This window comes from Achromobacter colocynthidis (genome assembly GCF_057334535.1).
Genome location: NZ_JBHFIZ010000022.1, coordinates 144319 through 200673, shown reverse-complemented (window position 1 = coordinate 200673; position 56355 = coordinate 144319). Strand labels below are relative to the sequence as shown.

Genomic DNA, 56355 nt, shown 5'->3' with positions numbered 1-56355 from the left:
AGGCCCAGGCCCGCACGGACTCCTTGTCGGGGGGGCCGCGCCAGCGCGTGGGCATTGCGCGTGCGCTGGCGCAACGGCCGCGCGTGATTCTGGCCGACGAACCCGTTGCCAGCCTGGACCCGAAGACCGCACGGCTGGTGATGCGTTATCTGCACGATGCCACGCGCGAGCTCGGCATCACCGTGGTCTGCAACTTGCACCAGGTCGATTACGCACGCGAATTTGCCGATCGAATCGTGGGGCTGGCGCACGGCCGCGTGGTCTACGACGGCCTGCCCGGCGCCATGCAGGAAGCCGACCTGGCCCGGATCTATCCGGGCGCGGAACCCTCGGGCGACGCAACCACTACCGGCATCGACGCACAGTTTGACGCCGAACCGCTGCAAGCCGCGCCCAAGGGAGCCTGAAATGGACGACAAGAAATACATGTGGGTGGCGCCGTTGCCGACCAGCTTGAAGGGCTGGGCCTGGGTGGCGGCGGCGGTAGCGTTGACGATGGCCGCGCTGCAATGGAGCGCCCAGGGCGCGCAACTGAGCGCCTCTGAGCTTGCCGCGGGTATCCCGCAGATTGCGGACTTTCTTAGCAGGACCTTTCCGCCCGACTGGCGCATTCTGGAATCGCTGGTGGCCCCGGCCGTCGAGACCGTGCAGATCGCCATCTGGGGAACCTTGCTGGGTGTGCTGGGCGCGCTGCCCGTGTCGTTCCTGGCCGCGCGCAATCTGAACGTCAATCCGTGGCTGTATCGCGCCACGCGCCAAACACTGAATGTGATCCGCAGTATCAACGAACTGATCTTGGCGTTGGTGTTCGTCGCGGCCGTGGGCCTGGGGCCTTTTCCTGGCGTGCTGGCGCTGGCCCTGCATGGGATAGGCATGCTGGGCAAGTTCTTTGCCGAAAGCATAGAGGAAATCGACGAGGGTCCGTTGGAAGCGCTGCGTTCCACGGGTGCCAGGCCGTTGCAGGTGATTGTGTTTGGCGTGCTGCCGCAGGTGATCACGGCCTGGATCGCGGTGATTCTGTACCGCTTTGAGGTCAACCTGCGTTCCGCCACGGTGCTGGGCATGGTTGGCGCCGGCGGGCTGGGCTTTGAACTGGTCAGCAGCCTGAAACTTTTCAAGTACCAGGAAACGGCAACCTGCATCGTGGTCATCACCGTGATGGTGATCGTGGCCGACATGATTTCCAACCGCCTGCGTGCCGCTATTCGCGAGAACGGGCGCGGTTGAATCCCCTATATTTTTCAGAGACTGACATGTGGCATTTTCATAATCCCGTCGGCATAGACGCTGGCGAGGGTGCGCTTGAGCGCTTGCCGCAACGGCTGGGCAAGCGGCGCGCAATCCTGATCGCCTTTCCGGAAGCGCGCCAACTCGGCTTGTGCGACCGAATCCAGGCGATGCTGGGCGAACAACTGGTGGCGATCGAAACCGATGTGCAGCCCAATCCGGACGTAGCCTGGTTGGCGCCGATGTATGAACGCCTGTGGCGCGAATATCCGGACGTGGAATGCATCATCGCCCTGGGCGGCGGCAGCGTCATCGACTGCGCCAAGGCCATGCTGACCCGCACGCCCTCGGGCACCTTCGACGAGCTGCTGGCCTGCCTGTCCGGCGACGCGGCCATGACCAGCCCGCCCGACCGCGTCCGCGCCTTGATCGCGTTGCCGACCACGGCGGGCACCGGCAGCGAAGTCACCCCCTGGGCCACGCTGTGGGATCAGCGGCAAGGCCGCAAGTACTCGCTGCATCTGCCCTGGACCTGGCCGGAAGCAGCCTTGATCGACCCCTCGCTGATGCTCAGCCTGCCGCCAGGCACGACCCTGGCAAGCGGCCTGGACGCGCTATCCCATGCGCTGGAATCGTTATGGAACATTCATCGCAATCCGGTGTCGGCCAGCCTGGCGGTGTCGGCCGCGCGCCAGGTGCTGGCTGCCCTGCCCTTGCTGATGCGGGATCCGTCCAGCAAGGTCTTGCGCTCGCGCGTGGCCGTGGCCGCCGCGCTGGCGGGCGTCGCGTTCTCCAACACCAAGACCGCGCTGGCGCATTCGCTTTCTTACGGATTGACGCTGGAACATGGCATTCCGCATGGCATTGCATGTTCGTTCAGCTTGCCTCGCGTCATGCAATTGGCGTTTGGCGTGGACCCGGAACTGGACGCGCTGCTGTTGTCCATATTCGACGCGCGCGACGCCGAGCATGCTGTGTCTGTCCTGACGGCGTTCCTTGAGGACCTGGGTGTCAGCACGGACCCCGCCTCTTATGGCGTGGCCCCGGAACAGTGGGACGAGCGCGTGGCCGACGCCTTGCTGGGCCCGCGCGGCCAGAATTTCGTCGGCGCGCGATGAGCCGCGCCGCCTCGCCCTTCGCCGACTTCGGCACTTCAACAACTCTCAGGCTGTTAAACATGAATCAGGCTTCCCCCTTCCCGGGCGAACAACTTCCCAAGATCGAAGCGGTCATTTTTGATTGGGCCGGCACCCTGGTGGACTTCGGTTCCCTGGCGCCCACGCAGATCTTCGTCGATGCGTTCGCCACCTTTGGCATGTCGATCACGCTTGAACACGCGCGCGGCCCCATGGGCTTGTCCAAGCGCGACCACATCCGCACGCTACTTGCCGAACCCGGCATTCAGGCGGCGTGGGTCCAAGCGTTCGGGCGGGGCTCGACCGACGAGGATATCGATGCGATTTATCAGCGCTTCATGCCGATGCAGATCGAGAAGGTTGCCGCGTACTCGCAACCGATTCCGGGCGCCGTGCAGGTGCTGCAAACCCTGCGCGAGCAAGGCGTCAAGATTGGCTCTTGCTCGGGCTATCCGCGCCAGGTACTGGACGTGCTGCTGCCGCACGCGGCGGCCGCAGGCCTTGCGCCTGACTGCGTGATCGCCGGCGACGAGCTTTCCGCGGGCGGCAGGCCGGGCCCCTACATGGCCCTGGCCAACGTGCTGGCCTTGGGCGCGCAAGATGTGCGCCGCTGCATCAAGGTGGATGACACCACGCCGGGCATCGAGGAAGGTCGCAACGCCGGCATGTGGTGCGTGGGCCTGACGCTGTCCGGTAATGAAGTGGGCTACTCGCAAGCAGAACTGGCCGCCGCCGATCCCGCCGACGTAGAAACGCGCGTCGCGCGCGCCGCCAGCCGCCTGACGCAGGCCGGCGCGCATTACGTGATCGACAGCGTGGCCGATCTGCCTGGTGTCATTGAGCAGATCCAAGAACGACTGGCGCGCGGCGACACGCCCTGATCCAAGGCCAGTCGCTGACGCCAACAGCAAAGGCTCCGGCGGGATTCACATTCCGCCGGAGCCATCTTTTTCGTAGCGCTGCCCTTCCCCATCAAGCAACCTCCACGCCCGCCGCGCCGCAGCGCTGGATGGCATCGAAGAATGATGAAATCAGGCGGCTATCCCGACGCTCGCGCAAACAGCAAACGTGGATATGCGTCGACACCACGTCGCCTTCAATACGCACCGGCCGCAAGCGCGGGTCCGGCACATATTCCGATTCGGATACCGTTCCCACGCCCAAGCCGCGCACGACCGCCTCGCGCAGCGCCTCGCGGCTGCCGATTTCCATTGCCACCTCCACCGACACATCGTGCTGCCGCAGCGCATCTTCCAGCGCCTTGCGCGTGGTGGAACCCGGTTCGCGCATCAACAAGGGCTGCGCCGAGAGCTCCTGCAACGCAATAGATTCGCGGTGGGCGAAGGGATGGTCCACCCGCACAAACGCAATGACGGGATAGCGCGCATAAGGCTGCATGTAGTAGCGGTCTTCCGGATAGCGGCTGGCCACCACGCCCACGTCGCAGACGTATTTGTCCAGGTCATCCAGCACCACTTCGGAGTTGCCCAGCGTGATGGAAAGCGAGATGCGCGGATAGACGGCGTGATAGGCCTCGATCATTTCCGTGACATGGTAAGGACCTACCGCGCCCACCTTCAGCGCCCCGCGTTGCAGCTTGCCGCTATCGTCCAGCATCAGCCGCATATCGCCTTCCAGCGACACCATGCGACGCGCCAGCGGCAGCATTTCCAGGCCTAGCGCGGACAGTTCCACGCGCCGGCCCCGGCGGTGGAACAGTTCGGCACCGTACTCCCGTTCGATCATCTGAATCTGGGAATTCAGCGTGGTGTGGCTCATGCCCAGGACACGGGCGGCTGCCGTAAAGCCGCCGTGCTGGGCCACCATGATGAATGCGCGTATCTGATTAAGCGTCACGGCGTGTCTCTGCTGACCATTGATGTTTGCGATGGCCGCCATGATGCCGCACGCACATGACGCTTACGCGACCCCCATGACCGGGTCGCTGGTACTGTCCTGGCCGGTTTCCATGCGGCCGGCAAAGCGGCGTTCAAAGTCGTTGCCCATCGTGACGGTGAAGTCATACCAGTTGTTCGCCGCCTCGACCGACCAGCGCGGCTCAACCTGCATGCCCGGGTCTACGGTGTAGGTCCAGGGGCCGTCCGTGCGATAGGCGTTGGCCGTCACGGTCACCGTCGCGGGCGCCGTGCCCATGTTCATGATGGTCAACGACACCGCGCGGCCGCGCTCGTCATAGCAAACGCGCACCTCGGGGTTCGGCCCACTGGCCAGCGCACTGATGTCACCCTTGAAGCGGCGGTGGTATCCATTGGGACCCAACACCCACAGGCTGTACTGGCCCGCGTTGTCGGCGGTGGCCTGCCAGGCGTCCGAGATCATCTTGCGACCTTCCACCGTGTAACGCCGAGGGAAGCGTGCCAGGTTGAGTTCGTCGTACACATGAAACACCGTGCCTTGCGCGCCGGTATTGCTGAAGGTCAGCCAGACCTGTCCGCTGCTGACATCCACGTTGGCGCTAGTGTGCAGGTGATAGGGCAAGGCGCGCGATGGACGCACCAGCAACGCCTGCGTGGGCAGGGGCACCGTGCCCACATCCGGCACCGGCACACTGCCCGAGCCGACTTGCTGGGCCAGCGTCGCATCGGCCTCGGCACGGGTCGGCGCCGGTATCAGCAAGGGCTTCGCGGTATTGGGATCCTTGAAGTTGAAACACGACATCAAGTCGCCGAAGACGGCGCGGCGCCACGGGCTGATGTTCGGCTCGGCCACGCCAAACCGTTGTTCCAGAAAACGCAGCACCGACGTGTGATCGAACTGCTGCGAGTTGACCCAACCGCCCACGCTCCACGGCGAAATCACCAGCGTTGGCAAACGCGGCCCCGCGCCAAACGGCCTGCCGTCGGGCGTGACCTTGCTGGTGTCTCCCGGCGGCGCGGGCATGGTGTAGTACTCGTTCTCGATGTCCACCGTTGACTTCCCGGCCTGCGTGCCGTCGGCCGCGCGCCAGGGCGGCGCGGGCGGCGGCATGTGGTCAAAGAAGCAATCGTTTTCGTCGTAGTTCAGGATCAGGACGGTCTTGCTCCACACATCCGGGTTCGCGGTAAGGGTATCCAGCAGCTTCTGCACGTACCATGCGCCCTGCCCCGGCACCGACATGCTGGGATGTTCGCTATAAGGCCCGGGCGCAACAATCCAACTTACCTGCGGCAGCGTTCCCATGGCGATGTCGTCCGCAATGGCTTGCAGGTATCCGCCATCGGGCATGGTGTTGCCGAACCCCTTGTACAGCGGCGACAGAGCCTCCATGGTGGGCGTATACGGCGCGGACGGAGAGCCGGATGCCGCCAGCCGTTCATTGACGGCACGATATGCGGCAAACGCCACCAGCTGGTTGTTATTGCTGTTGTTGCCCGGCGTGTTGTAGACCTTCCAGGTGACCCCGGCCGCTTGCAAGCGTTCCGGATACGTCATCCAGTCCAGGCCATCTTGCGAGGGGCCCAGGCCGCCCCAGTTGGCGTTGGTGACGCAGGCGTGACCACTGACGTTTGCGCCGTTGGTGCCGCTCCACAGGAACATGCGGTTCGTGAAGGTGCCGGTGTTGATGGCGGTGTGATAGGCGTCGCAGATGGTGAAGGCGTTCGCCAACGACCAATGAAGCGACAAATCCGATTGCTGCAAATACCCCATGGCAACCTTGGTGTTCTTGGCACGCGGCCATGCCGCCATTCGCCCGCCATCCCAGGCCGCCTGCTGATCCGCCCAGTTATGCGCGCCGCCCACGCGCAACGCGTTGCCCTTGGTGGCATCCAAGTAATAGGGTTGCACCGTGCCCGACGTGCCCTGTTGTATCCAGACTGACTCGCCCGACGCCATGGGTATGGTGAAGCGGTCGCTGAACCCACGGACGCCGGGCATGGTGCCGTAGTAGTGGTCAAACGACCGGTTTTCCTGCATCAGAATAATGACGTGCTCAACGTCGTTGATCGTGCCCGTGGCGTTGTTGGCCGGAATGGCGAGCGCGCGCTGGATGGCCGGCGGAAACGGTCCAAGCGCGGCGGTCGCGGCGGCGGCGCGCAAGAAATTGCGGCGGTTCATGAAGGTCATGGTGATCGGTATCCGTTCGATAGATGATTGCGGCGGCGCGCGGGCGCCGCCGCCATGTGCTCAAGGCGCGCAGTCCAGCGTCGAATTCAAGGCGGGGGGCTGCGTCGCATCGGTCCCGCCATCGGGGCAGGCGCCGGCGGATGGCGGCGCCACAATCGGCGTCTGTGCGACAGCCGAGCCATCGCTCGCCTGGGCGGTCGGGGATGGCGTATCGCTGTCCGCCTCATCATCGCCGCCGCATCCCGCCACCAATGCGCACGCCATCGTGGCAGCAAGCGCGGCCTTCAGCGCCGATGCGCGTGCGCCCAAGCCGAAAAGCCGAGTCAGGGAGGTTTTCATCGTTCTATCCCTCACTGCGTGATCAACGTCGACACGGGCTTGTTCGACAGGAAGATGGATTGCAGCTCGCCATCGGTCAGTACCCGGTTCCACATCGCCAGGTCACCAAACATCTGTTGATAGGGAGGCGCGGTGGTGCATTGCCCGACGGTATAAGGCGGCTTGGCGCCACACTTGTTCATCAGGTAGGCACCGGTGCCATCGTCGCCGATGCCCCATTGCGGGTAGGCCGACAACTTGGACAGATCCACGGCGCCGGTCGATTTGCCCGTCGCCACGCGGTTGATCGCACCCGTCACGGAATCAAACACCACCATGTTCATGGTCTTGGCCACGCCGTCGACGGAAAACGCGATGTAGATCCAGCGGCCCACCGTGACCTGCGTGTAGGGGCTGGTGGGGCCGTCCGCGCGCACGCCGCCCGAACCAATGTTGAAAGCGATGCCGCACTGGTTCCCCGAACTTGAGAACATGCCGATCGCCACCCCCGCATTGCCACCACTCACGTAGTTCTTGTTCGCCAAGATCGTGACGTTGCTGCGCGGCACGCATTGGTCCGCCTTGAACCAGAACCCGATGGTGAACTGCGGCGCCGTCCCCTTGGACACATCAAAGCCGTCGGCGGGAGTCAGGCGGTAGCCTTCCAGCCCGTTGACCGTGACGAAGTTGGTATCGACCAACAGGCCGTTGGTGCCGGCAAACGGCCCCGGCACCACCAGGCCAGCCGAAGCAGGCAAGTCGCTGGAAGCCGGACCCATCGTGCTGTTGCCCTGCACATCCACGGGCGGCAACGTCGCACTGAACGGGTAGTACGACACCAAACCATTCAGCAAGGTGGGCTCCAATGGCACAGGCGGCGTATACGTGAGCGGCGGGCTGGTAATGGCGCGCGATGCGGCAGCGTCACCTTCGCCGGCTTGGACGGTGTAGGAAAACTGATAGGTTCCCTTAGCCGTCAGATCCGCCGTCAGTTGATTGTCGATATACGTTGTCGCCCCCGCCGGCAGGCGGGACGCAATGACGCGGCCATCGCGCAGCACGTCGATGGTGCGGTCTGACGGCGCCGTCCATGTCAGCACCACATTGACTGACGCCGAGTTGTTGTCCGCCACCTTGGCCGACAGGTTCGTGACCGGCTGCGGCCCCAGCAGCCTGGCGCCATCCAGCGCGTACTGTGCCGTGTCGGGCAAGGCATCCAGATAAGCCAGCACCGTAGGCGCGACATCCGCGATGCTGGCGTAGCCATACAGGTCCGCCAGCGCCGTGGGCACCGGCGCGCCAACGCCTTGCATGCCGTTGTTCGCGCCTTGGTTCAAACCAATGAAAGTGGCCGATTCGGGCACCAGCGGCAGCCCGTCGTCCTGGCTGTTGTCGCTAAGCCCATGGTTGCCCGTCACAACCACCAGCCATTGGCTGTCCTTGGCCTTGGCCGCTTCATCAAGCATGGCCCCTACCGCCTGGTCCAGCTTGGTCAACGTGGCCGCGTAATTTGGCGAATTCACGCCATAGTTCAGCGCGGCGTCCTTGGCGGAACGGAACTGCGCAACCACCGTGCGATACCCGCTGCCGATCATCTGCACGGCCTGACCAGACACGCAGTCCAGCGTGGCGGCATTGGTGGAACAGTCGGCCATGGTATCCAGATAGCCCGCGTCGTGGTCCGCCACCAGCAATTGCGCCAACTCGGCCGAAGCCACGGCCGCGCCGTTCAGGCCCGTGCCCTTGGCCTTCACCTGTTGGAAAAGCGTGGCGCCGCGCAAGGCCTGCACGGGGGCATTGGAGATCACGCCATGCCGGTTTGCCCAGGTGCCGGTCAGCAGCGTCGCCCAACCCGGCATGTCCAGGGTGGGCTGCTGGCTGGGTGTTCCCGCGACGCCGCCGCTGTAAGCCAGTTGCACCTGAAGACGCGCCAGGTTCGGCAGCGTGCCGGTAGCCATGCCGCTTTGCACCGCGCTGTAAATGGCGCTATCCATGTCGATGACCAGCGCATGACGGCTCGTGGACGCCTCGGGCGGCTGCGGCGTGGTGGGTGTTTCGGGTTGGGTCGGAGCCGAATCCGAATCGTCGTCGCTGCCGCCGCACGCGGTCAGTGCCAGCGACAACATCGCGGTTGCGGCCAGGCGGCTCCATGCGGCCAGGCGGCGGTCCCTGTGCACTAGCGAGGCGCGCGGCGCCAGATGCGCGTGCGTGCGCGCCAGGGTTGAAGTAGCTGGATGCTCGACTCTCATTTTTCGACGATCTCCGTTTGGGAAAGAATGGTCGAATTTGAGCCGAGCGCGGTTACGCAGTCGCGACGATTTCCTAGGCTCTGATCGTCTTAACTGTCGATTTTTTCGGATGCTCGATCACACAAGCATAGGGCGCGATGCCTGTAGCGCCTTTTCCTGACTGACTGGATACCTGGGGCCCCCTCTACCCTTCATGCTTGCCCGGCGCCCTTCCCCCGTCCAGATACTCTTCCACCGCACTCTCCACCGTGGGATGAAAGTGCGCGTCACTGAAAACCTCCGCCAGTTCAAAGCGCTTGAGCTTGTCGCGCACCGGGTCCTTCATCTCGGCAAAATGCAGTTCAGCGCCCTGCTGGGTCAGATGCTGGCTTAGCTCGCGCAGCATGTCGGCCGACGTCACGTCGACGCTGGTGACGGGTTCTGCCGCCACCACCACGCGCCGCACCGGCGTGGGCGAAGCCTCGACGGCTTGCATCAGCCGTTGCTGGAACAGCTCGGCGTTGGCAAAGAACAGAGGCGCATCCCAGCGGAACAGCACCAGGCCGTCGATCAGGGCGGCATGGGGGTAGCGCTTCAGGTCGTGGTAGCCGCGCACGTTCGGCACACGGCCCAGCACGGCAAAATGTGGGCGCCAGCCGTCCCACAGGAATTCGATGACGGCGATGACCACGGCCAGACCGATGCCGGGAATGGCGCCGAACGCGGCCACGGCGGCAAAGCACAGCATGGATAGCCAGAACTCCCATTGCTGGATGCGGTAGATGCGGCGCAGGTCCTTGAATTCAAACAAGCCGATGGCGGCGGCGATGACGACGGCGGCCAGCGCGCTGCTGGGCAAGTAGCGCAGCAGGTTCGGCGCCAGCAACAGCAGGACGGCCACGGCAACCGCCCCCACAACGCCGGTAAGCTGGGTGCGCGCGCCGGCCGCCTCGGCCACGGGCGTGGGCGATGCGCTGCTGCTGATGGGAAAGCCCTGGAAGAATCCCGCCGCCAGGTTGGCCATGCCCAAGCCCACCATTTCCTGGTTCGGATCCACGCGCGTGTGCGTGCGGGCGGCATAGGTGCGCGACAGCACGCTGGTATCCGCGAACGCGATCAACGCCACGGCGCAGCCGCCCAGCACGATCGTGGCCCAGTCCGCGTTGCTCAGCCACGGCAAGGTGAACGACGGCAGCCCTTGCGGGATCTCGCCCAGCACGCTGACGCCCTGGGCGTCCAGCCTAAAGAAGCTGACCGCCAAGGTGGCCAGAATCACCGCAATCAAAATGCCTGGCACGCGGTCAAAGCGCTTTAACAGCAGGATCATCGCCAAGGTTGCCGCGCCCACGGCGAAGGCGTACCAGTTGGTGTTGCCATCCATCACCGCCTGCGCCAGCAGCCACAGTTCCTGCAACGGGCCGCGGCCGTCGATCGGGATGGCGAATATCTTGGGCAACTGGCTCACCAGCACCGTGAACGCAATGCCGTTCATGTAGCCATAGCGTATGGGCTTGGACAGCAACTCGGTGATGAACCCAAGCCGCAGCAGGCCCAGCACAATGCAGAACAGGCCCGCGACGATGGCCATCAGGCTGGCCACGGCCACCGCGCGCATGGGGTCGCCGCCGGACACGCTGAGCACCACCGCCAGAATCGGCGCGGCAAGCGCCGAGTCCGGCCCTAGCACCAGGATTCGGCTGGGGCCGAATATTGCATAGGCCAACAGCGGCACGATGGTGGCGTACAAGCCATAGACGCCGGGCACGCCCGAGGCCTCGGCGTAGGCAATGCCCACGGGCACCAGCATGGCCGTCAGCGCCAGACCGGCAGCCAGGTCCCTGGGTAGCCAAGCCAATTCATAGGACCTCAGCACCGCCAGCCCCGGCAGCCAGCGCAGCCAGTGCCGGGGCGGGTTGTCGACAGCGGCGGGCGGGGGCAAAGGGGAAGCCATGAAACACCTGGTTGGTCGCAGGCTGGGCGACGGGTAGTTGAAAAGACAACAAGGGGTTGGACGTCAGTACATCAGCCAGACGATTACCGTTCCCCAGGTGGTGATCAGGATATGCCCGAACGCGACCGTGCCGGAATAGCCGATGACGGCAATGGGGCTCTCGGATTTTTCCTGCACCGCGGCAAGGCCGGCCGTCATGGTCTGCACCCCGGCCAGGGCGCCCAGCAATAACAGCGGTTCAAGACGCAGCACATATCGGCCCACCAGCAAACCAACGAATAGCGGAACCATCGTCACGACGATACCCGCCAGGAATATCGTCAGCCCGACTTCTTGCAGGGCTGCCACAAAAAGCGGGCCGGCCTTCAGCCCGATCATGGCGACGAACCCCGCCAGCCCGATCGACTTCATGAACTCAAGCGCGCCATGCGATATGCGGCCAAACAGCGGCTTGGCCGAATTCCGCCAGCCCACCAACAGGCCCAGGATCAATGTGCTCACACTGCTGCCCAACGCGATATGCATGCTGCCTATGGGAAGCACCAGCGATATCCCCACCACCGCGCCGATAAAGATGCCAAAGCCCAGCGCGACAAAATCCGTGGCGTCCGATGCGCGCACCACGCTGCCGACGCGGGCGGCCACCCGCTCAACGGCAGGCTCAAGCCCCACGATGTTCAGCACGTCGCCACGCAGAAGCACCGTGCCCGGGCCTATCGGTATTTCTTGCCCCGCGCGCCGGATATGGCGCAGGAACACGCCGCGCACTTCCTCGGCTTGTTCGGCGATTTGAGCGATCGTCTTCCCGACGAAATCTGCGTTGGACAGCACTACGTCGAACATCGCGCTGGGGATGTCGAGCAGCTCTCGGTCTGCTTCCGCGACCGCGTTGCCCTCCAGAAGTTTGAGTATCACCTCGCTTTTGCCTAAAACAGCGACCACGTCCCCAGCCAGCAGGACTGTCGCGGGTGTGGCCAAGAAGATTGCGCCGTCGCGCCGGACGCGCTCAACGAAGATGCGCTCGGGGGCATGCAGGGATTCGACCCAGGCCACGGTTTGGCCCACGGCGGGGTGATCCGCCTGGATGCGATACGCCCGCAACTCGAATCTGCGCCAGGCAGAGGTCACGCCCGCCTTCTGCCGCTGAATGCCGTACACCTTTTCAAGCCGCGCGCCTTCGGCCTTCAGGTCCACGCCCAACAGTTTTGGCCCCAGGCTGGAACAGAACCAGATGACGCCGAACGTGCCGAAGATGTAGCACAGCGCATCCGCCACGGCGATCTGGCCGATCAGCCGGTCTTGCTCTTCGACACCGATGGGCAGATTTCGGATCGCTTCGCTTCCTGTGCCGATCACAGGCGACTCGGTCAACCCGCCTGATATCAGGCCCACGGCATATCCGAGTTCGAGCTTGAGCAGGGCCGCCAGCCCCCAGGCGGTAAGCAAGCCCGCCACCGGGACAACGACGCCCAGCACCGCCCATCGCCACCCGCCATCCTTCATGCCGCGAAAGAAGCTCGGCCCCACGGAATAGCCGATACCGAACATGAACAGCAGGAACAGCACCTGCTTGGCGGTGTCGGATACCGGCACGCGGACGAAGTAACCAATCAACAGGCCCGCAAGCAAGGACCCGGTTACCGGCCCGAAGCCCACCCCGCGAAACTTGAATCCACCCACCCAATAGCCCAACCCGATTGCCAGGAAAACCGCCAGCTCGGGGTAGCGCACCAGCATGTTGCTAAAGTAGTCCATGGCGTTCGCCCCTAGAAAGACGACGTTCTACCTTCTGGAATGTCCCGTGACCGCATCCCCTGGCTCTCTATTCCGGGGAAGCCTCCGCAACAAAATGCCCGCCCAATGCAAGATGCAGATTCACACGCTGAACCAGGCGTTGCGCGCGGATGTGCATCAGGTCACCCTGAACCCGCAACAGATCGCGCTTGCGCTGCAACACATCAAAATCATCGAACTGGCCGATCTGCCGTTGCACGCGCGCCAACTCCAACGCACGGCGGCTCTCGGAATACTGGCGCTGTATCGAGCGCTCGCGCTGCGCCAACTGCTGCTCGCCCGTCAGGCCGTTTTCCACTTCCCCCATTGCCGTCAGGATCGCGCGGGCGTATAGCGCCAAGGCTTCGCGTTGCTGCTCCGTACGCAGCTCCAGCGTGACCTGGCTGCGTCCCCCGTCGAACAGGGGCCAGGACAGCGACGCGCCCACCGGGAAAACCCAGCTTTGCATGCTGGTGGCCAGGCCGGAATAGTCTTTCGTGAAGCGTCCGGCTCCGGCAAATATCGAAATGTTGGGCAAGCGCGCGGCCTTTGCTTCCTCGGCGCCAAAGTACGCCGCCACCAGCCGCTCGCGCGCGGCGACCAAGTCAGGCCTGCGGTCCAGCAAGTCCAAAGGCAGGCCGGGTGGCAGCAGTGGCGGCGCATCGGGAATGGTCTCGTTGGCTTCCACGACGCCGGCGGGGTAGCGTCCCAGTATCAGCTCCAATGCCCGCAAGGCCTGGGCGCGCGCCTGTTCGCGCTGGGCCACGACGTCAGCCGCTGCCGCCACCTGTTCCGACCAATACGCCACGTCCATTTCGCTGACCTTGCCGATGCGGCGGCGGTACTGCACCAGCTTGAGCTGCTCGTCGGTAGCGCCTTCAATTTCCTGCGCCAGCGACAGTTGGCCGCTTGCCTCCAGGGCCGCAAGCCAGCTTCGGGCCGTTAAGGCGCCGATGGACTGGCGGGCATAGGCGTAGTCCGCTTCGGCGGAACGGTATCCGGCTTCGCCAGACAGTTTTTGCGCCCGCGCCCTGCCCCACAGGTCGATTTCCCAGTTCAACAGAACGGCGTAGCCGTTGGCGGAAAACGCGCTGCCCGGCGTTGGGTCCGTGGCTGCGCGCGCGCCGATGCCGACAGTGGGCATGAGGTCCGCGCCGGCCAACCTGGCTTGGTGCGCCGCCTGTTGCATCCGGCTGGCCGCCACGCGCAGATCAATGTTGTTGGCCAGCGCTTCATTAATCAGCGTGGCAAGCGTGCCGCCGTCCGCAAAGCCGGCCCATTGCGGCGAGAACGCGGCGGCCGCGGTGCTGGCCGTCCATTGGTCGGGCACGTGCGTGCCGGACATTGCCTGCTCGTACAAGGCGGTGTCCTCTGGGCGGTCCAGGTTGGCGCAGCCCGCCATGAAGACCATGGCGCAGCACACCGTTGCAAGCCTGCGTGGGTCGATCGGGCGGCGCGCTGGCATGGAGGCCCCCGTCAATGAAGCTTAAGGACCAGATAGTCGAGCTTTGCGGAAACGCGGACGATCACCTTGCGCACCATGTGCAGCATCCCCAGGCTTTCTGTGTAGATGGCGGCCCGCCCGCGAGCGCCCATTGCCAGAGCCATGTCTTGCGGCGTTTCAAGGTCAATGCGCACCGCGAACTGCATGGGCGCGGCGGCGTGACCGCCTTCGGAGGTGGTGCCGGGCAGCGCGCCAGATGCCTGGAATTGGCCCTGCGACGTTGCCCAGACAATCGAATCCACCTTGCCTTTGAAGACGTGGCCGGGGACGGTGCGTAGCGACACCTCCACTTCGTTGCCGGGCTTTACCTTTGTGAGTTGATTCTGATCGAAGAAGGCGATCACCTGCTGCGTGGTCTCGACGAACGACATGATGGGGCGTAGCGGTATCGCGGCGGCATAGGAACCCACGCGCGCCTGCAAGTTGATGGCGTACCCATCGGCTGGCGCGTAGAGCGTGGTCTGCGCCAGTTCCCATTTCGCGGTATCCAGTTCGGCCTTGACCTGCGCCACCGCAACCTGGTCGCCGTCCACAACGGCGGATACGTTCAGCCGAACCTTTTGTTCCGCCTCGCGCGCCGCTTCCCAGTTGGCGATCCGTACCTTCAATTCACTTTGAAAACTCTGCACATCGTATTGGCTGCCCGCCCCTCGCGCCGCCAGGGCGGTGCTTTGGCGCAAGCGCATACGGGTCAATTCCACTTGCGCCAAGGCGGCCGCCGTCATCGATTGCGCCGCCGCCAGGTCGCGGTCCAGGGACTGCTGGGACGCTTGCGCATCGATAAGCTTGGCTTCAAGCTGCCTGACTTTCAGTTGATAAGGCTCGGCGTCCAGGCGCAGCAGTACGTCGCCTTTTTTGATCAGCCGATTTCCTTCCACGGTAATTTCCACCCCGCGCCCGGTCACCCTGGGGATGATTTCAACCACATAGTTGATCACCCGCGCCTCTGACGATGAGGGCGTGACGACATTGATCGTCAGCACAAGCGCCACCAAGCCGGCCGCGCCCACAGCGACCACGCCCACCTGCGATTGGATGTTCCACGGGAGCAGCTTCAGCTTGATGAACACAAGCCAAACCACCAGCCCATAGACGACGGCAATGAGCTCAAGCATTGCAACCCCTCGTCAACTAGCGGTTTCGGGACCGGGCCGTGCTTCCCGTCGGACTTCCTGTTGTGGACTGTTGTCGCTTCCTGGTTTGTTCGCGGTCGCCGTGTTGTCTTCCGTGGCGCTTATCTCCTGGTAATAGTGATCGTGCTTGTCTCGGCCGTAAGCCAGCCGGTACCCCACCGGCTTCGTATACGCCCACAGCCAGGCAAACGGCCACAGCATCCCACCGAAAACCAGGGACATCAGGCACAGCGCCTTGATGGCGTCAGCTTGGGGATGATGCCGTTTCTCGGCGATGACTTCCGGCAGGACGTGGAGCTTCCAGAATATCCAGATGGCCAGTATCGGCACCAGAACGAGCACGAACCAGACGAGCACATCGGCGATCGAGTCTTCCAGATGTGCGGATACGGCGTGCGCCGTCATGGGAATGAGGGTCGTCGCGGAGGTCAAGGCGACGACGAGTCGAGACCGCAATGTCGGAAGAAACATATAGCGCCCCTTTCCCCAATGAAACCCCTGCATTCAGCTCGTCACCGGGGTAGTCTTTTTATCAGGATGCTCATGCAAGGTCCGCGCGGGGCAATTACCGTCGTACCCTTTCACAATCGGCAATAACGGCCCCGAATATCGTGCGAACCTGAATTGCATTGTTGCTACTGACGGGTCACAAAGTCCATGCTAATTTCGGCAAAATGCCGTTAGTTACAGCGCCCAGAGGAAGATATGAATCTTCATCATTTCGAGTCGTTTGATTCGTATGCGCAAGCGATCCTGGCGGCGCACGCCCGCATATTGCTGCTGGGGCCTGGCGGTAACGAATGGCGCATCGGCCATCTTGATGTGTGTGGAATCGACGTTCAACGTGGCGTGGCGCCAGCGCCGAACTTATGCGAAGCGACCGGCCGTCCCACGCATCTGACATTGCTGTTGTCGCAACCGCCTTCAAGTCCAACCTGGTTGAACGGCCTGCCTTTTACTCAGGATTCCGTCGGCATTTTGGCGCCGTCCAGGGGCTACGCCTTTCGGGCGGCGGGGCCCAATGAGTGGATCATGATTGCCCTGCCGCTTGGTTCGGACTTGTTTCTGGGCAGCGGCTTGACGGCACAGACCCTGCGGCGCTGGGCCGACGCGGAAAGCATGCTGCATACCGACTATTTGCAGGTGGCAGCCTTGCGTGATGCCGCCATCACATCCATGGCGCCGTCGTGTCCGCCGGAAATTGGTCGCCGCCTGATCGAGCAGCGCTTGCTTGACCTGATCGCTTCCCGCACCCCGGTTGAAAGGTGCCGGGGACGCCCTTCGATATCCATGTCCAAGCTCTGTGAATCCGCCCTGACGGTTTTTCGCGAGCAAAACGCCACCGCGCATGTCAACGACCTTTGCAAAGCCCTGAGAATCAGCGAACGCAGCTTGCGTGACTTTTTCCTGGCGTGTTTCGGCATGGGCCCGGGGCATTATCTGTGCCTGCGCAAGCTGCATGACGTTCATTTGGATCTTGCTAAAAACCGCGACCCGCGAATGACCGTGGCAGATTGTTTTCTTCAGCATGGGTATGCGTATTCAACGTATGCGGCGGCCCACTATCGCAGATTATTCCTGGAAACGCCGTCCCAAACGCGGCACCGGCTGCGTCAGCATTAATACTGGGCACGCCCGATTTCGTTCCTTACGGCTTTTCGCCGGAATCATCATGGACGTAAGGCTTTAACTACGTTCACAATCAACGCCGGACGCCCGCACTGGTCACATTGATGCTTCCCATTGGACTCGCACAACGGGTTGAGGAGTGAAATCATGGCTAAGAAGAAGATGGCTGAAAAGAAAGCGGCTCAAAAGCTGGATGCGGAGGAAAACGGCGCGCCAGAGAAGACGGCGTTATCGGGCAAGCGATACGAAGAAGAACTGGCACGCCTGCACGTTGAACTGGTCAAGCTCCAGCAATGGGTCGTCCACACGGGCGCCAAGGTGTGCATTCTGTTTGAAGGACGTGATGGCGCCGGTAAAGGGGGCACGATCAAGGCCATCACAGCGCGCGTCAGCCCGCGCGTCTTCCGCGTCATCGCGCTGCCCGCCCCCACTGATCGCGAGAAGACCCAGATGTATATGCAACGGTACCTGCCCCTCTTGCCCGCCGCCGGCGAGATCGTGATTTTTGACCGTAGCTGGTACAACCGCGCCGGGGTGGAACGGGTGCTAGGTTTTTGTACCAAGGAAGAGGCCAAGGGTTTCTTGAAGGCGGTGCCGCTGGTGGAGCGCGCCATCACCGAGTCTGGAATCATTCTGCTCAAGTACTGGCTGGAAGTCAGCGAAGAAGAACAAACGCGCCGCCTTCAAGCGCGCATCCACGACGAGCGCAAGATCTGGAAGCTATCCAAACTGGATCTGGATTCGTACAGCCATTGGTATGACTATTCCCGTGCGCGCGACGACATGTTCGCGGCAACGGATACGGGTTTGGCGCCCTGGTTTATTGCGGATTCCAATAACAAGAAGCGGGTGCGCTTGAACATCATCAGCCATATCCTGCAGAGCATTCCGTATAAGGCGCTGCCCAGGCCAAAAATCACGCTACCGAAGCGGCAAAAGCCGCAAGGCTACCGCGAGCCCACCCACACGATCAGGCAAGTTCCGCAGAAGTTCTAGTCGCAGCGCTGCGGCGATATGGCCGAAATGGGCGGGGCTCGTCCAACGGCGCCAGGATAGGAAAACAGAATATTCCTCGGCGCCGGAGCTTAAGCATTGAAGACGCCGACGCAGCCCATGCGTCGCGAGGAATGTTGAGGTGTGTGCGCTGGTCCAGGTTCAGCCCGCTGATCGTATAGGTGACCAACAGCCCGTTGCAGCCAGGATTCGCCTTCCCATTCAGGTTGTTTACAAGCTTGACGTACTCACTAGGCGGGATTGTCTTCATTGTGGTCATGGCATCTGGCTCCCAGGCACCGCGTGCCTATCCCTGACTGCTTAGCTGCATTTTATTGAGCCGGGCCGAATCGTTGCGCGACCAATCCGGTCTGGTGAAGCAAATAGTTGACGAGGATCAACATCGATGCGGAGTCAATGCGAAAAGCCATGACGACGTGATCCATAGTGTGCTCAACACGGCCGTCCTCGACGTGCCACTCACTTCGCATGCTTCTTCGTCACCGACTACGGGTATCCACAAAGGAGAAGGACATGACCTGGTTTGTTGCAACCTTGAAAGCCTATCCAGAGATCGCCATTTTCCTGGCGCTGGGGATCGGCTACTGGATCGGGGGCAAGAGCTTCAAGGGATTCAGCCTTGGCGCCGTCACCGCTACCCTGCTGGTGGCGATTGGTATCGGCATTCTGGGCGTGAAGATTTCACCCAATGTGAAGTCGGTCTTTTTCCTGATGTTCCTGTTCGCCGTGGGCTACGGCGTCGGCCCCCAGTTCGTACGGGGCATTGCCAAGGACGGCTTGCCCCAAGCGATCTTTGCGGTGTTGATGGCGCTGCTGTCGCTTGGGGCGGCCGCGATCGCGGCGATCCTTGCGGGCTATGACCTGGGCTCGGCCGCGGGGCTTTTCGCCGGCTCGCAGACCATTTCGGCGTCGATGGGCTTGGCGACAGACGCGATCAACCGCCTGGGACAAACCCCCGAGGAAACGCAAGCCTTGCTGGACGCCATGCCCATCGCGTATGCCGTGACTTATATTTTTGGCACGGTGGGCTCGGCGATCATACTGGCGCAGATCGGCCCCAAGCTGTTGGGCATCGATCTGGTGGCGGCCTGCAAAGCCTATGAACAGAAGCTTGGCGCAGGCGGCGGCGCGGCTGACGCCACCCAGTGGTACGAATTCGAGGTGCGGGCCTATTCAGTCGCCCCCGAAAGCCCCTTCATCGGCATGACGATTGGCGACATCGAGGCCGGCACGCAAACGGGCTATCGCGCATTCGTGGAAAGAATCCGCCGGGGTGGCGCCGTCATCGAGGTGGATCTGGCCACGGTGATTGAAGCGGGCGATATCGTCGCCATCGGTGGCAAGCGCAATCAGTTGATCGAGCGGCTTGGCCCCAGCGGCCGCGAAGTCGAAGATGCCGAGCTTCTGGACATCAAGACCGAGGGCGTGGACATCTACGTCTCAAACAAGAAAGTGGACGGCAAGCCGCTCGAAGAGCTGGCCAAGTGGCCGGGCGCCCGCGGCGTGTTTCTGAAACGCATTCGGCGCGGGCCGACCGAAACGCCCATTCCGGTACTGCCCAAGACGCAGTTGTTCCGGGGTGATGTCATCACGGTCGTCGGGCGCACACAGGACATCAATGCCACCGCCAAGCAACTGGGCTATGTGGACCGGCCGACCACCGTGACGGACGTCGCGTTCATGTCACTGGCGATCACCCTGGGCGCGCTGATCGGCGCGATTGTGATCAACGTCAGCGGCATTCCCATCACGCTTTCCACGGCGGGCGGTGCCCTGATCGCCGGCATTGTGTTCGGCTGGTTCCGGGCGATTCACCCCACCTTCGGGCGCATTCCCGAGCCCACCTTGTGGTTCATGAATTCGGTGGGCTTGAACGTGTTCATCGCGGTGGTAGGCATATCCGCCGGCCCAGGCTTTGTGGCCGGGCTTCAAAAGCTTGGCATCAGCCTGTTCCTGTGGGGAATCTTTGCAACGGCCGTGCCGTTGATCGGCGGCATGTTGCTGGCCAAGTACGTGTTCCGCTTTGACCCCGCCTTGATCCTGGGGATTTGCGCGGGCTCGCGCACCACCACCGCCGCGCTGGGCATGGTGTGCGATGCCGCCAAGAGCCAGGTGCCGGGGCTGGGCTACACCGTCACCTACGCGGTCGGAAACACGCTGCTGACGATCTGGGGCATGGTGATCATCATCATTCTTTCTTAGAAAACGACAACCACCCCGCCGCCCTTGTTGCGCCTGCGCGGCAAGCGTGTGGGAAAGCCACCAAAGGGAAACGCCATGACGAGCAACGCGGATGACAGTCACCACCTGGACCACCTGTTCTCAAACTCCGCTGCACGTTTGGACAGGTGGCGCGAAATGAATGCAAAGGCGCAAGCCTGGGCGGGCGAGGCGCGCGGCGGCAAAGGCCATGCCGGGGCCGCCGCCGTGCAAGAGGCGCTGGCCGATTTGCTGCCCATGGAAAGCTACTTCGCGTATCCGGGCACGCATCTGCTGCGCGCCCTGGAGGAACGCCTTGCGGAACACGACGCGATGGGCACGGCGCGCCTGATCCTTCGCATGAGCAACGCCATGCTGTCTGGCAGCTACCGATACCAAGACAGTGAATGGCAGGCGACGGATGACTCGTCCGACGCGCAGGAGCACCTGCTGCCCGGCTTGGGCGGGCAAGCCGCGCGGCCGCCGTACTTTGAAGTGCTGCTGGTGTCACCCATGTCGGCCTCGCGCTCGGCGGCCATTTGCCAGGAACTGCGTCACTTGCGCCGTGCCGACGACGGGCTGGTGTATGAGCCGGTGCTGGTGGGCAGTTTTGAAGACGCCATCCTGGCCACGATACTGAACGGAAAAATCGAGGCCGTCGTCATCTATGACGGCATTACCATGGCGTCGGCGCATGACGTGCCGTTGCTGAAGCACTTCCTGGACATCTACCGGCACTTGGACACCTCGAAGGCGCCGGCCGGGATAGGCGTCAGGCTGGCGCGCATCATCGCCAACATCAGGCCGGAGCTGGATATCTACATGCTGACGGACCGCAAGGTCGAACAGCTTGCGGGCGACCCCGCGGCGTCGTCGATTCGCCGGCTGTTCTACGAGGCCGAGGAACCCATCGAGGTGCATCTGAGCGTTCTGGAAGGCGTGCGCGAGCGCCAGACGACGCCTTACTTCGACAACCTGAAGCACTATGCGCTAAGACCGATCAGCACCTTCCACGCGCTACCCATCGCACGCGGAAAGTCCATCATCAAGTCGAATTGGGTACGGGACTTTGGGGAGTTCTACGGCTTGAACCTGTTCCTGGCCGAGACATCCGCCACAACCGGGGGGCTGGACAGCATGCTAGAGCCCACGGGCAACATCAAGATCGCCCAAGAGAAGTTTGCGCGCGCAGTGGGCGCGGACCATGTCTACTTCGTCACCAATGGAACGTCGACATCGAACAAGATGGTCTATCAGGCGGTGACGAAACCGGGCGACATCGTCATCGTCGACCGCAACTGCCACAAGTCTCATCACTATGGAATGGTGCTGTCCGGGGCGCAGCCCCTGTATGTGGAAGCCTATCCCATGACCGAGTACTCGATGTACGGCGCGGTGCCGCTACGCACCGTCAAACAGGCGTTGCTGAACTTGAAGGCCGAAGGAAGGCTGGACAAGGTGGCCATGGTGACGCTGACCAATTGCACGTTTGACGGCCACATCTACAACACCCGCCAGGTGATGATGGAATGCCTGGCCATCAAGCCAGACCTGATCTTTCTTTGGGACGAAGCGTGGTTCGGCTTTGCGCGGTGGTCGCCGTTCCTGCGCCCGCGCACCGGCATGGGCGCGGCGGCGGCCCTGGAGCAGTGGCGCGATGATCCTGCCGCCCAGCAAGCCTGGGACGAGCAGGCCGAGGAACTGGGAGAAGATCTGGACCCGAAGGACGCCCGCTTGCTGGACCGACAGTTGGTGCCGAATCCCAAGACCATGCGGGTGCGCGTGTACGAGACCGATTCCGTGCATAAATCCATGTCCAGCCTGCGCCAGGGGTCGCTGGTGGCCGTGCGCGATGAAGACTACGAGCACCACATTTCGGCGTTTCACGAGGCCGTGTTCATCCATGCGTCCACATCGCCCAACGCGCAGATCATCGCGTCGCTGGATGTCGCGCGCCGGCAAATGGAGCTTGAAGGATACGAGCTGGTCATGCGCGCCATCGAGGTGGCGCTGGCCATTCGGCGTGAAATCGCCAAGCACCCGATCATCTCGAAGTACTTCAGCGTGCTGGGCGTCAACAAGATGATTCCGGACGAGTTTCGCCCTTCTGGGTTCTCGGATTACCTGGCGCCCGGCATGAACTGGCTGACGGCGGTGCAAGCCCTGAAGAATGATGAATTCTGCCTGGATCCCACGCGCATGACGCTCGTGTGCGGCACGGCGGGATACGACGGCACGACGTTCAAGAATCTGTTGGCGTCCACCTACAACATCCAGCTGAACAAGACCTCGCGCAACAGCGTGCTGTTGCAAAGCAATATCAACAACACACGCAGCGACGTCGCGGCGCTGATCAAGGTGCTGCTTGAAATATCCGGGTCGATCGAAGCCAGGCTGAAGGAAGGCGGTGAAGCCGAACAAACGGCGTTCGCCGCGAAGGTGCGTGGCCTGATGGAAGATGTTCCCAGCTTGCCGAACTTCAGCCGCTTTCACGACGGCTATCGCGACAATTCGGCCAGCATCACGTCCGAGGGAGACATACGCACCGCGTTTTTCGCGGCCTATAACGAAGACGAATGCGAGTACATCCCGCTGTCGGCCGCCGCACTGGACGAACGCCTGTCCAACGGCCCAGAGCTGGTGTCGGCGAACTTCGTCATCCCGTATCCCCCCGGCTTTCCCATCATGGTGCCCGGCCAGATCATCGAGGCCGACACCATCGAGTTCATGCGCAAGCTGGATGTGAAAGAGATCCACGGCTACAACGCCGCACGGGGCATCAAGCTGATCAAGCCGTCTGCCATCAAGGCTCGGCCGTCGGGCGGCGACTAGCGGCCGTCACTGCGGAATCCAGCCGCTTGTGATTCGTGGATCAGCGTTCGGTCTTGGGGTCCGAAGCTGCTGACGCTGCTGTAGCCCCTGTAGCCCCTGAAACCCCTGGAACCGCCGGAGCCACGTACCACTGCTCCGGCGCCACCACCTTCGGTTGGTCGGGGTCGCCTTCGTAGGCAGGCGTCATGATCTGCACGCCGTACTCGTTGAACACATCCAGGATGTTGCGGTGGAGTTCCGCATAGGTCTTGGCGATTCTTCGCGTGTCGCGGATGTACACGTTCAGTTCATAGGTCACCGCAAAGTCGCCCAGCTTGGGCAGCAACACGAACGGCCCCGGCTCGGTGAGGACGCCCGCCGTGCGCTGCCCTGCCGAGCACAACATCGCTTCCACCTGCCGCCAGGGCGTTTCATAGCCGATACCCACAGTGGTATGCAGAATCAATCCCTGGGTGCTGGCCAGGGAACTGTAGTTGGTGACGTCGGTATTGAGGATCTGGGAATTCGGTATCGTGATTTCCTCATTCTTGTTGGTCCGAAGATGGGTGACTTGCAGGCGTACGGCAACGACCTCACCGATCACTTCCCCTACCTTGACCCGGTCGCCTACCTTGAAAACCCGTCGATAGGTCATCAGATAGCCCGCAATGAAATTTGAAATCGCGGTTGATGAACCGAGCGACACCACCAGGCCGATGAAGATGGAAATGCCTTTGAAGGCCGGCGTCTCGGAGCCGGGTATGTAGGGATACGCGACGATGAACGCGAAGGCCACGATCAACACCCGGACCAGCTTGTAGGTGGGAAGCGCCCATTCCGACTCGAACTGGGTAAATGCCACGCGCCTCTGCTCGACAGCCTCGAAGAAGTTCTTGACGCGCCGCAAGACGAACCGAGCCAGGTAAAAGATGAGGACAAGAATGACCAGATCCGGAATCACGGCAGCCAGGGATTTACCCAACCTTTCGCCGGCGCCCGCGGCCAGATTGAAGAGGTCATTCGAGATAGAGCGAGTCCAGGGGAACAGCGCCAGCACGTATTGCAGGTAGACATATACCGACACGACGATGGTCACCGCGCCTATCGCCAGCACCAGGCCGTGCATCGCTTTCCAGATGGTATCCAGGCGCAGGATTTCAAACGACTGGATGTCGACGGAACGGACGCGGCTCTTCAGCAGCTTGGACACCGCCTTGTCCAGCCACCGGTTGAGCACAAGCAGAATGGCAATGCCCAGCGCCAGCAATACGGTGGCCCCGGCGCTATACAGCCCTGCCTTCAGCAGCGCATCGGGTTCGCGCGCCCGTCGAAAATCGTCAATGGCGCGTTGAATACGCAACAGGTGCAGTGCCGCAAGGCTGTCGCGCGTGGTCTGCTCAAGTTGAGCGTCCGCGTCGGTCACGAGCATCAAGGGGTTCACGCCGGCAGTGATTACCGTGCCGTTCTCACCGACCTCGGCCCGCAGGTCGCCGCTGGGAAACGAGCCCTGGGCCGCCACGCTCTTGATTCTTTCCCTGATGGTCTCGGCGCGCTTCTCAGCCGGAAAAGACGACAGCCCGCGCACCTTGAACAGCACTTGGCCATCGATCTCGACCGGGGCGGTTTCAAGCGTCAACTCAAGGGAAGAGGATGCTTCCGGACGCCCATCCTCCGTCGCCGCGAGAAGCGGGGCCGTCATGATCAAGAACGGCAGCGCGGCAAGGATTAAGACTCGAATAGTTCTAGTCATGGTGTCCTCTCTTGCCGGTATCGCTGTATTCGCCGGCCCGTGGGTGGCGATTTTCTCGGCCGGCACGATAGCCGGCCGAGTGATTCAAGCAATTCGATCTTAGCGCTATCGACGCGCAAATTCAGTTAATAATGCGGGTCCTCGAAACCAAAATAGAGAGACCCTGCGAGATGAGTCAGAACACTCCCAGCGTATGGCACCGACTGCGGCGCCCGCTGTTCGCCCTGCTATTGGCAATGCTGCCTTTCTGGTTATTTCTGGGCACCACCCAGCAAGCCTCGGTGAACGGCATCAAGGTGCAAGATTCCAGCTTCAATATCCTGGGTTTGATCCTGGCCATCGCCGGTCTGGTCATGGCGGTGAAAATGCTGAAGAACGACGGCTCGTATGGCGAGCCGTCGCGCTGGTGGGCGCGCAGCGTGCTGTGCGTTGTGGCGGCGTTGCTGAGCGTGTTCCAGATCGGCCAGTCCGCGGGCCTCTACAACGTCAATGTCGGCCAGTCGATCCAGAAATTGCAAAGCCAGCTCTTCGGTCCGAGCGAACCGCGTCCGCAATCCCTGGCAAGCGAACTCGACCGCGACATGCGCGCGCGCACCGAACAACGCGCGGCGACAGTCAGCCAGGTGCTGCTGCGTGATGACATCACCACGTCGCTGGCGCGCATCCACGCCAACAGCACGCTGTACAACCTGTATGCCGAGAAGTGCAACAACCCCGGCAAGCGCTTCGTGCTGGACGACGTCCCCGCGCTGCTGACCGAACAAGACAAGACCTACGTCGCCAACGCCCAGAAGTTGGCCGCGCGCAATGCGTCGGACCGCTTTGACTGCCAAGGCGCCCAGATGCGCGACTTCATGAGCAACTGGCTGGCCGGCGACGTGCTGCGCGACCGCGCCAACCTGGCCGTGCAAACCGCCGCCTACCGCGAGCGCTTCGGCGACAAGCCGGCCGGCGCGGGTGACGATGCGCTGACGACCACGGGCCTGGGCGTGTGGCTGGGCGATACGATTGCTCAGGTGCAAACCGCCTTCGGCACCACGCGCATGCCTGAACCGGCCGGCAAGTCTGGCAAGACCAAGCTGGACTTTCCCGAGCGCGGGATTGAACTGATGTTCAGCTTCGACGGCAAGGTGGATGCCATCGGCGTGCGCGCACCGTTCACGGGCAGCATCGTGGGCCTGAAGGTGGGCGATAGCCGTCGCACCATCAACCGCCTGCTGGGCGAAAGCTGGATCGATGTGCGCCTGCCCTACGACAACGCGGCGGCCGACTACGACATTCAGTTCCGCAAGAAAACGCCGGGCACCTTGTCGCAATGGATGGACCGCCGCAACGGCAACCCGCAAACGGTGCTGCTGCTGCAAGGCGCCAGCTATGCGAGCCAGATTGATGAAATCAGGCTGATCACGCCGCGTGTGCCGGGGTGACCGGGGGGGATAGCGCGCGGGGATAAAGCGCGGGGATAAACGGGGGATAACGCGCGGGGCTGGCGCTGGGGTAGCGATGCCACGATTACTGCACTATGCAGATTTTTATTCTCCGCGAGCGCTTTTTTATGTAGGCTACGAAGCTGCACTGACCAATAGATACCCCCCCATCACCGCCACCTGCAACAAGTAGTTTCCACTTTAGATTGCGTTCATCCTTCCAGGTGGCTGCTGATCTTTCTTCCGTAGTTGCGTGACTTTATTGCCCGATAGAACCTCGTTTACGACGCCGGCCCAGCCCGTCAATGTATGGAGAAATCGTCAACATGAAGCTCAATCGCCTTACGAACACCCCCTGGTCTACCCCCCCTCATTTCGGCAGCCCGCTCAAGCGCGGCCGCTTGGCGTCCGCCCCCATGGCGGCGCTTTTTTTTGCCACGGCAAGCTCGGCTTGGGCGCAGCAGGCGCCCAAGCCTGCCGAAGACGCCACCAAGCAGGCGAATGCCGCGCTGCTGAAAGAGCTGCCATTTTCGGACAAGACGTCTTTCGAGCTTGCCCATAAGGGTTTCATCGCCCCACTGCCCGCCGCCATGATCAAGGGCGCCCAGGGCAATCTGGTGTGGGACCCCACCAAATACAACTTCATCAAAGAAGGCTCGGACGCCCCGGACACCGTCAACCCCAGCCTGTGGCGGCAATCGCAGTTGTTGAATATCTCGGGCCTGTTCCAGGTCACGGATGGCATCTACCAGGTGCGCAACCTGGATCTGTCCAACATGACGATCGTGGAAGGCAAGGAAGGCCTGACGATCATGGATCCGCTTATCTCCACCGAAACCGCCAAGGCGGCGCTGGATCTCTACTATCAGCATCGGCCGAAAAAGCCGGTGGTCGCGGTCATCTATACCCATAGCCACGTGGACCACTACGGCGGGGTGCGCGGCGTGGTGGACGAGGCCGACGTCAAGGCCGGCAAGGTCAAGATCTATGCGCCGCTGGGCTTTCTTGAACACGCCGTGGCCGAAAACGTGATGGCGGGCACGGCAATGAGCCGGCGCGCCAGCTACATGTACGGGAACCTGCTGCCGCCCAACCCGACGGGCCAGGTCGGCGCGGGCTTGGGCACCACCACGTCGGCCGGCACCGTGACGTTGATTCCGCCCACGGACATCATTGAAAAGACCGGTGAAACGCGCACCATCGACGGCTTGACGTACCAGTTCCTGTACGCGCCGGGCAGCGAAGCCCCCGCCGAGATGCTGTATTACATCAAGGAAAAGAAGGCGCTGAATACCGCGGAGGACTCCACCCATACGCTGCACAACACGTATTCGTTGCGCGGCGCCAAGATTCGCGACCCGCTTGCCTGGTCGAAGTATCTGAACGAGGCCCTGGCGCTATGGGGTGATGACGTCGAAGTCATGTACGCCATGCATCACTGGCCGGTGTGGGGCAAAAAGGCGGTGCAGGAACAGATCGGCATGCAGCGCGACATGTACCGGTACATCAACGACGAGACGTTGCGCCTGGCGAACATGGGCTACAACAAAGAGGAGATTGCCGAGCAGGTAAAGCTGCCGAAGAGCATCGCCGACAAGTTCTCGAACCGGGGCTATTACGGTTCTTTGAATCACAACGTGCGCGCCACGTATGTGCTTTATCTGGGCTGGTTCAACGGCAACCCCGCCACCCTGCATACGCTGCCTATCGAGCAAGGGGCAAAGCGCTATGTCGACATGATGGGCGGAACCGACGCCTTGCTGAAGAAGGCGCGCGAATATTACGCCAAGGGGGACTACCGCTGGGTGGCCGAGGTGGTCAATTACGCGGTCTTTGCCGACCCCAAGAACCAAGCCGCGCGCGACCTTCAAGCCGACGCGCTGGAGCAGATGGGCTATCAGGCCGAAAGCGGTCCGTGGCGCAATTTCTATCTGACGGGCGCCAAGGAACTTCGTGAAGGCGTGAAGAAGCTGCCCGTGCCCGACACCGCCAGCCCCGACACGGTGCGCGCCATGACGCTGGACATGCTCTTCGACTATTTCGCCGTCCGCTTGAATCGTGAAAAAGCCGCGGGCAAGCATGTGGTCTTGAATGTGGATTTCACCGACACCAAACAGCAATACACGCTGGAGATGGTGAACAGCGTGCTCAATCACACCGAGGGCAAGCCGGCCAAGGAGCCGAGCGCCAGCGTATCGCTCACGCGGAATACCTTGAACGACATCATGTTGAAGCAGACGACGTTGAAGGACGCCGTGGCCAAGGGCGACGTCAAGATCACCGGAGATCAGTCAAAGCTGAACGATGTGTTCGGCTCGCTGGATGACTTTGAATTCTGGTTCAACATCGTGACGCCGTAGGCAGAAGCAATTGGCGTGAACGGGGCCGACGTGAACAAGCGTCGGCCTCGCAGTACCTTCCCCCGGATTAAGCTCAGTTGCTGTTGACCCAGTCCTGCGTGTCCTGGATGAACCAGGGCAGGTTCAACTTTTCCCCTTCGCCGGACTGTATGGTCAAGCGTTGGCCTGATGAACCGGGGTTGCTGCTCTTGCCTTGCGCCGACGAAGGCGGCCGGCTTTTATAGTCCATATCGGTAGCCTGGGGCTGACTGCCGGCGCAGGCGGCAATCGATGCGCACGCAGCCACGGCAAACGCCAAGCGCAGTGTTAAACAAGAGTTCTTCATAAATTCAGTTTCCGCTGATGGCACAGGCCCACGTGCCGGACAAGCCAGGCCTTGATTCCGTTACCTTACTCGCAATGCAGGGCGGCCTGATAGTATTCACCCTGCCCCCGACTCAAGATCAGATCCATGCAGCCCATCATTTTCGAAGGCCTGGTTATCCGTGAATTCCTTGATGACGACGCCGAAGCGTTCGCGAACGCCGCGCGTGAATCCGTCGATACCGTAGGCACGTGGATGCCGTGGTGTACGTCTAAGTTTTCCGAGCAAAATGCGCTGGACTGGTTTGAGCTGTGCCGTAGTGGCCGCAGTTCCCAGGCAGGCTACGAATTCGGCGTGTTCGCGCAAGCGTCAGGCAAGCTGATGGGCGGCGTGGGCCTGAATTCGATCAATCATCAACACCTGTTCTGCAATCTTGGCTACTGGGTACGGCAGTCCGCGCAACGACGCGGGGTGGCGCTGCGCACGGTGCAGGCGATACTGCCCTATGCCTTCAACACCTTGGGCATGCAACGCGTTGAGATCGTGATTGCCGACGGCAACACGGCAAGCGAGGCGCTGGCTCGGAAAATCGGCGCGCAGTTTGAAGGCAAGGCGCGGAACCGCCTCCAGTTGCATGGGCAGCCGGTAACGGCGGCAATGTTCTCGCTGGTGCCCTAACCCGCAACAGCGGGTTTTTTCCGAGCCTCACGCCCCCGTCTGCGCGTCCAACAGATGCGCCTGAAAGGCCGCCACGCTGCGGTTGCGGGCTTCGACACGGCTGACCAGCCCCAGGGGCGGCAGCGATTCGGCAAGCGTGCAGTCCAGCCGCACCAGCGCGCCGGACTCCAGCCCTTCGCGCACGAAACTCAAGGGGCCCATCATCAGTGCCTGGCTCGCGCCCAGGTAATGCACCATCGTCGCAAACGAGCGCGTGCTAAGCGGCTGCTGGGCAGGCAATTCGCCGCACGCGGCAAACAAGGCTTCGAACGCGCGGTAGGTCTGGCTGTCCAGCGGCGGGCTGGCCCAGGGAAAGCGCAGCAGCTCGGCGGCTTGCAGGTTGCGGCGCCCTGCCAGCGGGTGGCCGGGGCCTGACGCCACCACGCAGACGTCGGCCAGCAAGGCCTGGAACTGAGAATCCGGCGCCAGTTGCGCGGGCTCGCGCGTGACCAGGAAATCTAGTTCGCCGTCCGCATAGCGCCCCAGCAACACGGGCAGCGCATCTTCAAACAACTCCAACCGCACTTGCGGCTGACTGGCAAAGAACGCCGGCAGCGCCGGGTTGATCACGCCGGTGACGCCCGCCGTGATCGCGCCCACGCGCACCGTGCCGTCAAAGCCCGCCCCCGCCGCCGCCAGTGCTTCGGCGCAGCCCGTCAGGCTGTTCATGACGTTGCGCAGCAAGGGCAGCAAATCGCGGCAGGCAAAGGTGGGCCGCATGCCGCGCGCGTGTCGTTCAAACAAGCGGGACTCGAGCACGCGCTCTACCTCAAGCACCATTTTTGTGGCGGCCGACTGGCTCAGGCCGATTTGCGCGGCGGCGTGCTGCACGCTGCCCAGTTCGGCCACCAGCACGATCAATTGCAAATGGCGCAGCCGCGTGCGCGCGAGCAGGCGGTTCAAGAGCGTTGCGGCGGACGAGGCGCTTGCGGGCGTGGCGATGGACATGGGCTTATCTATTCCAAAACAGCATAGCTATGCGTGATATTTCACTATTCAAGTATAGCTATTCAAGGCGCAATAGCAGCCTGACACCAACAACACAAGGGGTTCCACATGCTGCATTTTCTACGTCGTGCGCGCCTGCGCGCGGTGCTGTCCGCCGCACTGGTATTGGGTACGACGGCCGCGCCGGTCCAGGCCCAAACCTGGCCCGACAGGCCGGTCACCATCGTCATCCCCTTCCCGGCGGGCGGGTCGATCGACGCCGTGATGCGGGCGATTTCCCCGCAACTGAGCGAACGGCTGGGCCAGACGGTCGTCATCGAGAACGTGGGTGGTGCCAGCGGCGCCATTGGCGCGGGCCGCGTGGCGCAAGCCAAGGCGGACGGCACGACGCTGCTGGCCGGTAGCATTAACGACGTGGTCTTGCAGCCGCTGCTGAATCGCAACCTGCGCTATGGCACGGATAATTTCGATCCAGTTTCCCTGGTGTTCACGTCGCCGCTGATCCTGGTGGCACGCAAGGACTTGCCGCAATCGAATATCGACGAGGTGGTGCAGGCGCTGCGCGCCGCCCCCGAAAGCTTGAGCTACGGCAGCCCGGGGCAAGGCACGTTCCAGCAGGTGGTGGTGGAAGACCTGCAACGGCGCACCGACACGAAGATGCTGCACGTGCCGTACAAGGGCGCATCGCCCTTGATCAACGACCTGCTGGGCGGCCAGATCGACATGGCCGTCATGGCCCCGCCCACCGCGCTGCCGCACTTGCAGCAAGGCCGCATCAAGTCGCTGGGTGTCATCAGCCGCCAACGCCTGGCGGCCTACCCTGACCTGGCAACCATCAACGAAAGCAAGACGGTGCAAGGCATGGAAATGGTGGGCTGGGTTGGCATGCTGGCGCCCAAGGGCGTGCCGCCCGAGCGCCTGCAACGGGTGCGCGACGCGCTAGCGGCCGTGCTGGACAAGCCCGAGGTGCGCGAGCGCGTGCTGTCCATGGGCATGGTGTCGGCAAGCGCCTACGACAAGGCCAGCTTCGACGCCCGCATCCGTGACGACGTCGCTGCCCTGCGCGCCTTGAACCTGCCGACGCAGCCTTGAAGCCTTAAGGATCCGCATGAACCCGCATCACGACATCCAAGACATCCAAGACATCCTGGGCACGATCAGCGCCAACCCCGCGTTTCGCGACATCCGCCGCGACCTGCACGCGCATCCGGAAATCGGCTTTGAAGAACATCGCACCGCCTCGTTGGTGGCGCGCGAGCTGGCCGCCTGGGGTTGGCAGGTGACGACGGGCATCGGCGGCACCGGCGTGGTCGGCACCCTGACGCGGGGCACTAGCGGCACCGGCCGCAGCATTGGACTGCGCGCCGACATGGACGCGCTGGCGATGCCCGAAGCCAATGCGTTCGCGCATAAGTCTCAGCACGACAACCGCATGCACGCCTGCGGCCACGACGGCCACACTGCCATCCTGCTGGCCACCGCCTGGTACCTGGCGCATCACGCCCAGTTCGACGGCACCATCCACTGCATCTTCCAGCCCGCCGAGGAAGGCGGCCAGGCGGGCGCTCGCGCCATGATCGAAGACGGCTTGTTCGAACGCTTTCCCTGCGATGCCGTCTTCGCGCTGCATAACTGGCCCGACCTGCCCGTGGGCAGCCTGGGCGTGCGCGCCGGCCCGTTCATGGGGTCAAGCAACCGCTTTCGTATCGACATCGCCGGCAAAGGCGCCCACGCCTCGCAGCCCGAGTTGAGCGTCGACCCGCTGGTCTGCGCGGGCCACATCCTCTTGGCGCTGCAAACCGTCATCTCGCGCAACCGCGCACCCGATGAACCGGCAGTGCTATCCGTCACGCAGATTCACGGCGGCGACGCGGTCAACGTCATCCCGCAGCAGGCATGGCTGGGGGGCACGGTGCGCACGCACCGCGACGACACCTTGGACATGATCGAACGGCGCATCGGTGAAATCACCGACGGCGCCGCCACCACCTTCGGCTGCACGGCCACGCTGACGTTCGAACGCTGCTACCCGTCGCTGGTGAACGACGAGGAGCAGACCCGCTTTGCGGTGGACGTGATGCGCGAAGTGGCCGGCGCGGATCGTGTGTCAGACAACATGGCCCGGCTGATGGGGTCCGAGGACTTCTCGTTCATGCTGGCTGAAAGGCCGGGCTGTTATGTGCTGCTGGGCAACGGCGCGGGTGCGCACCGAGAGCCCGGGCACGGCCCGGGGCCTTGCCGTTTGCACAACCCGTCGTACGACTTCAATGACGACGCCATCCCCCTGGGCGCGGCGTATTTCGTGCGGCTGGCGCAGCGGTTCCTGGCGCGGGACGAAGGCTGAAGCGAGTCGTCCCGCCTCGGAACTGGCCCTGAGCCGGCAAGCACGCGGGCTTACGGCGCAACGGCAATCGCGATTTTCCCCTGCAGGCCATTGTTGGGGGTCTCAAGCCTGGCATGGGCCTGCGCAATGTCGGCCAGCGGATAGACGGCGCCCACATGCGGCCGCAACTGCCCGCGCTCGATCAACGCGCTCAACTCGTCAAGCTTGCCGCGATGTTGCCGGGTGAAGACAAAGTGATAGCTGGCATTCTTGCCCCAGGCTTGCAGCAGGTTCTGGGGTTGCGCGATGTCCACGATCGAGACCACGCGGCCCAGTTGAGCAAGCACGTCTGCGCTGCGCGACAAGGTGTCGCCGCCGATGGTGTCGAATACCACGTCGACCCCACGGCCCCCGGTTTCGCGCATGACGGCGTCGGCATAATCTTCCTTTTCGTAGTCGATGACGACATCGGCGCCCATGCGTCGAGCGAACTCGAAATTGGCTTCGCGCGCGGTCGTGAACACCCTGGCGCCGACGGCTTTTGCAAGCTGGATCGCCACATGGCCGCCCCCACCCGCGCCGCCGTGGATCAAGATGCTCTCGCCCACTCTCAACCCCGCGCGCACCACCAGCGCTTCCCACGCCGTTCCGCCAACCAGCGTCAGGCTGGCCGCCTCAAGATGGCTTAGCGACGGCGGCTTCTTGCCGACAATGCTCTCGGCGGCAACGTGGTATTCGGCATAGCTTCCTGGTCCGTCGAAAATTTGCGGCGTGTACCAGACCTCGTCGCCTGGCGCGAATGCCGTCACCCCAGGCCCCACGGCTTCGATCACGCCTGATACGTCGTGCCCGGTAATGGCTGGCAGCGGCACCAGGTCGGGATAGTCGCCTCGCCGGACTTGGTAATCCAAGGGATTGATGGACGTGGCGTGGACGCGCACCAGGACTTGTCCCGCCTGCGGCACAGGCTTGGGCAGTTCTTGCAGCTCGAACGATTCCGGGCCACCAAAGGACTTAAGTACGACAGCTTTCATTGCATCACCTCTTATCGGTAAAGTGGGATATCGGGATATTCCGATATCATGGGGTAAAAAAATTACAGGTCTTTCCCGATGATCTCGGCAAGAGCCCTGATGTTTGCTTCATTGCGCTTGTAATACGTCCACGGACCAATGCGCGTGGCCTCGACCAAGCCTGCGCGTTGCAGCGTGGCCAGGTAGTCAGACACCGTTGACTGCGACAGCCCCACGCCCTCTTGAATGCTGCTGACGCAGACGCCGACCGTATGAACATCGCCTTCATCCTGCGGAGGAAAGCTATTCACCGGATCCTTCAACCCTTTCAGGATTTCCAGGCGCGTACGGTTCGAGAGGGCTTTGAATATGTCGAGTAATTCCATCGCGTGATGATATCTGGATTTCCCGATATGTCAATACGATGGTTGTCGATGTTGTGGGGGTTGTCGCCCGAAGCGATGACGTCGAAATCGGGGTGCGGCAGTTCCTGGTGCAGGACCCCGACGGTTATCTGTTGCGTTTTTCAGAGTGGATTGGGGACCGCCCCTTGTGGCACGGGCAGTCGGGCAATCGAGTAGCAGCTGGCTCAGACCGAAGCAAACCGCTTCATCAACACAGCGGCGGCTTCCAAGGACGACGCCGGGTTCTGGCCGGTGATCAGCAGGCCGTCGGTGACGACGTACGAGCCCCAGTCCGGGCCCTTTGAGTACACCCCGCCCTTCGCCTTCAGTTCGTCTTCCACCAGGAACGGCACCACCTCGGTGAGGCCGACGCCGTCTTCTTCGGTGTTTGTGAAGCCGGTGACCTGCTTGCCGGCGACCAGCGGCTGGCCGTCAGCGGCCTTCACGTGGCGCAGCGCGCCCGGCGCGTGGCAGACCAGCGCGACCGGCTTGCCGGCTTCGATGAATGATTCGATCAAGGAGATGGAGTTGCCGTCTTCGGCAAGATCCCACAAGGGGCCATGGCCGCCGGGGTAAAACACGGTGTCGAAGTCGGCTTGTGACACGCTGTCCAGGCGCACGGTGTTGGCCAGTTGTTCGTTGGCGGCAGCGTCGGCTTCGAAGCGGTGTGTGAATTCAGTTTGGAAAGACGGCTCGTTGCTTTTCGGGTCCAGCGGCGGTTGCCCGCCTTGGGGCGAGGCCAGCACGATGTCGGCGCCGGCGTCCTTGAATGTGTAGTACGGCGCGGCCAGCTCTTCGAGCCAGAAGCCAGTTTTGCGGCCGGTATTGCCAAGCTGATCGTGCGAGGTCAGAACGATGAGGACTTTCATGGTGATGCTCCTGTCGAGGAATGGATTAGAAATATTAGACCGGTCGTCTAGTTTCTGATGGATAAAAAAGCACTTCTGTTTGAAGTGCTACATAGGCTTGCTACATAGGCTTGCTACATAGGCTTGCTACATAGGCTTGTACATGGACCTGCTACACGAACCTGCTTCGTGATACTGCTTCGTGATACTGCTTCGTGTACCTGCCCGTCCTAGTGAGCTAGGTGCAGAACCTGCGATGTCGTGCCCAACGCGTTTTCAAAGGGCTGCGTGTTGCGCACGATCTTGACCATCACGCTCGCCCCTAACCAAAGCTGGTACAGGCTTTGCGCAGCGGCTGTCGAATCGCCCTCTACCGATAACGACCCCTCTTCCACCCCGGCCGCAATCGCCCTGGCCAGACGTTCGATGATCGCCGACGTACCGCGTTTCAGAGCGGCGCGCATCGTATCGGAAAGGTCAGCGACCTCGGCGCCTAGCTTCACCGCCAGGCACTTGCCCTGGCAGTCTTCGAACGACTGATTGTCTTTCCAGGCCAGGAAGTAGTTGCCGAGTTGCTGCGCTTTGGTCTGGCCCGCTTGGCCGAAGACGCGGTCCATGTCGGCCAGGTAATCCTGGAAGTAGTTTTCCAGCAAGGCCTCACCGAACGCTTCCTTCGATCCGAAGTAGTGATAGAACGAGCCCTTCGGCACGCCTGCGGACGTCAGCACTTCGTTCAGGCCCACCGCCGAAAACCCCCTGCCGCCCATGATGCGCTGACCCGTGGCCAGGATCTTTTCGCGGACGTCAGTAGCTTGGGGGGAGGCGGCGGAGTTCATGAGGTGGGACTCTACCTACAATTAGACCGGTCGTCTACAAATATTTAGGCAGTGACCACTTATCTGCTCATCGGCAAGCACGGGCCAAAGACGCGCTGAAGCGGGATGGCGTCTCATGGCCCCTGCCCTGGCCCTCCAACTACTGCGCCGCCGCAACCGGCTTCTGCGATTGCGCCGCCTGCGTCGGCGTTACGCGCCAGATGGTGTTCGACAGATCATCCGCCACAATCAGCGCGCCCTTGGGATCCACCGTCACACCCACCGGACGGCCTCGTGTCGTGCCGTCCTTATCGCGAAAGCCGGCCACAAAGTCCACCGGCGCGCCAAAGGGCTTTCCATCGCGAAACGGCACGAAGACCACTTTGTAGCCAACGGGATCCTTGCGGTTCCAGCTACCGTGTTCGCCGACGAAAGCCCCGTCGGCAAACTGCGCGCCCATCGCCTCGTTCGAGAAGTCCACACCCAGCGCCGCCACGTGCGAGCCCAGGCTGTAGTCGGGCTTGATTGCCGTGGCGACCTTTGCCGGGTCTTGCGGCCGCACGCGCTCGTCCACGTTTTTCCCCCAGTAGCTGTACGGCCAGCCATAGAAGGCGCCTTCCTGCACGGAAGTCAGATAGTCGGGAACCAGGTTCGGGCCGATCTCATCGCGTTCATTCACGACCGCCCACAATTGGTCGGTGCCGGGCTGGATGGTCAGCGCGGTGGGATTGCGCAGCCCGGTGGCGTAAGACTTGTGTTCGCCGGTGCGGGCATTTATCCGCCAGACGCGGGCGCGGTCGACTTCCGCCGTCATGCCGCGTTCGGTGATGTTGCTATTGGAGCCGATGCCCACGTACAGGTACTGTCCATCGGCGCTGGCGGTCATGGCCTTGGTCCAGTGGTGGTTGATGTCCGATGGCAACAGCGTCACGATTTCGGGGGGGCCGCTGGCCTTGCTTTGCCCTGGCTGGTAGTCGAATCGCACCACCGCGTCCTGGTTGGCGACGTAGAGGTTGTTGTCCACCAAGGCCAGGCCATAGGGCGCGTTCAGGTTCTCGGCGAACGTCAACACTTCGTAGTTGCCGTCGCCGTCGGTGTCGCGCAGCAAGGTCAGGCGGTCGCCGCCCTTTACCGAACTGGTGCCCCGGGCCTTGATGATGCCGGCGATCACGTCTTTGGGTTTCAGATTCGGGGCATTGCCACCCTTGCCCTCGGCCACCAGGATGTCGCCGTTGGGCAAGATCAGCGTCTGCCGTGGGATTTTCAGATCGGTGGCGATGGCGGTGATCGTATAGCCGTCGGGCACGGTGGGGGTCTTGTCGCCCCATGGCGCGGGTTTGGCAATGACCATATCGGGCAGCAGCCCCCGTTCGGGCTTGGGTAGAGTGGGATCGGGCCCCACCTGCGACGGGCCGGCCTGGCCGATGCACACGCCCATCATGGCGGCCAAGGGAATAGCGGCAAGCCAGCTAGCGGGTTTGTATTGCATGCGGTGGTTTTTCATACGGCTCCCCTGATGTGCGGCGTGCGAAAGCCCAGCACTACCGCCACGAAGGCCAGCACCACCACGACGATCGACAAGATCAGGCCGATTGGCATGCTTGCCCAGGCGTCGCGGGCATGTATCAGCGCATTGAAAACGGCCACGACCCAGGTCGCCAGCAAGACCACGGTATACGGAATGATTCCGCGGGCGCGCTGGCTGGGCCGGAACACATCAACGACGGCCAAGAGCAGCGCGAAGGCGCCGAACACCAAACCGCCCACCAGGAACCACGACGCAAAATTATTCCACTGGATGTCAAAAGTCTGCGCATACGCCGCATCGGCAAGGGCTGCGCCAAGAAACCAGGGAAGCATCCCCGCAAGGAATACTGCATGGACCGGATGCACGGTCAGGGCATACCGATGTTGAATGATCGTGTTCACTTTTGATCGCCTCCTTGATGGTGGACTCGAACGCAGGGACGCGGCACGCGCAGCAAATAGCGTTCCCGCGCCGCGCTATCTCGGCCAGGAGAATCGGCGAAGGGATAGGCTAAGGGCTTGGCCAAGGGCTCGGCTAACCAAGCGGTTCACTCCTGAAATGCCGTAAATTCACGGACTGCGGGCGGGGCGACATCGGCCATCTTCTCCCCCGCCTCACCCCCTGCATACCCAACCACTCATGCGGAAAATTCACCATGTCATCGCTGCGCCTGGACAGTCTGGAGATCTTTGCGGATGTGGTGCGGCACGGCGGGTTTCGGGCGGCGGCGCTCAGGCGGGGCGTTTCGTCGTCGGCGATCAGCCAGTCCATCACGGCGCTTGAAGCCACGCTAGGCATTCGGCTGTTGAACCGCACCACCCGCAGCGTAGCGCCCACCGAAGCGGGCGAGCGCCTGCTTGAGCGGCTGACGCCCGCCCTGCTCGACATCCGGGCCGCCGTCGACGAGCTGAATCAGTTTCGCGAAAACCCGACCGGCACCTTGCGCATCAACGCGCCGGGGCCTGCCGTGGACCACGTGCTGTGTCCGTTGGCGTTTCGCTTCATGGAGACGTACCCGGACGTGAAGGTCGAGATCATCAGCGATGCGGCCATTGTCGATATCGTGGAGCAAGGTTTCGATGCGGGCGTGCGCTTTGGCACGCAGTTGGCGCAGGACATGGTCGCCATGCCCTTGGGCGCGCCCCTGCGCTACGCGATCGTGGCATCGCCGGCCTATCTTCAGAAGTATCCGCGCCCTGCTGTGCCCGCCGACCTGGCGGCGCACGACTGCATCCGGCGCCGCTTTCCAGGCGGCACGACCGTCACCTGGAAGTTCGCCAAAGACGGCAAGGCCGAAGAGTTTGCGCCCCAAGGACGCTTGACGCTGAGTTCCGCGCAGCAGGAGCTTCAGGCCGCGCTGGCAGGCGCGGGCATCGCGCATCTGTTCGAAGATTACGTGCGCGAATCTATCGAACAAGGCAGCCTGGTCGAACTGCTTGTCGACTGGAAGCAGACGCTGCCAAGCTGGTGCCTGTACTACCCCAGCCGCCGCCACCCTAGCGCGGCGATGCGCGCATTTCTGGCGTACGTCCGCGATTACGACTGGTCTTGATGCCGGCGGTGCGCAGCCAGGCCTACGTGTCGCCTAGCACCAGCACTTCATGCACGGCGCTGGCATGGTCGCCGCCGACGCGCGTGCCGCCCCCGATCACATGGACGCGATTGCCCAAGGTGGCCGCACCCAGGCCGTGCCGGGGCGTGGGCAACGGCGGCAGCGCGCGCCACCGATCGCTGGCCGGATCGTAGACCCAGGCGTTGTCGAACACCTTCTGCTCGGGCACCCACTGTTCCCCGCCGAACACGTACAGACGACCGTCATACGCGGCGGCAGCCAGTCCGCCTTGGGCCTGGGGCATGGGCGCGCGGACGGTCCAGCGATTGGTCTTCGGATCGTAGACCTCTAGTTGCGGCACATTGACCTGGCGCAGCGATCCGTCGGCCTGCTTGATGGCCTGCCTTCCGCCCACAACAAAGAGACGCCCATCGATGACCGCCGCCGCCGCGCTGTTGCGCGCGGTGGGTGCATCGGCAATGGCCGACCACCGCCCGGTGACCGGGTCGAACATCATGGCTTGCGCGGTATCCACGTGGTCATTGAAATGGCGCGCGTCTTCGTGGGCACGGATGCGCCCGCCCACCAGATGAAGCCGGTCTGCGATGGCCGCGAAGACCCCTTCGGCCGACGGATAAGGAATCGCAACGCCGTCACGCCAGCGATTCCCGCGCGGGTCGTAGACGTAGGTCGAGGCCTGGGCGCGCCAGTTCGGAAAGCCCCCGCTGAAGCCGCCCACGCCGTAGATCAGGCCGCCGGCAGCCGCAAGTGCGATGTGGTGGCGCGCTTCGGGCAAGGTCGCAAGCCGCGTCCATCGGTCGGTTGCCGGGTCATAGGATTCGAAGTGCGCGGAATACCCGGTGTTGGGCGTCAGCAGTCCGCCGGCCACATAGATGCGGCCGTCGAGCACCTCGGGATAGAGTTCCTGGCGCGCCAGTGACGGCGCGGCCGCCGTGGTCCAGCGGGGCGCGGCGGACTGCGCGTAGGCGGCGCGAAGAAAAGGGGTTGCGGCCAGTGTGGTGGCCAGGGCGGCGCCCTGGCGCAGGATGTCGCGTCGTTGCATGGTCGAACCTTGTGGGTGAAAGGTAGGACCATGGTAGGTAGCCCGCGCTTAGCGCACTAGATGCACGATGCTTAGCAAGGTGTTCAGCCTGGGTTAACAATCCTGCGAACCCAAGCATCTTTCGACCCCCTACGCAGGTGGAGTCCAGCCGTCCAGACGCGTGTAGATCGCGTCACGCAGCTGCCGAATCTGCGTATTCAGCTCAGCAAGTTCGGCGGGCGACTGGCCAGACGCGGCCAGCAAGGATTCGCCCAGGCAGCCTGACGTATTTTGAAGCTGACGGCCGCGCTCGGTCAGTGCCACCACCACTTGGCGTTCATTGTCCGGGTTGCGCACGCGGCCCAGAAAGCCTGCCACTTCCAACCGCTTCAGAAGCGGCGTCAGCGTGCTGGGTTCCAGGGCTAATTTTTCCGCGATGCCGCTGACGGTCTGGCTGTCTTCCCGCCAAAGCACGTTCAGCACCAGGTACTGCGGATAGGTCAGCCCCATCTTGTCCAGCAAGGGCTTGTAGATGCGCTGGATAGCGATGCCGGCCGAATACACGGCATAGCAAAGCTGGCCATCCAACGGCGGCGGGGACGTGGGGTTTTTTAGCGCTCATGGCATCGCTCCAGGGTGCGCGAAGAATAACATGCTGCAAGAATATATATCGCGATAACATTTATCGCTTGACGCGCCTGAAAACACGCCCTAGCATTCGTTCCTCGCACTTAGTTATCGCGATAATTCTTATCACACAACCCAAAGGACCCTACCATGAAGATCAAAGCCCTCCTCGCCGCCACGACCGCCATCGTGGGTATTGCAGCGGCCACCCTCACCCACGCCGCCGAACCCATTGCCGCCAAGCAGGTCGTGCGCAATGTGGTGCTGGTCCACGGTGCTTTTGCCGACGGCTCGGGATGGCGCGGTGTCTACAACGAACTGACCGGGCGCGGCTACCGCGTCACGGTGGTTCAGAACCCGCTGACGTCGTTGGCCGATGACGTTGCCGCCACGAAGCGCGTGCTGGATCGCCAGGACGGCCCGACGCTTCTTGTCGGCCACTCTTACGGCGGAACGGTGATCACGGAAGCCGGCGTCGATGCCAAGGTGGCGGGCCTGGTCTATGTTTCCGCGCTGGCGCCCGACGTCGGCGAGACCACGGCATCACAGTTCAAGGACATCCCGCCCCCGCCCGAATTCGTGATCGAGACGCAGAAAGATGGCTACGGTTTCGTCAACCTTGAAAAGTTCAAGATCGGCTTCGCAGGCGACACGACCAACGCCGACGCCGCCTTCCTGCGTGATTCGCAAGTGCCGATCAACATGCAGATCTTCAATGCCAAGGTGAGCCACGCCGCCTGGAAAACCAAGCCAAGTTGGGCCATCATCGCCACGCAAGACAAGGCGATCGACCCGAAGCTGCTGCGCCACACGGCGGATCGCATTGGCGCCGTGCGCTCCGAGGTCGTGGGGAGTCACGTGGCTTTCTTCACCCAACCGAAAAGCGTGGCCGACTCCATCGACGCCGCCGCGCGCAGCATTGGTCGTTGATCGCAACGCGGGCAGACGCCTACACCGGGTGCTCGGCCTGGTCGCAATACTCGATCAAGAGTTCGGTCAGCACCCGTATCTTTCTGGCGGGATGCTGACCGGGCGGCCTGACCACATAGGCGCCTGCCGGCGGCGGCGGATACCGCGTCATCACCGGCACAAGCGCCCCGCTGGCCAGGTGTTCGTGGGTAAGCCAATCCGGCAGATATCCAATGCCCAGCCCGGCGACCGCCGCCGCAACCAAAGCCGTGCCGTTGTCCGCCTTGAAGCGCCCTTGCGGACGAACCGTGATGGTCTTGTCACCATCCTTGAGTTGCCACGCCTCGGTGCCTTGCATCAGCGCCTGGTGATTGGCGACCAGATCTTCCGGCGTCTCGGGCGACCCATGCGCCTTGATGTAGTCCGGGCTGGCAACAAGCTTTCCAAGGACCGGACCGATACGTCGCGCGACCAGGTTCGAGTCCGGCAGATAGCCCACCCGTATTGCGCAGTCGTAGCCTTCCGCGATGATGTCCACGAAGCGGTCGCTGTAGCAGGTCTGGATATGAAGCTGGGGATGGCGTCGCGCCATCTCGGCAAGAATGGGCGCGAAGTGAGCCCCGCCGAAAGACAGCGGCGCGGACACACGCAAGCGCCCGCGTAGCTCGCCGGCCGGCAGGATCGCTTCGCGGGCCACGTCGATTTCCGCGCAGACGCGGGCAGCATGGTTGCGAAACGCGGCCCCGGCTTCGGTCAGCGCCGCGCCGCGTGTCGTCCGCGCCAGCAACACGACACCCAGCTCTGATTCCAGTCCCGCAAGCCGACGGCTGACGATGGATTTCGACACCCCCAGCCGAAGCGCGGCAGACGAAATTCCCCCGGTATCAGCAACTGCAACGAATGTACGTAGCGCTTCGATATCCACTTTGGTGTTCCCCATTCTGCGACACAGCTCAGCGCAAAATGGTACTACCGCATCGAATTCAGGAACAACAGAATAGGGTTCCGGGCAACGCCACACTGGCGCACACGCCTTGGAGCCACTCTCTGACCCCACAGCAATAAGGATGCATCAATGACTTTTCGCAACGGCCTTGATTCCCTGCTTCGTCCCGAGGATTCGGTACTTGTTCTGATCGACCACCAGCCTTACCAGCTTGCAAACGTGAACAGCCACGAACCGCAAATGGTGATCAACAACACGGCGGGTCTGGCCAAGGCCGCACGGGCCTTCGGCGTGCCCACCATCCTGACCACCGTGATCGCTGAACGGGGCGGTCTTCTTTTCCCCCAGATCACCGAGGTGTTTCCCAAGCACGAAGTCATTGACCGCACGCTCATCAACACCTGGCAGGACCAGCGGGTGGTCGACGCGGTCAAGGCCACGGGCCGCAAGCAATTGATCATCGCCGGCCTGTGGACTGAGGTGTGCGTGGCCATGCCCACCATCCAGGCCCTGGGCGAAGGCTGGGACGTCACCGTGGTCACCGATGCGTCGGGCGCGGTCTCGGTCGAGGCCCATCAGGTGGCCATCCAGCGCATGATCGCGGCCGGCGCCAACATGATGACCTGGCTGGCGGTGGCGGCTGAATGGCAGCGGGACTGGGCGCGCGCCGAACAAGCCGCCGCCTTGACCGAAGTGATCACGCAGCATGCCGGCGGCAGCGGCATCGCGTACCTGTGGGAGCAGCAGTTGCTGAACACGCCTGTGCCGGGTAAGGCGGGCTGAGACAGGCTTCGCTGACTGGTGCCGGCCTGTGCTGGCCGTTGCTTCGGGCTAGCGGGAAAGCACCTCGTCCAGCCAGTCAAAAACCCTGCGGTTCAAGAGCGACCTGTTTCGCATCTCGCAGTGCATGCCGGCGCCTTCGGCCGAGGTGAACCGAAGCAGGGCTTTTGTCGGGCTTTGAAGCTGGTCAAAGAAGGCCTGGGCGCCGGCAGACAAGCCATCCTGTTCGGCATGCGTCATCAACACCGGGCATGAGATGGCGCCGGCGCGGCCGTCCATGGTGAACGGTTCCGCGCTGCGCAGGAAATCGCGTAGATTGTCGACCCCGTGGGTCCAGAAGCCGCGCTGGTAAATCTTCCACTTAAGGCCGGGGTCGTTCGAGATCACCTGCTCGAATTGCGCCAGGGTCTTGTCATCAAGATTCCCCAGGTCCGACACCGAGTCGGGGGATGCGCCCAGCTTGAGGGCAAGCGCGCGGAACGGCCCGGGCATGCCCCATAACCCGGGGTCGGCGATGCATGCGGCAAGGCGATGCTCTTGGGATGCGGCGCGCGGAGCCAGATAGCCGCCCAGGCTCCAGCCGCTGAGCACGATGCGCTTGGGGTCGACGATGTTGAATCCAAGCGCCACATCAACCACCGCCGCGATGACGGTTTCCCAGTCTGGGCGTAGATAAATGCGCTGCTCAACCAACATTTCGCCCTGCCCTGGCCCATCAAAAATCAGGCAATGGTAGCCACGGCGCGACGCCGCCACGGCAGAGGCGAAATAAAGATCCGTGACGGTGCCGTCGTACCCATTGGTGAAGATGACCAGCGGACGGGTTTCCTGTTCCCGCCCGACAGCCGGTATCAGGTAGGCCGGCATGGTCGTGCCTTCGAACGGAATCCGCATCGGCGCAACGGGGACGTCGGACAGCGCCAGCCCCTTGTCAAACGCATCAATCTGCTTGCGGAAGGCCGCCAGCAGACGCGGGTCGCGCTGCGGGCCATACAGCGGATGGTAAGACGCGGAATAGAACACGCTGGCGCGCAGGAACAGGTCTTTTGCGCTGGCATGCAGGCCACGGTTTTGCGTTTGAACGGCTTCGTCCGCCAAACGGTCGCCCGCTGCCATCCAGGCTTCATGAAAAGCGCTGTCGTCGCCGTCGCCCACCGCCTGGCCAACGGCAAGGATCTCGCCCATATCCGCACCGCCATACGGAATGTAGGCAACCGGCCAGGTGCCAAACTCGTCATGCATCGGATCGTTGAATGCCAGGCCCATGGTGTTCTCCCTATGTCCCATATTTTTCATACGTCCCATACTTCACCGGCGTCACCTACGTCACCGACTTCAGCTACCGCTCGCCTATCCCCGCCTGACTCCACGCCGGCATTCGCCATGCAAGCTTACGCCTGCGCCTCGGCGATGTGGGCCCGCAGCGCCTCCGCGGCTTTGCCCGGGGGCAAGCCGAACAGGCGGCGGTACTCCCTGGTGAACTGCTGCACGCTTTCGTAGCCCACTGAAAATGCCGCGCTGCTGGCCGACACATCGCCCGTGGCCATCAAGCGCCTGGCCTCGATCAAGCGCAACTGCTTCAGGAATTGCAACGGCGACAGCGAGGGCGCCGCGCGGAAATGCTGGTAGAACGACGACGGGCTCATGCCGGCCTCGGCCGCCAGGCGCTCCATCGGCAGTGGCCGTGTGAATTCGGCTCGAATCAGGGCAATGGCACGCGCAATGCGTTGGGCGTGCTTGCCCGGCCCGCCAAGCTGACGAATCGCGCCGCCATGCCGGCCGGCCAGCAGCCAGTAGTGCATCTCGCGCAAGCCTTGCGCTTGCAGTACGGGCAACGCGTCGGGCCGATCCATCAGGCGCATCAAGCGCAGCGCGGCATCCGCGACTTCGGCATCCGTGGGTTCGACGAGCACCGCAGCGTCTTGTGCCACGGGGCGCAGTTTCATGTCGACGGCCAGTTCCGCAATAAGCGCCATGTCCAGATCCAACACCAGCGAAATATATGGCTGGTCGGCGCTGGCGGCCGTGATCTGGCTGACGGTCGGCACATCCGCCGTAATCAGCAGCGAATCGCCTGCGGTGAAGTCAACGGCATGGGTGCCCATCGAGACCCGTTTGCTGCCCTGTAACACCAGGCAGGCCAGGGGTCGCGAGATGGCATATTCCAGCCCGCTGGGCTGGGCGGACCGAATGGCGGTCAAGCCGGGGATGGGGGTTGGGGCCACGCCGGTGGGGTTGGCGTTTGCCTCGACGTAACGTCGGACAGCTCTGAGCAGGGGGTCGTTCATACGCTGGCGCAGTGATCTTCGTTCGCGGTGATCGTAACGGACATTTCGCGGCCGGGACGTCACCTTTGTAGAAACAGGCCAAGAACATCACGATTCAGGCAAAGGCCGCGGGGATCGGGCGCTTCAGAATCACATTCTGATTTTCTATCACCTGGGAGCCTGAGCATGACAAGCATTTCCTTCATCACCGGCGGCAGCCGTGGCCTGGGCCGTAGCGCCGCCCTGAATATCGCCCGCAAAGGCGGCGATGTTGTCTTTACCTACCAAAGCCGCGAGACGGACGCCCAGGCCGTTGTGGCCGACATCGAACAGATGGGCCGCAAGGCGGTCGCCCTGCAATTGGATGTCGGCGACACGTCCGCCTTTCCCGCATTCGTCCAGCGCCTGAAGGCCACGCTGCGCGACACCTGGCACCGCGACACGATTGATCACATCGTCCACAACGCCGGCCATGGCGATGTAGCCTTGATCGCCGAGACGACCGAGGCGCAGTTCGACCGATTGGTCGACGTGCACTTCAAAGGCGTGTTCTTTTTGACCCAGGCACTGCTGCCGCTGGTCGCGGATGGCGGCCGCATCGTGAATCTATCGACCGCCCTGACCCGTGTCTCTGCGCCCGGCTGGTCTGTCTATGCGGCGGTCAAGGGCGCGGTCGAGGTGCTGACCGTCTACCTGGCCAAGGAGCTGGGCAGCCGCAACATTGCCGTCAACGTGGTGGCGCCGGGCGCGATCGAGACCGATTTCTTCGGCGGCGCGGTGCGCGACACGGCGGAGTTCAACAAATTCTTCGCGGAGATGACGGCGCTGGGCCGTGTGGGCGTCGCGGACGACATCGGGCCGGCGGTGGCAAACCTGCTGGCCGAGGACAATAGATGGATCAACGCCCAGCGGATCGAGATATCCGGCGGCCAAGGCATCTAGGAACGATATCGGGGCGGACGCCTTGACTGCGCCCGCCCCGACGTGGTCGTGCCAAATTGTCGTGCAAGGATCCCGTGCGCCGGAAGGCAACGCCGGCATTCGGCTACAGTGCCGATGTTCAAGCACAGAAATCCAGGAGCAGTACCGCAGTGACAGACACCTCCACCCCCGACGACGCCGGTATGTCCGAAGACCGCAAGGAACAGGAAGCCAGGCTTTGGCGCGATGACGGCTGGACGGCCCGCATCATCAAGAATGAAGACGATGACGGCTGGGCCGTGGAGATGACCCTGGACGGGCAAGCCGAACCCGCCCTGGTCGGCCCCTGGACCATGGGCCGTGACAAAAAGAACCCCAAGCCACTGGACTCGCCGGCGTTCATCACCTTGGTCAAGACCGCCAACGAAGTCCTGCGCCGCCACGAGCAGCAATTGCATGCCACGTTGCACAAGAGCGTGAAGATCGACACCGAGGCCGGCCGCCTGACCATCAAGCTGGACATCGTGCCCGACGACTACGAGCCGTATGCCGTGCTAAGCGCCTACGACGAATCCGGCGAACAAGTGGCGCAAGTCCACGTGGCGCCGACGTACAAGCTGAGCGTGCAGCGGGCGTCTGAATGGGCAAACGGCGGGTTTCCCAAGCAGGGGTGACACGGCAGGCATGGGTTATGGAGCAGGCATGAGTGTCGGAGCAAGCCTGAGTGACAGAGCAAGGCTGGGCGACAGAGCCAGTCTGAGCGCCAAAGTAAGCTTGGGTCACAGAGCAAGCCTGAGCGACACAGCGTCAGGCAGCACTTGTCCACGCCCATCTGTTCGCACCACCACCGCTGAGACTTGCGGATCATGACCCGCCTGACGTTGGAACGCTATCAGGTCTGGGCCTATCTGCTTGCCATCGGCTTGGGTTTGGCCGCCGGCACCGCATGGCCACGGGTCGGCCCCGCCATGGAAGCCTTGTTGTGGCCCACCCTGGCCGCGCTGCTGTTCGCCACCTTCCTCCAAGTACCGCTGCTGCATGTGCGAAACGCCCTGCGCGACCGGCGCTTCTCGCTAGCCGTGCTGCTGGGAAACTTCGCGGTGCTTCCGCTGCTGGCATGGGTGCTGGTGGAGGCGTTCGACTTTGATCCGGTAGTGCGGCTGGGCGTGCTGTTGGTGCTGCTGGTGCCTTGCACGGACTGGTTCATCACATTCAGCCAACTGGGCAAGGGCGACGTGCCCCGTGCCATAGCCATCACGCCGCTGAATCTGGTGCTGCAATTGGCCCTGCTGCCGCTGTACCTGTGGCTGATGGCGGACACGCAAAGCCTGGGCTCATGGGATTGGGCCACGCTGGCCCCCGCCGTATTCATCGTGCTGGCGCCCCTGGCCGGCGCGGCGCTGACGGAACGGTGGATCCAGGCCCATCCCAAAGCCGAACGCCTGCGAGACGCCTTGGCCTGGTGGCCGGTGCCGCTTCTGTCGCTGGTGGTGTTCCTGATAGCGGGCGCTCAGGTGGGCACCGTCGCGCGCGCCACGGATGCACTGCAACAGACGCTGCCCGCGTTCGCGCTCTTCCTGATGGCCGCCGCCTTGCTGGCCAAGGCCATGGCGCGCACGCTTCGCCTGCCCGTCGAACAAGGACGCACGCTGGCATTCAGCATGGGCACCCGCAATTCATTCGTGGTGCTGCCCTTGGCCCTGCTGCTTCCTGCCGGCTGGGAGGTGGCGGCCGTGGTCATCGTGGCGCAGTCACTGGTAGAACTGTTCGGCATGGTGGCGTATGTGTGGCTGGTGCCCAGATATCTGTTCAGGTAGCGCCGCGTCGGGATATCTAGCGGCCCCTCCCCCCGCCCCAAGCCGGGGAGTATGCTACGCCGCTTCGTCTTAGCCAGATTCACTTATCGCTATGCGCGGCAATCCCGACGCCAGACAAGGCGCCATTGCGTTGCACGGTTTCTACTTCCTGTATTACGGCTTGCAGGGCGTCAGCATCCCTTTTCTGCCTTTGTGGTTCGCCAGCCGTGGCCTGGACGCAGCGACGATCGGCCTGATCGTCGCCACGTCATTCCTGCCGAAGATCCTGTCCACCCCGGTCGTTGCTCACGTGGCCGACCAGACCGGTCGCGCGCATGCCTTGATTGCGTCGGCGTTGGCGGCCTCGCTGGTGTTGTTCATCTGCTATCCGTTCATGCATGGGGCGGGCTGGCTGTTGGGCACTACCTTGTTGCTGAACGCGGTATTTCCGGCGGTGCTGCCCTTGATGGACCGCATGGCCATCGCCAGCGGCCGGGCACAAGGTAATTCCTACACCATCATGCGGGCCTGCGGTTCGCTGGGCTTTGCCGTAGTGACGATGGCGGGCGGCTATCTGATCAAGACGTTTAACGCCGACTGGGTGATGTGGCTGTCGATCCTGTTGATCATCGCGTGCCTGGCTTGCGTCCGTTTATTGCCCCGCGCGGGGCGGCCTGCTTCGGTCGACATGCTGGGGCGACCTGCGTCGGGCGAGACGCCGGGGCGGCCTGCTTCGGACGAGACGCCGCAGCCTGCGTCGGTCGAGGTGCCGGGGAAGCCTGCTTCGGACGAGACGCCGCAGCCTGCGTCGGGCGAGGTGCCGGGGAAGCCTGCTTGGGACAAGACGCCGCAGCCTGCGTCGGTCGAGGCGCCGGGGAAGCCCGTGCGGCTGCCGATGTTGGAAGTGCTACGCAACCGGCCGCTGCTGATGTGTATCGGCGCGGCCTCGCTCGTGCAAGCCAGCAACGGCTTCCTGTATTCCTATTCCACGCTCTACTGGACGGCCAGCGGCCTGTCGACCGCGGTGATCTCGATGCTGTGGGTGGTGGGCGTTGTCAGCGAAGTGCTGTTCTTCTTTCTGGCGCCCAAGATCCTGGCACGCACCAGCGCGCAACGGTTGATCCTGGCGTCGGCAATGATGACGGTAATCCGCTGGGCGGGCTTGTCCGCCACGACGGACCCGGCGCAGATAGCGGCGTTGCAGCTTCTGCAGTGCTTCACGCTGGCCGGGAACAACGCGGCCATCATGTGGTACATCACCCGCCACGTTCCCGCCGCCTGCAAGACCTCGGCGATTGCGCTGTATGCCTTGCTGTCAGGCGGCGTATTCATGTTCGCCAGCATCCAGTTGGGCGGCGCGCTATACCGCAGCTATGCGTCCGGCGGTTTCATGACCATGGCCGCCTGCGCGGCATGCGCGATCCCGCTGGTGTTGTACGCAGAAAAGTGGCGGCAAAAGCCGAACCGTAGGATGGGTGAAGCGCGGGAAGATCAAAACAAGAAAACCAGACCAAAACGCGCGTAACCCATCATGCAGCCGATGCGATGTGGCTGAAACTGTTCTGGCTCTGACGTTGCTTGATGGGTTGCGCGCGTTGTCTATCTGCGTTATTTTCGCCAGCATGCCGCGCTTCACCCATCCTACGGGAGGCGGATACCGTTCAGCAGCACAGTTGCGGCCAAAGCCGAACCCGTAGGATGGGTGAAGCGCGCGAAGATCGAAACAAGAAAACCAGACCCAAACGCGCGTAACCCATCATGCAGCCGATGCGATGTGGCTGAAGCTGTTTTGGCTCTGACGTTGCTTGATGGGTTGCGCGCGTTGTCTATCTGCGTTTTTTTCGCCAGCGTGCCGCGCTTCACCCATCCTACGGGAGGCGGATACCGTTCAGCAGCACAGGGGCGGCCAAAGCCCAACCCGTAGGATGGGTGAAGCGCGGGAAGATCGAAACAAGAAAACCAGACCCCAACGCGCGTAACCCATCATGCAGCCGATGCGATGTGGCTGAAGCTGTTTTGGCTCTGAGGTTGCTTGATGGGTTGCGCGCGTTGTCTATCTGCGTTTTTTCCGCCAGCATGCCGCGCTTCACCCATCCTACGGGAGCCGGATACCGGCGTGCCGCGCTTCACCCACCCAACGGCCGGCGGATACCGTTTAGCAGCACGTCCGTAATAAACGTGGCAACGGCCTGTTGCTGTTGCGCGTCGGGCGCTTGGCGCGTGAAGCGTTCGATGATGCCCATCAGTGATTGTGCGAACCAATCCGCTGAAACCTCGGTGCGGAACAGGCCTGCCTGCTGCTCGGCGCGAATGTTGTCGGCAATCATCGCCACCAGCTCGTCCTTCAAGGATTCCGCCGCCGCTACTTGAAAAAAGCCGATGCGGGTCAAGTTGGGGTCTTCTTGCAGGATGGCAAGCAGGCCCAGCACGCCGCCACGAATGCGATCGGCCAACTCCGCGCCGTCCAAATCAGCCGGCAGCCGCGCCTGGCTGATCGCCTGGCGCAAGCGTTGCGCGAACATGCCGACCAGTTCGTCGTAGGCGGCTTGCTTGCTTGAAAAGTACTGATAGAAGACGGGTTGGGTGACCCCGGCGCGGGCGACGATGTCGCTGATCCGCGTGTGTTGGAACCCGCGTTCGGCGAATTCCGCCGCGGCAACTTGCAAAAGCTGTAAGCGGGTGCGTTCACCTTTGGTGAGACGCTTGTCTTGCGATAAAGAAGGGGGTCGTGCCGTCATCATCGCGAGAAAGTACCCTGCTTCATAGCTTTGCGCTACTAGTTCGCATGGCCTTCCCGCAACGCGATGTCACGGCATTACAACGCCCGCCACGGGGCCAACCGAAAAGCTTACAAATTACTGAACTTAAGCCGTCTCGATTTCGCGACAAACGCGCCTCCCCATGCCCTCCGGGCCCGCTTCCCCGCCCCTTCCCTACACCTTGAAGTCACTTGAAATGCCCGTAGCTTTTGCAACAACTTTTGGTGCCTCGGCAGCAGTAAAGTAGCGCTATCGCCGAGCGCATTTCGACTATGCCCGCGCCAGGCGAACAGGAGCAAGATCATGAAACGGTTTACAGGCCGGATGGTTGCCGTGACGTTGGCGCTTGCCGTGGCAAGTGCGCCCGCGATGGCGGGCGGCCGTGGCGGTGGTTGGGGCGGCGGCGGTGGTTACCACGGCGGCTATTACGGCGGCGGTGGTCATCACCACCATGGCGGCGGCGGTAGCAGCTCGGACGGTTGGTGGATAGGCGGCGCTTTCGCGCTGGCCACCGTTGGCCTATTGCTGGCAGCCAACTCTGGCCCCAGTTATGCGCAGACCAGCGTTTATGCGTCGCCTGGCATTGCCTACACCAGCCCGCCCATCTATGCCGCGCCCGTCTACGACGCGCCGCCCGTGTACGCCGACCCGTCCGTTGCCTATGCGCAACCGCAATCGCAGCTTGAATCGCAGCCGCAATACGCGCCCGTGCAATACGAGGCCGCGCCCAAGGTCAGCGCCGCCCAGGCCAGCGCCACCACCGATTGCCAGCGTTGGGCCATGAACCAAAGCGGCTACAACCCAGCCACCATTTCGCAATGGACGACGCAAGTGATGGTGGACTCGTACAACCACTCGCTGGACTCTTGCATGACCAGCCGCGGTTACCGCAGCCAATAAAGTCTGTCAGCGGGCGCGGCGCCGCCAAGCGCGCCACGCCAGTACCAATCCGGCGGCCAGCAATGCCGTCGCCGGCAGCACCCACACAAAACCTGACGACGTGTAGACCACCTGGTCCACCGGGTCGTAATAGCGACCCAATTCGTTGAAGTTCCACTTCCAATAGAACGCATACCAGGCGTAGTAGAAGAAGGCGGACAGCCCCAGGCACAGCACGGCGCCAACGCGCGCACGCCACGGATGGCGGCGCACGGCATCCTTACCACCCGACCGCCTCGCCGCCCGTCCGCCCCACGCCGCCATGACCAGCGCCGCCAACACGACGGCTGCCGCGCTAAGCCACATCGTGCGCCTCCAACCGTGCCAGACAAGCCTCGGCCTCGGCCCATTGCTTTTCGCTGAAGACACGCACGCCGGCGCCGATCAGCAGTTCGGCCGTGATACCCACGCCCGTTTTCCGCTGGCCGGAGTAATGGCCGTCATACACATAGCCGCTGCCACACGACGGGCTGCCTTCTTTCAGCACCGCGATGCGAATGCCTTGCTGGCGCGCCACGGACAACGCCGCGTGCCCGCCTTGCACGAATGCTTGGGTGACGTCGTCTCCCGTCACGGCAACCACGCGCGCGCCGCCGGCAAGCACGTCAGCGGCTTGCTTGCCCGGCTCGATCTCGGCGGGCGGACGCGGCGTAGCCATGCCGCCCGCGACTTCCGGGCACACCGGCACGACCCGCCCTTCCTCGCGCCAGCGGGCCAGGACGGCGTCATCGTTGGGCACCGCGCGCCCGTCATAGCGCACCGGGTTGCCCAACAGGCAGGAGCTGATCAACACGTATTGCATCGGAAACTCAAACAGGACCGGGCTTGGAAATAAGCAGCCCTGAATCATAGACCAGCCGCCACGCGCGTCAGTGACGGCCCGGCGTCAGCGTGTGGATCCACGCCCGCAAGTCGGGGTCGCGCAGTTCCAGCACATCGAACAGGCCAAGCGCTCGCAGGGCCGGCAGCGCGTCTTGAATGTCGCGCCGCGCTTCGGCCACCGCCTCGGGCGACGCCTTGGCATCGGTGCATACACGCGCGTTCGCCAGAAACGCGCCCACGGTGCCCTTGTGCACCGGCACGCCGTTGAATTCACTGTGGTTCATGCCGTCCGGCAAGATGTCTTTGGCTTGCATGCCTGGCTCCTGATGGTGAGACACAGGCGTTACGATAGCGGCATCACGTTGGCGCTACTGCGGTATTTTGGCCAATGAATACTGTGTTTCTGCCACATGCCCTATGCCACGTACCACATGCCACGCGCCACATGCCATACGCACCCACCCCCTGCTGACATGACGACTCCCCTGCTGCCCCCCGAACAGGCCCACTCGACTCGCGGCCCGGCACTGATCGCCGTGCGCCGTGATGACGGCCTGCTGCGCGACACCTCCATGCACCAGCATGCGCGCGGCCAATTACTGGGCGCCTATCGCGGCTTGGTGACGGTGGTTGCGGGCGCGCGGCAATGGGTGGTGCCGTCCGCGCATGCGGTGTGGATTCCGCCCGGCCAGCCCCATGGCTTGCAGTCGCACGGACCTTACGCGGGCTATAGCGCCTACCTGAGTCCCACGGCCTGCGCGGGCTTGCCCACCACTGCCCGCGTGCTGCAAACATCAGCCTTGCTGCTGGCGGCCGTGGACCGCGCCGCATCGTGGAATGGCAATGAGACAGCCGCCGCGCGCAACCGCGTGCTGGAATTGATTCGAGACGAAATACGCACCCTACCCCTGGCCAACCAGGCGCTGATCCTGCCTGGCGACCCGCGCTTGCAAAAGCTGGCGGTGGCTATTTCGGATCACCCCTCGGACACCCGGTCGTTGGATGCCTGGGCGGCGCGGATCGGCATGGCGCCGCGTACCTTGGCGCGCCGCTTCCTGGCCGAAACCGGCCTGCCGCTGGGGGCATGGCGGCAGCAGGCCCGCCTGATGCGGGCGCAGGAAATGCTGGCGGCGGGTAGCGCCGTAACGACAGTGGCGCTTGAATTAGGCTACGACAACATCAGCGCATTCATCGCCATGTTCAAGCGTGAAGTCGGAATCACTCCGGGCCGCTTTCGCGGCCCGGTGGTTTAACCCAGATCAGGATTCCTTGGCCGCCGTCTTGCGGGGGCTGCGGGTGCGCGACGCGGTCTTGCGGGCAGGCTTGGCTGGCGCCTCGGCCTGCGGTTCAGCAGCCGGTGCCGCCGCCTCGGTTGCCGTCGATCCGGTTACCGCCGATCCGGTTACCGCCGATTTCGTTACCGCCGACTTGGTTGCCGCCGATTCCGTTGCCACAGCTCGGGCAGGACCACCAGCGTCGGATTCCGCCGACTTGGCCTTCGTGGTCTTGCTGGCAGTACGGCCGCGCTTGGCCGGAGCTGCCGGAGCTGGCGCGGGTTCCGCCGCCGGCCTGGCGTTTCCGCCCGCGAACGGGTCAGCCACTTTGGCGGGCGCCTTGTCGGCTGCCTCGCGGCGCGTGTCCGCCGGCGGCTCAACGAACGTCCATTCCGCAATATTCACGGCAGGCAGCGGCTGGCGCGCCTGCGGCAAGGGCGTCGGCATGGGCGGCAGGCGCGACGGCTGGACAGGCTTGGGCGCCTGAGCGCGCGCCAGCGCATCCGCGCGCATGGATTCCAGTTTGGCGACTTCGCGGGCAAGCGCCTTGGCGGTTTCGTCGTCGGCCTCGGCTTGCTTGTCCACCTGGGCTTGCTTGTTGGCCTGGCGTTCGGCCTGGGCCGCGCCCTGGAACGATACGGGCGGCGTAGTGGCTGGCGTATTGGACGGCATATGCGAGCCTTCCTGCGCCCCTTCTTGCACACCCTCGGGCGCGGCAACCGGAAGCACCAACTGCGCGTCCGGCGCGGCGTCAGACGGCGCGGCCATCGCCGCTTCGCCCGCGCCTTGCTCGACCGCATGGCTGGCGCCTCGGCCGGATCCACCCGACTTGCGGCCGCCGCGCGATTTGCGGGCAGGCCGCGAACTGGTTTCTTCTTGCACCACGCCCGCTTGGGTGTCGTCGGAGTCCGCCTGTGCCGACTGGCGGCCTTGCGACGACCGGGCTCCGCCCTGGTTGCCCGAGCGGTTCACGGCCGGCGCGCCGTCGATGCTGTCGCGATACACATAGGTGCCGGACTTTTCTTCGCGGCCCACTTCCAGGAAGCCGCGCGACTGCGCTTCGTCCAGCAAATTGCCGAAGGCGCGAAAGCCGTAGTACGACTCGTTGAAATCCGGCTTGCGGCGCTTCAACGCATCTTTCAATGCCGACGCCCAGATCTTGCCGCTGTCGCCGCGCTCGGCCATCAGCGCCTCGAAGGTCTCGACGACCATGTCCACGGCCTGGGTCTTGCGCGCTTCCAGTTCTTCCTTGCGGCGGCGTTCTTCGTCCGGCGTGCGACGCTGGCCGGTGCCGGCAGCGGCGCCACCACGGTTGTCGCGGCGGGCGTCGGCGGTGCGCTGGCCTTCGCGCGCCAGGTCGTCATAGAAGATGAATTCGTCGCAGTTGGCAATCAGCAGGTCCGACGTGGATTGCTTAACGCCCACGCCGATCACCTTCTTGTTGTTCTCGCGCAGCTTGGACACCAGCGGCGAAAAGTCGGAATCGCCGCTGATGATCACGAAGGTATTGACGTGCGACTTGGTATAGCAGAAGTCCAGCGCGTCCACGACCAGCCGGATGTCGGCGGAATTCTTGCCCGATTGGCGCACGTGCGGAATTTCGATCAGCTCGAAATTGGCCTCGTGCATGGGGGCCTTGAATTCCTTGTAGCGTTCCCAGTCGCAATAGGCTTTCTTGACGACGATGCTGCCCTTGAGCAGCAGGCGTTCCAGCACGGGCCGGATGTCGAACTTCTGGTATTTGGTGTCCCGCACACCCAGCGCCACGTTCTCGAAGTCGCAGAAAAGCGCCATGCTGACGTTTTCGTTGGGGGTAGTCATATTCTTCTCCAAAGCGAGGCGGCCACGTGCTTCGGGCCGCCAGATAGCGCTCATGATATACATATCCGGCTTTGCCCCCGTCTTCCCTTCCCGTCAGCCGCCCATTTACCCCCCGAGGCGGCATGACCCGGCCCCGTTTCCGACGCTACCGGCCAGATCCTGACGACTTGCCTAAGCCGGCGCTTACCGGCCCTTTCGCCCCGCTTTCCGGCGGATTGACTTGGGCGCGCGCTGGCTAGAATTCCCGACAATCCGGCATTCCGGCTCGGCGTGCCATTCCCTTCGGGCAAGATCCATGAATCCGTCTACCCTCATCGGCGCCGCCGTCGGCCTGCTTACCCTTGTGATCGTCGTGGCGCTGTCCGCCACCGACGCCAGCATGTACATCAACCTGCCGGGCTTGGCCATCGTGCTGGGCGGCACCTGCGCCGCGCTGTTCATCGCCTACCCGCTGCCGGAAGTGCTGCGGATCTTC

52 protein-coding genes (2 of these 52 cut by a window edge) are annotated in these 56355 nt (G+C 63.1%); 24 read left to right on the top strand and 28 right to left on the bottom strand.

Annotation, left to right across the window (positions count from 1 at the left end; translation table 11 throughout):
• The 4 genes in view from phnC to phnX are tightly spaced (at most 59 nt apart) and all read left to right on the top strand, a layout consistent with a single transcriptional unit that may run on beyond the window.
• Positions 1-407, top strand: partial view of a phosphonate ABC transporter ATP-binding protein gene (gene phnC / locus ACE04A_RS07845; RefSeq protein ID WP_485820016.1) — the 3' portion only. The gene continues 403 nt to the left of window position 1, outside the view; only the last 407 of its 810 coding nucleotides appear in the window; its start codon lies beyond the left edge, outside the window; the stop codon is at positions 405-407.
• Position 408: 1 nt separating this feature from the next.
• Complete coding sequence (phnE, locus tag ACE04A_RS07840; protein ID WP_448716148.1) at positions 409-1227, top strand: phosphonate ABC transporter, permease protein PhnE; 819 nt, start codon at positions 409-411, stop codon at positions 1225-1227.
• Between the two features lie 26 nt (positions 1228-1253).
• Entirely contained in the window at positions 1254-2345 is a 1092-nt protein-coding gene (gene psrA, locus ACE04A_RS07835) for an iron-containing alcohol dehydrogenase PsrA (protein WP_448716149.1), read from the top strand.
• A gap of 59 nt (positions 2346-2404) precedes the next feature.
• Positions 2405-3244, top strand: a complete 840-nt coding sequence (phnX, locus tag ACE04A_RS07830; RefSeq protein WP_485820015.1) for a phosphonoacetaldehyde hydrolase — start codon at positions 2405-2407, stop codon at positions 3242-3244.
• Between the two features lie 91 nt (positions 3245-3335).
• On the opposite strand, the gene ACE04A_RS07825 is transcribed toward phnX, so the two are convergent.
• Complete coding sequence (locus tag ACE04A_RS07825) at positions 3336-4220, bottom strand: LysR substrate-binding domain-containing protein (RefSeq protein ID WP_259246887.1); 885 nt, start codon at positions 4218-4220, stop codon at positions 3336-3338.
• 63 nt (positions 4221-4283) lie between these two features.
• On the bottom strand, positions 4284-6428 hold the full coding sequence (locus tag ACE04A_RS07820; protein ID WP_448716151.1) for a phosphocholine-specific phospholipase C: 2145 nt from the start codon (positions 6426-6428) through the stop codon (positions 4284-4286).
• On the opposite strand from ACE04A_RS07820, the gene ACE04A_RS07815 reads away from it, so the two are divergent.
• Entirely contained in the window at positions 6418-6789 is a 372-nt protein-coding gene (locus ACE04A_RS07815) for a hypothetical protein (RefSeq protein WP_259246879.1), read from the top strand. The two genes, ACE04A_RS07820 and ACE04A_RS07815, sit on opposite strands and share 11 nt — an antisense overlap.
• Here ACE04A_RS07815 and ACE04A_RS07810 read toward each other — a convergent pair.
• The 7 genes from ACE04A_RS07810 to ACE04A_RS07780 all read right to left on the bottom strand — a co-directional run bounded on the left by ACE04A_RS07810 (position 6779) and on the right by ACE04A_RS07780 (position 16178).
• Positions 6779-8995 (bottom strand): hypothetical protein, encoded by a 2217-nt coding sequence (locus ACE04A_RS07810; RefSeq protein WP_485820014.1) that lies wholly within the window; start codon positions 8993-8995, stop codon positions 6779-6781. The genes ACE04A_RS07815 and ACE04A_RS07810 overlap by 11 nt on opposite strands.
• Positions 8996-9179: 184 nt before the next feature.
• Positions 9180-10925 (bottom strand): SulP family inorganic anion transporter, encoded by a 1746-nt coding sequence (locus ACE04A_RS07805; protein WP_485820013.1) that lies wholly within the window; start codon positions 10923-10925, stop codon positions 9180-9182.
• 63 nt (positions 10926-10988) lie between these two features.
• Entirely contained in the window at positions 10989-12680 is a 1692-nt protein-coding gene (aspT, locus tag ACE04A_RS07800; protein WP_259246865.1) for an aspartate-alanine antiporter, read from the bottom strand.
• A gap of 67 nt (positions 12681-12747) precedes the next feature.
• Entirely contained in the window at positions 12748-14163 is a 1416-nt protein-coding gene (locus ACE04A_RS07795) for a TolC family protein (protein ID WP_448716154.1), read from the bottom strand.
• A gap of 11 nt (positions 14164-14174) precedes the next feature.
• Positions 14175-15317: an HlyD family secretion protein gene (locus ACE04A_RS07790; RefSeq protein ID WP_485820012.1), complete on the bottom strand. Its 1143-nt coding sequence runs from the start codon at positions 15315-15317 to the stop codon at positions 14175-14177.
• 12 nt (positions 15318-15329) lie between these two features.
• Entirely contained in the window at positions 15330-15806 is a 477-nt protein-coding gene (locus tag ACE04A_RS07785; protein WP_448716156.1) for a DUF3302 domain-containing protein, read from the bottom strand.
• Positions 15807-16019: 213 nt separating this feature from the next.
• Positions 16020-16178: a hypothetical protein gene (locus ACE04A_RS07780; RefSeq protein ID WP_448716157.1), complete on the bottom strand. Its 159-nt coding sequence runs from the start codon at positions 16176-16178 to the stop codon at positions 16020-16022.
• Positions 16179-16367: 189 nt separating this feature from the next.
• Here ACE04A_RS07780 and ACE04A_RS07775 point away from each other — a divergent pair, with 189 nt between their 5' ends.
• The 4 genes from ACE04A_RS07775 (at position 16368) to ACE04A_RS07760 (ending at position 23009) form a co-directional block, all read left to right on the top strand.
• Positions 16368-16958, top strand: coding sequence for a helix-turn-helix domain-containing protein (locus ACE04A_RS07775; RefSeq protein WP_448716158.1), 591 nt, complete (start codon positions 16368-16370; stop codon positions 16956-16958).
• Positions 16959-17111: 153 nt separating this feature from the next.
• Positions 17112-17960: a polyphosphate kinase 2 gene (ppk2, locus tag ACE04A_RS07770; protein WP_448716159.1), complete on the top strand. Its 849-nt coding sequence runs from the start codon at positions 17112-17114 to the stop codon at positions 17958-17960.
• A gap of 531 nt (positions 17961-18491) precedes the next feature.
• Positions 18492-20180 (top strand): aspartate-alanine antiporter, encoded by a 1689-nt coding sequence (gene aspT, locus ACE04A_RS07765; protein WP_448716160.1) that lies wholly within the window; start codon positions 18492-18494, stop codon positions 20178-20180.
• A 75-nt stretch (positions 20181-20255) separates the two neighbouring features.
• Positions 20256-23009, top strand: a complete 2754-nt coding sequence (locus tag ACE04A_RS07760; RefSeq protein ID WP_448716161.1) for a decarboxylase — start codon at positions 20256-20258, stop codon at positions 23007-23009.
• A gap of 40 nt (positions 23010-23049) precedes the next feature.
• Here the strand turns inward: ACE04A_RS07760 and ACE04A_RS07755 are convergent, their stop codons facing one another.
• Positions 23050-24804 carry a mechanosensitive ion channel family protein gene (locus ACE04A_RS07755; protein ID WP_448716162.1) on the bottom strand — a complete coding sequence of 585 codons (1755 nt, stop codon included), beginning with the start codon at positions 24802-24804 and terminating at the stop codon, positions 23050-23052.
• 104 nt (positions 24805-24908) lie between these two features.
• Here ACE04A_RS07755 and ACE04A_RS07750 point away from each other — a divergent pair, with 104 nt between their 5' ends.
• Positions 24909-26165, top strand: a complete 1257-nt coding sequence (locus ACE04A_RS07750) for a hypothetical protein (RefSeq protein ID WP_448716163.1) — start codon at positions 24909-24911, stop codon at positions 26163-26165.
• A 416-nt stretch (positions 26166-26581) separates the two neighbouring features.
• A complete protein-coding gene (locus ACE04A_RS07745) occupies positions 26582-28525 on the top strand; it encodes an alkyl/aryl-sulfatase (protein WP_485820023.1) in 1944 nt (647 codons plus the stop codon).
• 73 nt (positions 28526-28598) lie between these two features.
• On the opposite strand, the gene ACE04A_RS07740 is transcribed toward ACE04A_RS07745, so the two are convergent.
• The gene (locus ACE04A_RS07740; protein WP_448716165.1) at positions 28599-28850 is read right to left on the bottom strand and encodes a hypothetical protein; all 252 of its coding nucleotides are present in this window, start codon (positions 28848-28850) and stop codon (positions 28599-28601) included.
• 126 nt (positions 28851-28976) lie between these two features.
• Here ACE04A_RS07740 and ACE04A_RS07735 point away from each other — a divergent pair, with 126 nt between their 5' ends.
• Positions 28977-29507: a GNAT family N-acetyltransferase gene (locus ACE04A_RS07735; protein ID WP_448716166.1), complete on the top strand. Its 531-nt coding sequence runs from the start codon at positions 28977-28979 to the stop codon at positions 29505-29507.
• 27 nt (positions 29508-29534) lie between these two features.
• Here the strand turns inward: ACE04A_RS07735 and ACE04A_RS07730 are convergent, their stop codons facing one another.
• Positions 29535-30494 (bottom strand): LysR family transcriptional regulator, encoded by a 960-nt coding sequence (locus ACE04A_RS07730; protein ID WP_448716167.1) that lies wholly within the window; start codon positions 30492-30494, stop codon positions 29535-29537.
• Between the two features lie 108 nt (positions 30495-30602).
• On the opposite strand from ACE04A_RS07730, the gene ACE04A_RS07725 reads away from it, so the two are divergent.
• Both ACE04A_RS07725 and ACE04A_RS07720 read left to right on the top strand, forming a co-directional pair.
• A complete protein-coding gene (locus ACE04A_RS07725) occupies positions 30603-31586 on the top strand; it encodes a Bug family tripartite tricarboxylate transporter substrate binding protein (RefSeq protein ID WP_279994215.1) in 984 nt (327 codons plus the stop codon).
• 16 nt (positions 31587-31602) lie between these two features.
• Complete coding sequence (locus tag ACE04A_RS07720; protein ID WP_485820011.1) at positions 31603-32838, top strand: M20 aminoacylase family protein; 1236 nt, start codon at positions 31603-31605, stop codon at positions 32836-32838.
• Between the two features lie 50 nt (positions 32839-32888).
• Here ACE04A_RS07720 and ACE04A_RS07715 read toward each other — a convergent pair whose 3' ends face one another.
• The 6 genes from ACE04A_RS07715 to ACE04A_RS07690 all read right to left on the bottom strand — a co-directional run bounded on the left by ACE04A_RS07715 (position 32889) and on the right by ACE04A_RS07690 (position 37826).
• Entirely contained in the window at positions 32889-33851 is a 963-nt protein-coding gene (locus ACE04A_RS07715) for a zinc-dependent alcohol dehydrogenase family protein (RefSeq protein ID WP_485820010.1), read from the bottom strand.
• A 62-nt stretch (positions 33852-33913) separates the two neighbouring features.
• Positions 33914-34216, bottom strand: coding sequence for an ArsR/SmtB family transcription factor (locus ACE04A_RS07710; protein ID WP_438859696.1), 303 nt, complete (start codon positions 34214-34216; stop codon positions 33914-33916).
• Between the two features lie 203 nt (positions 34217-34419).
• Positions 34420-35103, bottom strand: coding sequence for a type 1 glutamine amidotransferase domain-containing protein (locus ACE04A_RS07705; RefSeq protein WP_448716170.1), 684 nt, complete (start codon positions 35101-35103; stop codon positions 34420-34422).
• Between the two features lie 209 nt (positions 35104-35312).
• A complete protein-coding gene (locus ACE04A_RS07700; RefSeq protein ID WP_448716171.1) occupies positions 35313-35918 on the bottom strand; it encodes a TetR/AcrR family transcriptional regulator in 606 nt (201 codons plus the stop codon).
• A gap of 139 nt (positions 35919-36057) precedes the next feature.
• On the bottom strand, positions 36058-37401 hold the full coding sequence (locus tag ACE04A_RS07695; protein ID WP_448716172.1) for a PQQ-dependent sugar dehydrogenase: 1344 nt from the start codon (positions 37399-37401) through the stop codon (positions 36058-36060).
• A complete protein-coding gene (locus ACE04A_RS07690; RefSeq protein WP_448716173.1) occupies positions 37398-37826 on the bottom strand; it encodes a DUF2231 domain-containing protein in 429 nt (142 codons plus the stop codon). Before ACE04A_RS07690 ends, ACE04A_RS07695 begins: the two co-directional genes overlap by 4 nt.
• A 254-nt stretch (positions 37827-38080) precedes the next feature.
• Here ACE04A_RS07690 and ACE04A_RS07685 point away from each other — a divergent pair, with 254 nt between their 5' ends.
• Positions 38081-38977, top strand: coding sequence for a LysR family transcriptional regulator (locus ACE04A_RS07685; protein WP_448716174.1), 897 nt, complete (start codon positions 38081-38083; stop codon positions 38975-38977).
• A 22-nt stretch (positions 38978-38999) separates the two neighbouring features.
• Here ACE04A_RS07685 and ACE04A_RS07680 read toward each other — a convergent pair whose 3' ends face one another.
• Positions 39000-40040, bottom strand: a complete 1041-nt coding sequence (locus ACE04A_RS07680; RefSeq protein WP_448716175.1) for a Kelch repeat-containing protein — start codon at positions 40038-40040, stop codon at positions 39000-39002.
• A 129-nt stretch (positions 40041-40169) separates the two neighbouring features.
• A complete protein-coding gene (locus ACE04A_RS07675) occupies positions 40170-40607 on the bottom strand; it encodes a MarR family winged helix-turn-helix transcriptional regulator (protein WP_485820009.1) in 438 nt (145 codons plus the stop codon).
• Between the two features lie 189 nt (positions 40608-40796).
• On the opposite strand from ACE04A_RS07675, the gene ACE04A_RS07670 reads away from it, so the two are divergent.
• Positions 40797-41576: an alpha/beta fold hydrolase gene (locus tag ACE04A_RS07670; protein WP_448716177.1), complete on the top strand. Its 780-nt coding sequence runs from the start codon at positions 40797-40799 to the stop codon at positions 41574-41576.
• A 19-nt stretch (positions 41577-41595) separates the two neighbouring features.
• Here ACE04A_RS07670 and ACE04A_RS07665 read toward each other — a convergent pair whose 3' ends face one another.
• The gene (locus ACE04A_RS07665) at positions 41596-42480 is read right to left on the bottom strand and encodes a LysR family transcriptional regulator (RefSeq protein WP_447992295.1); all 885 of its coding nucleotides are present in this window, start codon (positions 42478-42480) and stop codon (positions 41596-41598) included.
• Positions 42481-42630: 150 nt separating this feature from the next.
• Between ACE04A_RS07665 and ACE04A_RS07660 the strand changes: the two genes are divergently transcribed.
• Entirely contained in the window at positions 42631-43284 is a 654-nt protein-coding gene (locus ACE04A_RS07660; protein WP_111886348.1) for a hydrolase, read from the top strand.
• 48 nt (positions 43285-43332) lie between these two features.
• Here the strand turns inward: ACE04A_RS07660 and ACE04A_RS07655 are convergent, their stop codons facing one another.
• Together ACE04A_RS07655 and ACE04A_RS07650 are read right to left on the bottom strand one after the other, a co-directional pair.
• Positions 43333-44547 carry an alpha/beta hydrolase family protein gene (locus tag ACE04A_RS07655; RefSeq protein WP_448716178.1) on the bottom strand — a complete coding sequence of 405 codons (1215 nt, stop codon included), beginning with the start codon at positions 44545-44547 and terminating at the stop codon, positions 43333-43335.
• Positions 44548-44672: 125 nt separating this feature from the next.
• Complete coding sequence (locus tag ACE04A_RS07650) at positions 44673-45569, bottom strand: AraC family transcriptional regulator (RefSeq protein ID WP_485820008.1); 897 nt, start codon at positions 45567-45569, stop codon at positions 44673-44675.
• 165 nt (positions 45570-45734) lie between these two features.
• Here ACE04A_RS07650 and ACE04A_RS07645 point away from each other — a divergent pair, with 165 nt between their 5' ends.
• The 4 genes from ACE04A_RS07645 to ACE04A_RS07630 all read left to right on the top strand — a co-directional run bounded on the left by ACE04A_RS07645 (position 45735) and on the right by ACE04A_RS07630 (position 49790).
• A complete protein-coding gene (locus tag ACE04A_RS07645; protein ID WP_485820007.1) occupies positions 45735-46490 on the top strand; it encodes an SDR family NAD(P)-dependent oxidoreductase in 756 nt (251 codons plus the stop codon).
• A gap of 149 nt (positions 46491-46639) precedes the next feature.
• On the top strand, positions 46640-47143 hold the full coding sequence (locus ACE04A_RS07640) for a hypothetical protein (protein WP_424917659.1): 504 nt from the start codon (positions 46640-46642) through the stop codon (positions 47141-47143).
• A gap of 192 nt (positions 47144-47335) precedes the next feature.
• Positions 47336-48286 (top strand): arsenic resistance protein, encoded by a 951-nt coding sequence (locus ACE04A_RS07635; protein WP_448716181.1) that lies wholly within the window; start codon positions 47336-47338, stop codon positions 48284-48286.
• Between the two features lie 91 nt (positions 48287-48377).
• Positions 48378-49790, top strand: coding sequence for an MFS transporter (locus tag ACE04A_RS07630; protein WP_448716182.1), 1413 nt, complete (start codon positions 48378-48380; stop codon positions 49788-49790).
• A 601-nt stretch (positions 49791-50391) separates the two neighbouring features.
• Here ACE04A_RS07630 and ACE04A_RS07625 read toward each other — a convergent pair.
• Positions 50392-51006, bottom strand: a complete 615-nt coding sequence (locus ACE04A_RS07625) for a TetR/AcrR family transcriptional regulator (RefSeq protein ID WP_448716183.1) — start codon at positions 51004-51006, stop codon at positions 50392-50394.
• Positions 51007-51327: 321 nt separating this feature from the next.
• Between ACE04A_RS07625 and ACE04A_RS07620 the strand changes: the two genes are divergently transcribed.
• Positions 51328-51924: a hypothetical protein gene (locus ACE04A_RS07620; protein ID WP_259246801.1), complete on the top strand. Its 597-nt coding sequence runs from the start codon at positions 51328-51330 to the stop codon at positions 51922-51924.
• A 6-nt stretch (positions 51925-51930) separates the two neighbouring features.
• Here the strand turns inward: ACE04A_RS07620 and ACE04A_RS07615 are convergent, their stop codons facing one another.
• From ACE04A_RS07615 to ACE04A_RS07605, 3 genes are all read right to left on the bottom strand, one after another.
• Positions 51931-52269 (bottom strand): hypothetical protein, encoded by a 339-nt coding sequence (locus tag ACE04A_RS07615; protein ID WP_448716185.1) that lies wholly within the window; start codon positions 52267-52269, stop codon positions 51931-51933.
• Entirely contained in the window at positions 52259-52765 is a 507-nt protein-coding gene (locus ACE04A_RS07610; protein ID WP_279994188.1) for a 2-thiouracil desulfurase family protein, read from the bottom strand. The genes ACE04A_RS07615 and ACE04A_RS07610 overlap by 11 nt, the downstream gene beginning before the upstream one ends.
• A 67-nt stretch (positions 52766-52832) precedes the next feature.
• Positions 52833-53099, bottom strand: a complete 267-nt coding sequence (locus ACE04A_RS07605; RefSeq protein ID WP_448716186.1) for a hypothetical protein — start codon at positions 53097-53099, stop codon at positions 52833-52835.
• Positions 53100-53258: 159 nt separating this feature from the next.
• Between ACE04A_RS07605 and ACE04A_RS07600 the strand changes: the two genes are divergently transcribed.
• On the top strand, positions 53259-54038 hold the full coding sequence (locus tag ACE04A_RS07600) for an AraC family transcriptional regulator (RefSeq protein WP_448716187.1): 780 nt from the start codon (positions 53259-53261) through the stop codon (positions 54036-54038).
• A 6-nt stretch (positions 54039-54044) separates the two neighbouring features.
• Here the strand turns inward: ACE04A_RS07600 and ACE04A_RS07595 are convergent, their stop codons facing one another.
• Entirely contained in the window at positions 54045-55880 is a 1836-nt protein-coding gene (locus tag ACE04A_RS07595; RefSeq protein WP_448716188.1) for an NYN domain-containing protein, read from the bottom strand.
• 295 nt (positions 55881-56175) lie between these two features.
• On the opposite strand from ACE04A_RS07595, the gene ACE04A_RS07590 reads away from it, so the two are divergent.
• Positions 56176-56355, top strand: the 5' portion of a protein-coding gene (locus ACE04A_RS07590) for a motility protein A (RefSeq protein ID WP_485820006.1). 729 nt of this gene lie beyond the right edge of the window; the window shows 180 of its 909 coding nt (coding positions 1-180); the start codon lies at positions 56176-56178; its stop codon lies beyond the right edge, outside the window.

Excerpts from the sequence above, each read along its gene's own strand:
- ACE04A_RS07815 (WP_259246879.1), top strand. The coding sequence starts at position 6,418 with ATGAAGGTCATGGTGATCGGTATCCGTTCGATAGATGATTGCGGCGGC.
- ACE04A_RS07605 (WP_448716186.1), bottom strand. The coding sequence starts at position 53,099 with ATGCAAGCCAAAGACATCTTGCCGGACGGCATGAACCACAGTGAATTC.
- ACE04A_RS07610 (WP_279994188.1), bottom strand. The coding sequence starts at position 52,765 with ATGCAATACGTGTTGATCAGCTCCTGCCTGTTGGGCAACCCGGTGCGC.
- ACE04A_RS07685 (WP_448716174.1), top strand. The coding sequence starts at position 38,081 with ATGTCATCGCTGCGCCTGGACAGTCTGGAGATCTTTGCGGATGTGGTG.
- ACE04A_RS07790 (WP_485820012.1), bottom strand. The coding sequence starts at position 15,317 with ATGCTTGAGCTCATTGCCGTCGTCTATGGGCTGGTGGTTTGGCTTGTG.
- ACE04A_RS07750 (WP_448716163.1), top strand. The coding sequence starts at position 24,909 with ATGAGTCAGAACACTCCCAGCGTATGGCACCGACTGCGGCGCCCGCTG.
- phnX (WP_485820015.1), top strand. The coding sequence starts at position 2,405 with ATGAATCAGGCTTCCCCCTTCCCGGGCGAACAACTTCCCAAGATCGAA.
- ACE04A_RS07670 (WP_448716177.1), top strand. The coding sequence starts at position 40,797 with ATGAAGATCAAAGCCCTCCTCGCCGCCACGACCGCCATCGTGGGTATT.
- ACE04A_RS07700 (WP_448716171.1), bottom strand. The coding sequence starts at position 35,918 with ATGAACTCCGCCGCCTCCCCCCAAGCTACTGACGTCCGCGAAAAGATC.
- ACE04A_RS07635 (WP_448716181.1), top strand. The coding sequence starts at position 47,336 with ATGACCCGCCTGACGTTGGAACGCTATCAGGTCTGGGCCTATCTGCTT.
- phnE (WP_448716148.1), top strand. The coding sequence starts at position 409 with ATGGACGACAAGAAATACATGTGGGTGGCGCCGTTGCCGACCAGCTTG.
- ACE04A_RS07620 (WP_259246801.1), top strand. The coding sequence starts at position 51,328 with ATGAAACGGTTTACAGGCCGGATGGTTGCCGTGACGTTGGCGCTTGCC.
- ACE04A_RS07740 (WP_448716165.1), bottom strand. The coding sequence starts at position 28,850 with ATGAAGAACTCTTGTTTAACACTGCGCTTGGCGTTTGCCGTGGCTGCG.
- ACE04A_RS07600 (WP_448716187.1), top strand. The coding sequence starts at position 53,259 with ATGACGACTCCCCTGCTGCCCCCCGAACAGGCCCACTCGACTCGCGGC.
- ACE04A_RS07730 (WP_448716167.1), bottom strand. The coding sequence starts at position 30,494 with ATGTCCATCGCCACGCCCGCAAGCGCCTCGTCCGCCGCAACGCTCTTG.
- psrA (WP_448716149.1), top strand. The coding sequence starts at position 1,254 with ATGTGGCATTTTCATAATCCCGTCGGCATAGACGCTGGCGAGGGTGCG.
- ACE04A_RS07715 (WP_485820010.1), bottom strand. The coding sequence starts at position 33,851 with ATGAAAGCTGTCGTACTTAAGTCCTTTGGTGGCCCGGAATCGTTCGAG.
- aspT (WP_259246865.1), bottom strand. The coding sequence starts at position 12,680 with ATGGACTACTTTAGCAACATGCTGGTGCGCTACCCCGAGCTGGCGGTT.
- ACE04A_RS07775 (WP_448716158.1), top strand. The coding sequence starts at position 16,368 with ATGATTGCCCTGCCGCTTGGTTCGGACTTGTTTCTGGGCAGCGGCTTG.
- ACE04A_RS07810 (WP_485820014.1), bottom strand. The coding sequence starts at position 8,995 with ATGAGAGTCGAGCATCCAGCTACTTCAACCCTGGCGCGCACGCACGCG.
- ACE04A_RS07720 (WP_485820011.1), top strand. The coding sequence starts at position 31,603 with ATGAACCCGCATCACGACATCCAAGACATCCAAGACATCCTGGGCACG.
- ACE04A_RS07660 (WP_111886348.1), top strand. The coding sequence starts at position 42,631 with ATGACTTTTCGCAACGGCCTTGATTCCCTGCTTCGTCCCGAGGATTCG.
- ACE04A_RS07820 (WP_448716151.1), bottom strand. The coding sequence starts at position 6,428 with ATGACCTTCATGAACCGCCGCAATTTCTTGCGCGCCGCCGCCGCGACC.
- ACE04A_RS07805 (WP_485820013.1), bottom strand. The coding sequence starts at position 10,925 with ATGGCTTCCCCTTTGCCCCCGCCCGCCGCTGTCGACAACCCGCCCCGG.
- ACE04A_RS07650 (WP_485820008.1), bottom strand. The coding sequence starts at position 45,569 with ATGAACGACCCCCTGCTCAGAGCTGTCCGACGTTACGTCGAGGCAAAC.
- ACE04A_RS07695 (WP_448716172.1), bottom strand. The coding sequence starts at position 37,401 with ATGAAAAACCACCGCATGCAATACAAACCCGCTAGCTGGCTTGCCGCT.
- aspT (WP_448716160.1), top strand. The coding sequence starts at position 18,492 with ATGACCTGGTTTGTTGCAACCTTGAAAGCCTATCCAGAGATCGCCATT.
- ACE04A_RS07705 (WP_448716170.1), bottom strand. The coding sequence starts at position 35,103 with ATGAAAGTCCTCATCGTTCTGACCTCGCACGATCAGCTTGGCAATACC.
- ACE04A_RS07795 (WP_448716154.1), bottom strand. The coding sequence starts at position 14,163 with ATGCCAGCGCGCCGCCCGATCGACCCACGCAGGCTTGCAACGGTGTGC.
- ACE04A_RS07745 (WP_485820023.1), top strand. The coding sequence starts at position 26,582 with ATGGCGGCGCTTTTTTTTGCCACGGCAAGCTCGGCTTGGGCGCAGCAG.
- ACE04A_RS07595 (WP_448716188.1), bottom strand. The coding sequence starts at position 55,880 with ATGACTACCCCCAACGAAAACGTCAGCATGGCGCTTTTCTGCGACTTC.
- ACE04A_RS07645 (WP_485820007.1), top strand. The coding sequence starts at position 45,735 with ATGACAAGCATTTCCTTCATCACCGGCGGCAGCCGTGGCCTGGGCCGT.
- ACE04A_RS07760 (WP_448716161.1), top strand. The coding sequence starts at position 20,256 with ATGACGAGCAACGCGGATGACAGTCACCACCTGGACCACCTGTTCTCA.
- ACE04A_RS07725 (WP_279994215.1), top strand. The coding sequence starts at position 30,603 with ATGCTGCATTTTCTACGTCGTGCGCGCCTGCGCGCGGTGCTGTCCGCC.
- ACE04A_RS07680 (WP_448716175.1), bottom strand. The coding sequence starts at position 40,040 with ATGCAACGACGCGACATCCTGCGCCAGGGCGCCGCCCTGGCCACCACA.
- ACE04A_RS07735 (WP_448716166.1), top strand. The coding sequence starts at position 28,977 with ATGCAGCCCATCATTTTCGAAGGCCTGGTTATCCGTGAATTCCTTGAT.
- ACE04A_RS07655 (WP_448716178.1), bottom strand. The coding sequence starts at position 44,547 with ATGGGCCTGGCATTCAACGATCCGATGCATGACGAGTTTGGCACCTGG.
- ACE04A_RS07615 (WP_448716185.1), bottom strand. The coding sequence starts at position 52,269 with ATGTGGCTTAGCGCGGCAGCCGTCGTGTTGGCGGCGCTGGTCATGGCG.
- ppk2 (WP_448716159.1), top strand. The coding sequence starts at position 17,112 with ATGGCTAAGAAGAAGATGGCTGAAAAGAAAGCGGCTCAAAAGCTGGAT.
- ACE04A_RS07630 (WP_448716182.1), top strand. The coding sequence starts at position 48,378 with ATGCGCGGCAATCCCGACGCCAGACAAGGCGCCATTGCGTTGCACGGT.
- ACE04A_RS07785 (WP_448716156.1), bottom strand. The coding sequence starts at position 15,806 with ATGTTTCTTCCGACATTGCGGTCTCGACTCGTCGTCGCCTTGACCTCC.
- ACE04A_RS07625 (WP_448716183.1), bottom strand. The coding sequence starts at position 51,006 with ATGATGACGGCACGACCCCCTTCTTTATCGCAAGACAAGCGTCTCACC.
- ACE04A_RS07710 (WP_438859696.1), bottom strand. The coding sequence starts at position 34,216 with ATGGAATTACTCGACATATTCAAAGCCCTCTCGAACCGTACGCGCCTG.